Annotated in this window: 55 protein-coding genes and 1 pseudogene (1 of these 56 cut by a window edge); 39 read left to right on the top strand and 17 right to left on the bottom strand. The window is 75.5% G+C overall.

Annotated elements, in window-relative coordinates:
* The 16 genes from AB0D08_RS16650 to AB0D08_RS16575 form a co-directional block, all read left to right on the top strand.
* On the top strand, window positions 1-798 hold the 3' portion of the coding sequence (locus tag AB0D08_RS16650) for a DsbA family protein (protein WP_051813775.1). It extends 102 nt beyond the left edge of the window; the window shows 798 of its 900 coding nt (coding positions 103-900); its start codon lies beyond the left edge, outside the window; the stop codon is at window positions 796-798.
* 502 nt (window positions 799-1,300) lie between these two features.
* Window positions 1,301-2,851: an ABC transporter substrate-binding protein gene (locus AB0D08_RS16645; protein ID WP_359889443.1), complete on the top strand. Its 1,551-nt coding sequence runs from the start codon at window positions 1,301-1,303 to the stop codon at window positions 2,849-2,851.
* Window positions 2,848-3,891: an ABC transporter permease gene (locus AB0D08_RS16640; RefSeq protein ID WP_051811903.1), complete on the top strand. Its 1,044-nt coding sequence runs from the start codon at window positions 2,848-2,850 to the stop codon at window positions 3,889-3,891. Before AB0D08_RS16645 ends, AB0D08_RS16640 begins: the two co-directional genes overlap by 4 nt.
* A gap of 5 nt (window positions 3,892-3,896) precedes the next feature.
* On the top strand, window positions 3,897-4,775 hold the full coding sequence (locus tag AB0D08_RS16635) for an ABC transporter permease (protein WP_051811904.1): 879 nt from the start codon (window positions 3,897-3,899) through the stop codon (window positions 4,773-4,775).
* Window positions 4,756-5,862 carry an ABC transporter ATP-binding protein gene (locus AB0D08_RS16630; protein ID WP_359889440.1) on the top strand — a complete coding sequence of 369 codons (1,107 nt, stop codon included), beginning with the start codon at window positions 4,756-4,758 and terminating at the stop codon, window positions 5,860-5,862. Before AB0D08_RS16635 ends, AB0D08_RS16630 begins: the two co-directional genes overlap by 20 nt.
* Window positions 5,859-6,869 (top strand): oligopeptide/dipeptide ABC transporter ATP-binding protein, encoded by a 1,011-nt coding sequence (locus AB0D08_RS16625; protein ID WP_082526286.1) that lies wholly within the window; start codon window positions 5,859-5,861, stop codon window positions 6,867-6,869. The genes AB0D08_RS16630 and AB0D08_RS16625 overlap by 4 nt, the downstream gene beginning before the upstream one ends.
* Before the next feature lie 184 nt (window positions 6,870-7,053).
* The gene (locus AB0D08_RS16620) at window positions 7,054-8,274 is read left to right on the top strand and encodes an acyl-CoA dehydrogenase family protein (RefSeq protein WP_359889437.1); all 1,221 of its coding nucleotides are present in this window, start codon (window positions 7,054-7,056) and stop codon (window positions 8,272-8,274) included.
* A gap of 3 nt (window positions 8,275-8,277) precedes the next feature.
* Window positions 8,278-9,438: an LLM class flavin-dependent oxidoreductase gene (locus AB0D08_RS16615; protein WP_033818685.1), complete on the top strand. Its 1,161-nt coding sequence runs from the start codon at window positions 8,278-8,280 to the stop codon at window positions 9,436-9,438.
* A complete protein-coding gene (locus tag AB0D08_RS16610) occupies window positions 9,435-10,202 on the top strand; it encodes an alpha/beta hydrolase (RefSeq protein ID WP_359889434.1) in 768 nt (255 codons plus the stop codon). The genes AB0D08_RS16615 and AB0D08_RS16610 overlap by 4 nt, the downstream gene beginning before the upstream one ends.
* Complete coding sequence (locus AB0D08_RS16605) at window positions 10,199-10,714, top strand: flavin reductase family protein (protein WP_033823182.1); 516 nt, start codon at window positions 10,199-10,201, stop codon at window positions 10,712-10,714. The genes AB0D08_RS16610 and AB0D08_RS16605 overlap by 4 nt, the downstream gene beginning before the upstream one ends.
* Window positions 10,711-11,844 (top strand): LLM class flavin-dependent oxidoreductase, encoded by a 1,134-nt coding sequence (locus AB0D08_RS16600; protein WP_359889431.1) that lies wholly within the window; start codon window positions 10,711-10,713, stop codon window positions 11,842-11,844. Before AB0D08_RS16605 ends, AB0D08_RS16600 begins: the two co-directional genes overlap by 4 nt.
* Window positions 11,845-11,942: 98 nt before the next feature.
* Window positions 11,943-12,677 carry a beta-glucanase gene (locus AB0D08_RS16595; protein ID WP_359889428.1) on the top strand — a complete coding sequence of 245 codons (735 nt, stop codon included), beginning with the start codon at window positions 11,943-11,945 and terminating at the stop codon, window positions 12,675-12,677.
* 117 nt (window positions 12,678-12,794) lie between these two features.
* Window positions 12,795-13,472, top strand: coding sequence for a response regulator transcription factor (locus AB0D08_RS16590; RefSeq protein ID WP_359889426.1), 678 nt, complete (start codon window positions 12,795-12,797; stop codon window positions 13,470-13,472).
* Window positions 13,469-14,812 (top strand): HAMP domain-containing sensor histidine kinase, encoded by a 1,344-nt coding sequence (locus AB0D08_RS16585; protein ID WP_359889424.1) that lies wholly within the window; start codon window positions 13,469-13,471, stop codon window positions 14,810-14,812. Before AB0D08_RS16590 ends, AB0D08_RS16585 begins: the two co-directional genes overlap by 4 nt.
* 64 nt (window positions 14,813-14,876) lie before the next feature.
* Window positions 14,877-15,878: an endo alpha-1,4 polygalactosaminidase gene (locus AB0D08_RS16580; protein WP_359889421.1), complete on the top strand. Its 1,002-nt coding sequence runs from the start codon at window positions 14,877-14,879 to the stop codon at window positions 15,876-15,878.
* A gap of 141 nt (window positions 15,879-16,019) precedes the next feature.
* The gene (locus AB0D08_RS16575; RefSeq protein ID WP_359889418.1) at window positions 16,020-16,481 is read left to right on the top strand and encodes a hypothetical protein; all 462 of its coding nucleotides are present in this window, start codon (window positions 16,020-16,022) and stop codon (window positions 16,479-16,481) included.
* Here AB0D08_RS16575 and AB0D08_RS16570 read toward each other — a convergent pair.
* The 4 genes from AB0D08_RS16570 to AB0D08_RS16555 all read right to left on the bottom strand — a co-directional run bounded on the left by AB0D08_RS16570 (window position 16,460) and on the right by AB0D08_RS16555 (window position 20,896).
* On the bottom strand, window positions 16,460-17,566 hold the full coding sequence (locus AB0D08_RS16570; RefSeq protein WP_359889416.1) for a hypothetical protein: 1,107 nt from the start codon (window positions 17,564-17,566) through the stop codon (window positions 16,460-16,462). The two genes, AB0D08_RS16575 and AB0D08_RS16570, sit on opposite strands and share 22 nt — an antisense overlap.
* On the bottom strand, window positions 17,563-19,002 hold the full coding sequence (locus AB0D08_RS16565; protein ID WP_359889413.1) for a hypothetical protein: 1,440 nt from the start codon (window positions 19,000-19,002) through the stop codon (window positions 17,563-17,565). Before AB0D08_RS16565 ends, AB0D08_RS16570 begins: the two co-directional genes overlap by 4 nt.
* 167 nt (window positions 19,003-19,169) lie before the next feature.
* The gene (locus AB0D08_RS16560) at window positions 19,170-19,811 is read right to left on the bottom strand and encodes an MBL fold metallo-hydrolase (protein ID WP_033825065.1); all 642 of its coding nucleotides are present in this window, start codon (window positions 19,809-19,811) and stop codon (window positions 19,170-19,172) included.
* The gene (locus AB0D08_RS16555; RefSeq protein WP_359889410.1) at window positions 19,811-20,896 is read right to left on the bottom strand and encodes an S-(hydroxymethyl)mycothiol dehydrogenase; all 1,086 of its coding nucleotides are present in this window, start codon (window positions 20,894-20,896) and stop codon (window positions 19,811-19,813) included. The genes AB0D08_RS16560 and AB0D08_RS16555 overlap by 1 nt, the downstream gene beginning before the upstream one ends.
* Window positions 20,897-21,139: 243 nt before the next feature.
* Between AB0D08_RS16555 and AB0D08_RS16550 the strand changes: the two genes are divergently transcribed.
* Both AB0D08_RS16550 and AB0D08_RS16545 read left to right on the top strand, forming a co-directional pair.
* On the top strand, window positions 21,140-21,724 hold the full coding sequence (locus tag AB0D08_RS16550) for a hypothetical protein (protein WP_051814136.1): 585 nt from the start codon (window positions 21,140-21,142) through the stop codon (window positions 21,722-21,724).
* A 32-nt stretch (window positions 21,725-21,756) separates the two neighbouring features.
* Window positions 21,757-22,236 (top strand): hypothetical protein, encoded by a 480-nt coding sequence (locus AB0D08_RS16545; protein WP_051814135.1) that lies wholly within the window; start codon window positions 21,757-21,759, stop codon window positions 22,234-22,236.
* A gap of 71 nt (window positions 22,237-22,307) precedes the next feature.
* Here AB0D08_RS16545 and AB0D08_RS16540 read toward each other — a convergent pair whose 3' ends face one another.
* The 5 genes from AB0D08_RS16540 to AB0D08_RS16520 all read right to left on the bottom strand — a co-directional run bounded on the left by AB0D08_RS16540 (window position 22,308) and on the right by AB0D08_RS16520 (window position 27,231).
* Window positions 22,308-23,396, bottom strand: a complete 1,089-nt coding sequence (locus AB0D08_RS16540; protein WP_359889407.1) for a hypothetical protein — start codon at window positions 23,394-23,396, stop codon at window positions 22,308-22,310.
* A gap of 215 nt (window positions 23,397-23,611) precedes the next feature.
* Window positions 23,612-24,460: an oxygenase MpaB family protein gene (locus AB0D08_RS16535; RefSeq protein WP_051814134.1), complete on the bottom strand. Its 849-nt coding sequence runs from the start codon at window positions 24,458-24,460 to the stop codon at window positions 23,612-23,614.
* A gap of 80 nt (window positions 24,461-24,540) precedes the next feature.
* Entirely contained in the window at window positions 24,541-25,206 is a 666-nt protein-coding gene (locus AB0D08_RS16530; RefSeq protein ID WP_033825062.1) for a class F sortase, read from the bottom strand.
* 124 nt (window positions 25,207-25,330) lie between these two features.
* The gene (locus AB0D08_RS16525; RefSeq protein WP_359889403.1) at window positions 25,331-25,735 is read right to left on the bottom strand and encodes a hypothetical protein; all 405 of its coding nucleotides are present in this window, start codon (window positions 25,733-25,735) and stop codon (window positions 25,331-25,333) included.
* A gap of 227 nt (window positions 25,736-25,962) precedes the next feature.
* Window positions 25,963-27,231 carry a helix-turn-helix domain-containing protein gene (locus tag AB0D08_RS16520; RefSeq protein ID WP_359889401.1) on the bottom strand — a complete coding sequence of 423 codons (1,269 nt, stop codon included), beginning with the start codon at window positions 27,229-27,231 and terminating at the stop codon, window positions 25,963-25,965.
* Between the two features lie 550 nt (window positions 27,232-27,781).
* Here AB0D08_RS16520 and AB0D08_RS16515 point away from each other — a divergent pair.
* The 15 genes from AB0D08_RS16515 to AB0D08_RS16445 all read left to right on the top strand — a co-directional run bounded on the left by AB0D08_RS16515 (window position 27,782) and on the right by AB0D08_RS16445 (window position 41,992).
* Window positions 27,782-28,402: a hypothetical protein gene (locus AB0D08_RS16515; RefSeq protein ID WP_033825060.1), complete on the top strand. Its 621-nt coding sequence runs from the start codon at window positions 27,782-27,784 to the stop codon at window positions 28,400-28,402.
* A gap of 304 nt (window positions 28,403-28,706) precedes the next feature.
* Window positions 28,707-30,338, top strand: a complete 1,632-nt coding sequence (locus AB0D08_RS16510; RefSeq protein ID WP_359889397.1) for a DUF6801 domain-containing protein — start codon at window positions 28,707-28,709, stop codon at window positions 30,336-30,338.
* A 48-nt stretch (window positions 30,339-30,386) separates the two neighbouring features.
* Complete coding sequence (locus AB0D08_RS16505; protein ID WP_051813901.1) at window positions 30,387-31,316, top strand: ATP-binding cassette domain-containing protein; 930 nt, start codon at window positions 30,387-30,389, stop codon at window positions 31,314-31,316.
* The gene (locus AB0D08_RS16500; protein WP_033823971.1) at window positions 31,313-32,098 is read left to right on the top strand and encodes an ABC transporter permease; all 786 of its coding nucleotides are present in this window, start codon (window positions 31,313-31,315) and stop codon (window positions 32,096-32,098) included. Before AB0D08_RS16505 ends, AB0D08_RS16500 begins: the two co-directional genes overlap by 4 nt.
* A gap of 81 nt (window positions 32,099-32,179) precedes the next feature.
* The gene (locus AB0D08_RS16495; RefSeq protein ID WP_033824009.1) at window positions 32,180-32,974 is read left to right on the top strand and encodes an ABC transporter permease; all 795 of its coding nucleotides are present in this window, start codon (window positions 32,180-32,182) and stop codon (window positions 32,972-32,974) included.
* Window positions 32,971-34,251 carry an MCE family protein gene (locus tag AB0D08_RS16490; RefSeq protein ID WP_359889393.1) on the top strand — a complete coding sequence of 427 codons (1,281 nt, stop codon included), beginning with the start codon at window positions 32,971-32,973 and terminating at the stop codon, window positions 34,249-34,251. Before AB0D08_RS16495 ends, AB0D08_RS16490 begins: the two co-directional genes overlap by 4 nt.
* Window positions 34,248-35,279 (top strand): MCE family protein, encoded by a 1,032-nt coding sequence (locus AB0D08_RS16485; RefSeq protein WP_033823974.1) that lies wholly within the window; start codon window positions 34,248-34,250, stop codon window positions 35,277-35,279. Before AB0D08_RS16490 ends, AB0D08_RS16485 begins: the two co-directional genes overlap by 4 nt.
* Entirely contained in the window at window positions 35,276-36,355 is a 1,080-nt protein-coding gene (locus tag AB0D08_RS16480; RefSeq protein WP_359889390.1) for an MCE family protein, read from the top strand. The genes AB0D08_RS16485 and AB0D08_RS16480 overlap by 4 nt, the downstream gene beginning before the upstream one ends.
* Window positions 36,352-37,341, top strand: a complete 990-nt coding sequence (locus AB0D08_RS16475) for an MCE family protein (protein WP_359889387.1) — start codon at window positions 36,352-36,354, stop codon at window positions 37,339-37,341. Before AB0D08_RS16480 ends, AB0D08_RS16475 begins: the two co-directional genes overlap by 4 nt.
* Window positions 37,338-38,477, top strand: a complete 1,140-nt coding sequence (locus AB0D08_RS16470) for an MCE family protein (protein WP_359889385.1) — start codon at window positions 37,338-37,340, stop codon at window positions 38,475-38,477. Before AB0D08_RS16475 ends, AB0D08_RS16470 begins: the two co-directional genes overlap by 4 nt.
* The gene (locus tag AB0D08_RS16465) at window positions 38,477-39,646 is read left to right on the top strand and encodes an MlaD family protein (protein ID WP_359889383.1); all 1,170 of its coding nucleotides are present in this window, start codon (window positions 38,477-38,479) and stop codon (window positions 39,644-39,646) included. Before AB0D08_RS16470 ends, AB0D08_RS16465 begins: the two co-directional genes overlap by 1 nt.
* Entirely contained in the window at window positions 39,643-40,155 is a 513-nt protein-coding gene (locus AB0D08_RS16460) for a hypothetical protein (RefSeq protein WP_359889380.1), read from the top strand. The genes AB0D08_RS16465 and AB0D08_RS16460 overlap by 4 nt, the downstream gene beginning before the upstream one ends.
* Complete coding sequence (locus tag AB0D08_RS16455) at window positions 40,156-40,659, top strand: hypothetical protein (RefSeq protein WP_359889378.1); 504 nt, start codon at window positions 40,156-40,158, stop codon at window positions 40,657-40,659.
* An 11-nt stretch (window positions 40,660-40,670) separates the two neighbouring features.
* The gene (locus AB0D08_RS16450) at window positions 40,671-41,276 is read left to right on the top strand and encodes a hypothetical protein (protein ID WP_359889376.1); all 606 of its coding nucleotides are present in this window, start codon (window positions 40,671-40,673) and stop codon (window positions 41,274-41,276) included.
* Between the two features lie 44 nt (window positions 41,277-41,320).
* A complete protein-coding gene (locus AB0D08_RS16445; protein ID WP_359889373.1) occupies window positions 41,321-41,992 on the top strand; it encodes a hypothetical protein in 672 nt (223 codons plus the stop codon).
* A 31-nt stretch (window positions 41,993-42,023) separates the two neighbouring features.
* On the opposite strand, the gene AB0D08_RS16440 is transcribed toward AB0D08_RS16445, so the two are convergent.
* The 3 genes from AB0D08_RS16440 to AB0D08_RS16430 all read right to left on the bottom strand — a co-directional run bounded on the left by AB0D08_RS16440 (window position 42,024) and on the right by AB0D08_RS16430 (window position 44,466).
* Window positions 42,024-42,914, bottom strand: a complete 891-nt coding sequence (locus tag AB0D08_RS16440; protein WP_359889371.1) for a CAP domain-containing protein — start codon at window positions 42,912-42,914, stop codon at window positions 42,024-42,026.
* A gap of 180 nt (window positions 42,915-43,094) precedes the next feature.
* Window positions 43,095-43,499: a MauE/DoxX family redox-associated membrane protein gene (locus AB0D08_RS16435; RefSeq protein WP_359889368.1), complete on the bottom strand. Its 405-nt coding sequence runs from the start codon at window positions 43,497-43,499 to the stop codon at window positions 43,095-43,097.
* A 79-nt stretch (window positions 43,500-43,578) separates the two neighbouring features.
* A complete protein-coding gene (locus tag AB0D08_RS16430; protein ID WP_359889365.1) occupies window positions 43,579-44,466 on the bottom strand; it encodes a putative protein N(5)-glutamine methyltransferase in 888 nt (295 codons plus the stop codon).
* A gap of 222 nt (window positions 44,467-44,688) precedes the next feature.
* Between AB0D08_RS16430 and AB0D08_RS16425 the strand changes: the two are divergent.
* Both AB0D08_RS16425 and AB0D08_RS16420 read left to right on the top strand, forming a co-directional pair.
* Window positions 44,689-45,462, top strand: a pseudogene (locus AB0D08_RS16425) (helical backbone metal receptor); the annotation flags it as partial.
* Window positions 45,463-45,694: 232 nt separating this feature from the next.
* The gene (locus tag AB0D08_RS16420) at window positions 45,695-47,086 is read left to right on the top strand and encodes an FAD-dependent oxidoreductase (RefSeq protein ID WP_359889362.1); all 1,392 of its coding nucleotides are present in this window, start codon (window positions 45,695-45,697) and stop codon (window positions 47,084-47,086) included.
* Window positions 47,087-47,117: 31 nt separating this feature from the next.
* Here the strand turns inward: AB0D08_RS16420 and AB0D08_RS16415 are convergent, their stop codons facing one another.
* Window positions 47,118-48,617 carry a SulP family inorganic anion transporter gene (locus AB0D08_RS16415; RefSeq protein ID WP_359889359.1) on the bottom strand — a complete coding sequence of 500 codons (1,500 nt, stop codon included), beginning with the start codon at window positions 48,615-48,617 and terminating at the stop codon, window positions 47,118-47,120.
* Between the two features lie 314 nt (window positions 48,618-48,931).
* On the opposite strand from AB0D08_RS16415, the gene AB0D08_RS16410 reads away from it, so the two are divergent.
* On the top strand, window positions 48,932-49,873 hold the full coding sequence (locus tag AB0D08_RS16410) for an NAD-dependent epimerase/dehydratase family protein (RefSeq protein ID WP_033823981.1): 942 nt from the start codon (window positions 48,932-48,934) through the stop codon (window positions 49,871-49,873).
* Window positions 49,874-49,875: 2 nt separating this feature from the next.
* Here AB0D08_RS16410 and AB0D08_RS16405 read toward each other — a convergent pair whose 3' ends face one another.
* Complete coding sequence (locus tag AB0D08_RS16405) at window positions 49,876-50,364, bottom strand: GNAT family N-acetyltransferase (RefSeq protein ID WP_033823982.1); 489 nt, start codon at window positions 50,362-50,364, stop codon at window positions 49,876-49,878.
* A 112-nt stretch (window positions 50,365-50,476) separates the two neighbouring features.
* Here AB0D08_RS16405 and AB0D08_RS16400 point away from each other — a divergent pair, with 112 nt between their 5' ends.
* Complete coding sequence (locus AB0D08_RS16400) at window positions 50,477-51,262, top strand: DUF4184 family protein (RefSeq protein ID WP_359889356.1); 786 nt, start codon at window positions 50,477-50,479, stop codon at window positions 51,260-51,262.
* 41 nt (window positions 51,263-51,303) lie between these two features.
* Here the strand turns inward: AB0D08_RS16400 and AB0D08_RS16395 are convergent, their stop codons facing one another.
* Window positions 51,304-51,510 carry a TetR/AcrR family transcriptional regulator C-terminal domain-containing protein gene (locus AB0D08_RS16395; RefSeq protein WP_033823983.1) on the bottom strand — a complete coding sequence of 69 codons (207 nt, stop codon included), beginning with the start codon at window positions 51,508-51,510 and terminating at the stop codon, window positions 51,304-51,306.
* Between the two features lie 173 nt (window positions 51,511-51,683).
* Between AB0D08_RS16395 and AB0D08_RS16390 the strand changes: the two genes are divergently transcribed.
* On the top strand, window positions 51,684-52,769 hold the full coding sequence (locus AB0D08_RS16390) for a glycoside hydrolase family 19 protein (RefSeq protein ID WP_359889353.1): 1,086 nt from the start codon (window positions 51,684-51,686) through the stop codon (window positions 52,767-52,769).
* A gap of 85 nt (window positions 52,770-52,854) precedes the next feature.
* Here the strand turns inward: AB0D08_RS16390 and AB0D08_RS16385 are convergent, their stop codons facing one another.
* Window positions 52,855-53,226 (bottom strand): VOC family protein, encoded by a 372-nt coding sequence (locus AB0D08_RS16385; protein WP_033823985.1) that lies wholly within the window; start codon window positions 53,224-53,226, stop codon window positions 52,855-52,857.
* Between the two features lie 114 nt (window positions 53,227-53,340).
* Between AB0D08_RS16385 and AB0D08_RS16380 the strand changes: the two genes are divergently transcribed.
* Window positions 53,341-54,135: a methyltransferase domain-containing protein gene (locus tag AB0D08_RS16380; protein ID WP_359889350.1), complete on the top strand. Its 795-nt coding sequence runs from the start codon at window positions 53,341-53,343 to the stop codon at window positions 54,133-54,135.
* On the opposite strand, the gene AB0D08_RS16375 is transcribed toward AB0D08_RS16380, so the two are convergent.
* A complete protein-coding gene (locus AB0D08_RS16375) occupies window positions 54,101-55,222 on the bottom strand; it encodes a monodechloroaminopyrrolnitrin synthase PrnB family protein (RefSeq protein ID WP_359889347.1) in 1,122 nt (373 codons plus the stop codon). The two genes, AB0D08_RS16380 and AB0D08_RS16375, sit on opposite strands and share 35 nt — an antisense overlap.
* Window positions 55,223-55,375: the final 153 nt, after the last annotated feature.

Genomic DNA, 55,375 nt, shown 5'->3' with positions numbered 1-55,375 from the left:
GGCGTCGCGGAGTTCCGCCGGGTGTTCGGGCTGCTCTTCGAGGACGAGGACGACCCGGCGCCCGACCCGGACGCCGAGACCGCCTGGTACGCCCGCTACGTCGAAGGGATCACCGCCCACACCGGCGCGCCGCGCGCGGTGCGGCTGCACCGGGTGGCCGCCAGCAGCCGGCCGGCCTCGCTGGCCGCGGCCGCCGCCGAGGCGCAGGGGGCGGAGGTGGCCGAGCGGGTGCTGCGGCGCCTGCGGGAGACCGCCTTCGTGCTCGGCGAACCGGCCGACACGCCCGCCCGGGTGCTGGCGGCGCTGGACGGCGTCCCCGGGCTGGACCGGGCGCGGCTGCACGCCGACCTGGGGTCGGCCGCGGTGCTCGAGCGGATCTCCCGGGACCGCGCCGAGACCAGGCGGCCGGTGCCCGACGTGGTGGGCCTGCGCGGCGAGGGGCCGCACCCGGGCGCGGCCAAGGAGACCGAGGATGGGTACCGGTACGCCCTGCCCACCCTGCTGTTCACCGGCCCGGGGGGCCGGCGTGCGGTGCCGGGCTGGCGGACCGGCGCGGAGTACCTCGCGGCGGCGCGGGCGGTCAGCCCCGGGCTGGAGGTCCGGCCCGGCGATCTGGCGGCGGCGGACCAGCTGGAGCGCTACCGCAGCCTGACCGTAACGGAGTTGGGCCCGGAACCGGCCGGCCGGCCGCCCGGCGCCCTGGTGCTGCCCACCGGGAACGGCCCGCTGCTGCTGCACCCGGACGAGCGCGCGGGTTCGCCGCTGTTCTCCGGGCCGCGCCGCGCGCACCGCCCCTGAACAGCAAGGACGGTGCGTGGGCGGTGCGTTGACGGGCCCGTGTCGCCCAATGAGACACCTTTTTGTATCCATTGACAGCGGGGTCCCGCAGTCGCCAGGATGTGCGCATGCTCTCCACGCACCCCAACGTGGTGTGCCGCTACGTGGATCTCCGGCGCACCAGCAGCGACCTCTGTCGCTGAGCGCGCCCGCCCGGCGGCCCGCCCGCCCGGCCCCCGTACCGACCGGTCCGTCGCCGTCCGAGCCCTGCCCCGACCGCAGGACCGCTCCGACCGCGGCCATGACCGCCGCCTGACGGGTCCCGACACCGCCGCCCCTGCCGCGGCAGCCACCGCACCGCCCTGCCCGGTGCGGCCTCGCTCTCCCCTCGGATCCGAGCCCGGCCGCCCGCCCCCTCCCACGCCCTGAACCGTCGGTGCACGCCGACGCCGCGCCCCGCGCCGCCCACGGACCAGCCGTCCCCGGGTGGGCCAGGCGTGCACCCGAAAGGTGACCCACACACATGAACGCACTCGCTGACGGCCGTCCGCAGCTCGCCAGACGCTCCTTCCTCGGGCTCGGCCTCGGGGCGGGCGCCGCGCTCCTGCTCGCCGCCTGCGGCGACGCCGACACCGCCGGGACCGGTGCGCCGGGCAGCTCCGGCACCCTCAAGTGGGGCTGGGCGCTGCCGACTTCATGGGACCCGGTGTTCTCCTCGGCCGGCTGGGACGTCCATGTGCTGTCCCTGGTCTACGCCGGCCTGACCAAGCTCGACGAGCACGGCGCGGCCGTCCCCGCGCTGGCCACCGACTGGACCTACGCCCCCGACGGCGCCTCCGTCACCTTCCGGCTGCGCCCCGGCCTGACCTTCGGGGACGGCACCCCGCTGGACGCCGCCGCCGTCAAGAAGAGCCTGGACCGCGGCCGCACCGACCCCAAGTCGCTGGTCGCCCCGCAGCTGGTGCACGTCGCGGAGGTCACCGCCACCGACCCCGGCACCGTCGTCCTGCACCTCACCCAGCCGGACTACCAGCTGCCCAACCTGCTGGCTGGCAAGACCGGAATGATCGTCAACCCGAAGGCCTTCGAGGCCGACGCCGCCGCCCTCGCCACCGCACCGGCCGGCGCCGGACCCTTCACCCTGACCTCGTACACCCTCAACACCAAGGCCGTGCTGCGCCGCAACCCCGGCTACTGGGACGCCGCCTCGATCAAGCTGGAGAACTTCGAGCTGTACCCGCTGCCCGACGCCACCACGGTGGTGGCCGGCCTGCAGTCCGGTCAGTTCGACGTCGCGCAGATCCCCGGCAGCCAGGTCGCCGCCGCCAAGGCGGCCGGTCTGGAGGTCCAGGTGATCCCCTCGCTGGTGGTCGCGGTGCTCGACGTCAACACCACCAAGGCCCCCTTCGACAACCCCGACGTGGTCGAGGCACTGAAGTACGCGATCGACCGCGAAGCCCTGCTGAAGACCCAGCTGTTCGGCTTCGGCGAGGTCAACCACCAGCCCTTCCCCAAGGGTTACGTCGGCCACGATCCCGGCTCGGACGACCTGTACCGCTACGACCCGGACAAGGCCCGCGCGCTGCTCGCCAAGGCCGGCCACCCCGACGGCGTCGACCTGGCGATCACCACCACGGCCGCCCAGGGCCTGCCCGAACAGCTCCAGGCCCAGCTCAAGCAGGTCGGCATCCGCGCCACCATCGAGGTGGTCCCGGCCGCCCAGGCCACCCAGATCGTCTACGTCCAGCACTCCAAGGCACTGTTCACCGACCAGTTCGCCGGCCGGGACTCCGCCGCCCAGGCGTTCCAGGTGCTGTTCGGCGACCAGGGTCTGATGAACCCCGGCCGGACCACCCCGCCCGAGCTCAAGGACGCCGTCGAGAAGGTCTCCCGCACCCCGCTCGACTCGCCCGACTACCCGAAGGTGCTGCAGGCCGCCACCGCGCTGGCCGTGCGCACCATGCCCAACGTCTTCCTCTACAGCGTGCCCAGGCTGCTCGCCCGCCGCCGCTCGGTCTCCCAACTGCCCGCCTCCACCGTGGTGCAGCGCTTCGAGGGGGTGAGCGTGTCGTGAGCGCCGTCCTCGCGCCCGGCCGGCCGCTGCGGGCGGGCCCGCTCGCCCGGCGCGCCGCCCGGGCGCCCCGGACGGCCGGCCGGATCCTGGCCGGCACCGCCACCGTGTTCCTGCTCTCCTCGCTGCTCACCTTCGCCCTCGGCGCCGTCTCCGACGCCAACCCGGCGGCCGCCGCCCTCGGCGAGACCGCCACCCCCGCCGACATCGCCCGCCTCGACCACGAGTTCGGCCTCGACCGCCCGCTGCCCGCGCAGTACGGCAGCTGGCTGGTCCACGCGCTCGGCGGCGACCTCGGCCGGTCCTGGTTCACCACCGTCCCGGTGGCCGACTCGATCTCCGCCGCCCTGCCCGTCGACCTCTCCATCGCGGGCCTCGCGCTGGTGCTGGCCGTCGCGCTCGGCGGGGCCGCCGGCACGGCCGCCGCGCTCGGCCACGGCGGCCGGGTCGACCGCGCGGTCACCGCCGTCTGCACCGTGCTCGGCACCCTGCCCGCCTTCGTGATCGCCATCGGACTGATCACCCTGGTCGCCGTCCAGCTGCGGCTGCTGCCCTCCGGCGGGTACGTGCCCTTCGGCCGGAACCCCGCCCAGTGGCTGCGGTTCGCCTTCCTGCCCGCTCTCGCGCTCAGCCTGGACGCCGCCGCCGGGATCGCCCGCCAGCTGCGCAGCTCCCTGGTGGGCGCGCTGCGCGAGAACTACGCCACCGGCGCCGTGATGCGGGGCCTGTCCCGGCGCCGGGTCCTGCTCGGCCACGTCCTGCGCAACGCGGCCGGCCCCGCCGTCACCGTGCTCGGGATGAGCGTGCCGATGCTGATCGGCGGCGCGGTGGTCACAGAACGGATCTTCAACCTGCCCGGCATCGCCCAACTGTCGCTGCGCGCCGCCGAACAGCACGACGTCCCGGTCATCCAGGGCACCCTGCTGGTCACCGTCGCCGTGGTGCTGATCGCCAACCTGGCCGTGGACGCCGGGCTGTACGCCCTCAACCCGGCGGCCCGGCGCGGCCGTCCGGCCCGGGCCGGACAGGAGGCGGACCGGTGAGCGTGCTGCGCACCACCGCCCGGGCGCCGATCGCCCGCACCGCCCTGGCCGTCCTCGCGGTGGTCGCCGTACTGGCCCTGACCGGCGGCCTGCTGGCCCCGCTCGACCCGCTCGCCCAGGACACCGCCCGGATCCTCCAAGGCCCGAGCGGCGCCCACCTGCTGGGCACCGACTACCTCGGCCGGGACGTGCTCAGCCGGCTGCTGGCCGGCACCGGACTGTCGGTGCTGACCGCCGCCGAGGCGGTCGCCGCGGCGATGCTGCTCGGGGTGGTGCCCGGGCTGGCGTCGGTCCGGTTCGGCGCGGCGCTGTCCTGGATCTCGCTGCGCGCGGTCGACGCGCTGATGACACTGCCCTTCACGCTGTTCGCCATCGCCGCCGTCGGGGTGCTCGGCAACGGCCTGCACCAGGCCATGCTGGCGCTCGGCGTGCTGCTCGCCCCGCTGTTCTTCCGGGTCACCCGGGCCGCCGCGCTCGGCCTCGACCGGGCCCAGTACGTCGAGGCGGCCGAGCTGATGGGCGCCTCCCGCAGCTGGATCCTGCGGGTCCACATCTGGCGCAAGGTGCTGCCCACGGTGGCCGTCACCACCGCCCACGCGCTGGCCACCAGCCTGCTCGCGGTCTCCTCGCTGACCTTCCTCGGCATCGGGGTCCAGCCGCCCGCCCCGACCTGGGGCGGGATGCTCGCCGGCGACCTCGGGTTCCTCGCCCAGCAGCCCTGGGCGCCGGCCCTGCCGGCCGCCCTGATCATGCTCACCGTCGGGGCGCTCAACCTGCTCGCCGACGCCGTCCGCGACGCCGAACCCGCCGACGCGGTCCGGGGCGCCGGACCCGCCGACACCGCCGTACGGAAGGAGCACCGCGATGGCCTCGCCGCCGTCTGACCACCCCGCGCCGCGCCCCGCGCCGGCCGACCGGCCCGTCCTGACCGTCGACGGCCTGCACGTCACCGTCGGCCACGGCCGCACCGAGGCCGTCCGCGACGTGTCGTTCACCGTCCGCCGCGGCGAGGCCCTCGGCCTGGTCGGCGAGTCCGGCAGCGGCAAGACCCTCACCTGCCGCTCGGTGCTGGGCCTGCCCGCACCCGGGGTACGGGTCTCGGCCGGGCGCATCGACCTCGGCTCCACCGACCTCACCGCGCTCACCGGCCGCCAGTGGCAGCAGGTCCGGGGCAGCCGCCTGGGCGCCGTCTTCCAGGACCCCGGGTCCTACCTCAACCCCGCGCTCACCGTCGGCCGCCAGCTCGGCGAGCCGCTGCGGCTGCGGCTGGGGATCTCCCGGGCGGAGGCCCGCCGGCGCGCCGTCGACCTGTTCGCCGCGGTCGGCCTGCGCGACCCCGGGGCGGTCCACGACCGGTACCCGCACGAACTGTCCGGCGGCATGCTGCAGCGGGTCCTGATCGCCGTCGCGGTCTCCGGCGACCCCGAACTCCTGGTCGCCGACGAGGCCACCACCGCGCTGGACACCGTCGTCCAGGCCGAGGTCCTCGACCTGCTCGACCGGCTGCGCACCGAACGCGGCCTCGCCCTGCTGCTGGTCACCCACGACCTGGCCGTGGTCGCCGAGGTCTGCGACCGGATCGTGGTCCTCTACGCCGGCCAGGTCGTCGAGGACGGCCCGACCGCCGAGGTGGTCACCGCCCCCGCGCATCCCTACACCGAGGCACTGCTGCGGGTCGCCGCCACCGGCGACCGCCGCCGCGGGCTCGCCGTCATCCCCGGCCGCCCGCCCGAGCCCGGCACCACCGGACCCGGCTGCCGGTTCGCCGACCGCTGCGGCTACGCCACCGACGCCTGCACCGCCGGACCCGTGCCGCTCACCCCCGCCGGGGACGGCCGCCTGGTGCGCTGCCTGCGCGCCGCCGAACTCGCCCTGCACGGAGCCGCCGACCGCGACGCCGACCGGGCTGCCGACCGCCCCGCCGACCGCCCCGCCGACCGCCCCCTCGACCGAACGGAGGTACCCGCATGACGCTCACCACGGACCGGCCGGCCGCCCCGCCCGCCACCGGGCGCCCCACCGAGGAGCCACTGCTGCGGATCCGCGGACTGGGCGTCTCGTACGGCACCGGCGCCCGGGTGCTGGACGGGATCGACCTCGACGCGCGGGCCGGGGAGATCCTCGGCGTGATCGGCGAGACCGGCTCCGGCAAGACCACCCTGGCCCGCGCCGTGGTCGGCCTCGCCCCGGTGACCACGGGCCGGATCACCGTCGACGGCACGGACCGCACCGCCCTGCGCGGCCGCGCCCTGCGCGAGGCCCGACGGGCCGGCGCCGTCCAGTACATGTTCCAGGACCCGCTGCGCTCGCTCGACCCCGACCTGGCGGTCCGTCACCTCATCGGCGAACCGCTGGCGGTGGCCGGGATCCCGGCCGACGTCCGGGCGGAGCGGGTGCTCACCGCGCTCGACCTGACCGGACTGGACCGGGCACTCCTCGACCGCACCCCCGGACGCCTCTCCGGCGGCCAGCGCCAGCGGGTCGCGCTCGCCCGGGCCATCGTCACCCGCCCCCGGCTGCTGCTCGCCGACGAACCCGTCAGCGCCCTCGACGCCTCCAACCGCAACCACGTGCTGCGCCTGCTCGACCGGCTGCGCCACGAACTGGGCCTCGCCGTCGTGGTCATCTCGCACGACCTCGACTCGCTGGCCGGCGTCGCCGACCGGATCGCCGTCCTCTACCGCGGCCGGCTGGTCGAACAGGGGCCCGCCGAAGCCGTCCTGACGCGCCCGCTGCACCCGTACAGCGCCCTGCTCGCCGCCTCCGCGCCCGGGCTCGACCGCACCCGCCGGGCCGGGCTCGCCCTGTTGCGCACCCCGTCCCCGGCCGCCCCCGCGGACGCCGCCTGCGTCTTCGCGCACCGCTGCCCCTTCGCGGACGCCGACTGCCGGGAACTCCCGCAGCCGCAACCGCGCGGCGCCGACCGCACCGCCGCCTGCCACCACGCGCCCGCCTGGCGCGAGCACCTGTCCCGCTGACCGGCAGGCCGCCGGGCATCCGACCGCCCCGGCGCGGCCGTCATCCCGGCGCGTTTCCTGATCCGCCCCTGACACACCTGATGACGGGGCGCCAGCTGAGGAGGAAGATGCTCCTCCGGCAATCAGCTCAGCTGTACGCGTGTGCACCTCGGACCGTCCCCGCAAGCACTGGAGAGATCGCCGCATGACCCACGCCCCGCCGGCCCCGGCCGATCCGGCCCCCGCACCGCCCGGCCTGGCCCCGCCCGACCCGGCCCGGCTGCCGGACCTCACCGCCGCCCTGGCCGCCCGCGCCGCCGAGCACGACCGGGCGGCGAGCTTCCCGCACGAGGGCATCCGACTCGTCCACGCCGCGGGCCTGTTGACCGCGACCGTGCACCCCCGCCACGGCGGGCCCGGGGCCGGGCTCGCCGACACCGTCCGGATCCTGCGCGTCCTGGGCGCCGGGGACCCGGCCGTCGCCCTGGTCACCGCGATGACCCTGTTCACCCACGCCGCCCAGGCCCGGGCCCCGCACTGGCCGGCCGGCCCGCTCGCCGAACTGCTCACCGAGGCGGCCGAACGCCCGGTGCTGGTCAACGCTCTGCGGGTGGAGCCCGAACTCGGCACGCCGGTCCGCGGCGGCCTGCCCGCCACCGTCGCCCGCCACCGCGGCGACCACTGGGAGCTGACCGGCCGTAAGATCTTCTCCACCGGGGCCGTCGCACTGCGCTGGATGCTGGTCTGGGCCCGCACCGACGAACCGCGCCCGCGGGTCGGGTCGTTCCTGGTACGGTCCGACCGCCCCGGGATCACCGTCGAGCCGACCTGGGACCACCTGGGGCTGCGGGCCAGCCGCAGCGACGACGTCCTGCTGGACGCCGTACGCGTCCCGCTCGACCACGTCACCCACCTCGCCACGCCCGACCCGGCCGGCGGCCGGGACCAGGTCGGCGGCGCCTGGAACTCACTCGGCCTGACCGCCCTGTACCTGGGGGTGGCCCGCGCCGCCCAGCAGTGGCTGACCGGCTTCCTGCACGAGCGCACCCCGAGCGCGCTCGGCGCGCCGCTGGCCACCCTGCCCCGGTTCCAGAGTGCCGTCGGCGGGATCGACATCGCGCTCGGCGGCGCCGAACGCCTGGTCACCGCCCTGGCCGAGGCCGTCGACGCCGGCCGGCCCGGCGCCGCCGAGGAGGCGCCCGGCGCCAAGCTGCTCGGCACCCGGGCCGCCATCGACGCCGTCCAGCAGGCCGTCGCCCTGGTCGGCAACCACGGCCTCACCCACCACCACCCGCTCCAGCGCCACCTCAGGGACGTGCTGTGCAGCCGGGTGCACACCCCGCAGGACGACACCGTCCTGCTCGCCCTCGGCCGCGCTGCCCTGCACCGCGGCGCGCCCAACCCCCTTGCCACGAAAGGCCACTGAACCATGTCCGTCGAATTCATCGGAATGATCTCCACCCACGACGTGTCGGAGACCCGCCCCGCCTCCGGACCGGTCGTCGACCGCGACTACACCCGCCGCTTCGCCCAGGCCCACGAGGAGGCCGGGTTCGACCGGATCCTGGTCGCGCACTCCTCCGCCAGCCCCGACCCGCTCCAGGTCGCCGCGTACGCCGCCGCCCACACCGAGCGGCTCGGCCTGCTGATCGCCCACCGCCCCGGCTTCATCGCCCCCACCCTCGCGGCCCGCACCCTGGCCACCCTCGACCAGTTCTCCGGCGGCCGGGTCGCCGTCCACATCATCACCGGCGGCCACGACGCCGAACAGCGCCGCGACGGCGACTACCTCGCCAAGGACGAGCGCTACGCCCGCTCCGACGACTACCTGACCGTGCTCACCAAGGCCTGGACGGCCGACGCGCCGTTCGACCACGATGGCCCGTACTACCGCTTCGCCGACTTCCACTCCGAGGTCCGGCCGGTCGGGAAGATCCCGGTGTTCTTCGGCGGCTCCTCCGAGGCGGCCTACCGGGTCGGCGGCAAGCACGCCGACACCTTCGCCCTGTGGGGCGAGCCGCTGGCCGAGACGGCCCAGCAGATCGCCTCGGTGCGGGCCGCCGCCGAAGCGGCCGGCCGCACCACCCTGCCCGGCACCAGCGTCTCGTTCCGTCCGATCCTCGGCCGCACCGAGGACGAGGCCTGGGAGCGGGCGCACCGCATCCTGGACACCATCCGCAGCCGCGCCGACGCCTTCGGGGGCCGCCGCCAGGTGCTGCCGGTCGGCCCGGACGCGGTACCGCAGAACGTCGGCTCCCAGCGGCTGCTGGCCGCCGCCGCCAAGGCCGACCGGCACGACCGCGCGCTGTGGACCGCCCCCGCCGCCGCCACCGGCGCGGCCGGCAACTCCACCGCCCTGGTCGGCACCCCGGAGACCGTCGCCCGGGCCCTGCTCGACTACGTCGACATCGGCGCCACCACCCTGCTGATCCGCGGCTACGACCCGCTGGACGACGCCACCGACTACGGACGCGAACTGCTCCCGCTGGTCCGCCAGGAACTCGCCCACCGCGACGCGGCCGCCGCCCGCGCCGAGGCCGCCCGTGCGGAGGCCGCCGCGCGCGCCGAGGCCGTGGGCGCGGCCCGGTGACCACCACCCCCGCACCGGCCCGGCCTGCCGGGAGCTGGCACCCCGCCCCCGGCGTCACCCCGCGCGGCACCCTGCTGCTGCTCCCCGGACGCGGCGAACACCCCGGCGTGTACGCCCGGTTCGGGCGCCGGCTGGCCTTCGACGGCTACACCGTGCACGCCCTCGCCGACCGCGCCGACGGCGATGGCCTGTCCGCGCGGGTCGCCGAGGCCAGGACCGCGCCCGGCCCGGTGGTGCTGGCCGGCTCCGACACCGGCGCGCTGCGCGCGCTGGCCGCCGCCGGGCAGGCCCGCCCCGACGCGCTGCTGCTGGCCGCCCCGCCCGCCACCGAACCCGGCCCGGCGGCGCAGGACGGCACACCGGACTGGAGCGACGAACTGGCCGCCCGGACCGCCTGCCCGGTCCACCGCGGCCTGCTCGCCGAGGACCCCGGCTTCCGCCCCGGCCGCCTCGCCCTGGCCGTCCCCGCCGACCTGGCGGGGGCGGCCCGGGCCGCCGCCCCCGACCTGCCGGTCCTGCTGCTGCACGGCGACGCCGACCCGGTCGCCCCGCCCGCGGGCGCCCGCCGGCTGGCCGCCCGGCTGCCCGGCGCCGAACTGCTGCTGGTCGCCGGCGGACTGCACGACGTCCTCAACGACGCCGCGCACCGCACCGTCGCCGCCCAGATCGTCCAGTGGCTGGAACGGCTGCGCCTCGGCCCGGACCTGCCCCGCCTGCTGATCCACGTGCCGCCGTCCGCCCCCCAGGAAGGAACCCGACCGTGACCGCCGTCGACGACCGCCCCGCCGCCCGGACCGCCCCACCCGCCGACCTGCTCAGAAGCACCCTGCGCCGGCACGCCGCCGGGGTCACCGTGATCACCGTGCCGGGCCCGGCCGGATTCACCGCGACCTCCTTCACCTCGGTCAGCCTGGAACCGGCCCTGGTCTCCTTCTACCTGTCCGCCACCGCCTCCAGCGCCCCGGCCGTCCGCGCCGCCGAGGCGTTCACCGTGCACGTGCTGGAGCGCGGCCAGGAGGAGCTGGCCACCCGCTTCGCGCGCAGCGGCACCGACCGCTTCGCCGGTACCGCCTGGCGGCCCGGCGAGCACGGCACCCCCCTGCTGGACGGCGTCGCCGCCTGGCTGACGGCCCGTCCGGTGCTGCTGCAACCGGTCGGCGACCACCTGCTGGTGGTCGGCGAGGTGCTCGCCGCCGGCGCGCAGGGCGGCGAGCCGCTGCTCCACCACGACGGCGGCTTCGGCGGCTTCACCACCGAACGGCCGGCCCTGGGATGACCCTGACCGTCCACTGGTTCCTGCCCACCACCGGCGACAGCCGCCACGTCGTCGGCGGTGGGCACGGCTCCACCCCCGGCACGGCCGGCGCCGACCGGCCCCCCACCATCGCGTACCTGGGCCAGATCGCGCGCAGCGCCGAGCAGTTGGGCTTCGCCGGCGCGCTCACCCCGACCGGTCCCTGGTGCGAGGACGCCTGGCTGACCACGGCGATGCTCACCCAGGTCACCGAGCGGCTGAAGTTCCTGGTGGCGTTCCGCCCCGGCCAGCTCAGCCCCACCCTGGCGGCCCGGATGGCCGCCAGCTACCAGAACCAGTCGCACGGGCGGCTGCTGCTGAACGTGGTCACCGGAGGGGAGTCCGCGGAACAGCGCGCCCTGGGCGACTTCCTCGACAAGGACGGCCGCTACGCCCGCGCCGACGAGTTCCTGGACATCACCGGGCGGCTCTGGCGCGGCGAGCGGGTCGACCACCACGGCACCCATCTACGGGTGGAGGGCGCCGAGTTGACCCGGCTGCCCGACCCCGTCCCGGAGGTGTACTTCGGCGGCTCCTCACCCGCCGCCGAACGGGTCGCGGCCCGCCACGCGGACACCTACCTCACCTGGGGCGAGCCGCCCCGGCAGGTCGAGGAGAAGATCGGCCGGATCCGCGCCGCCGCGGCCGCCCACGGCCGCACCCCCCGGTTCGGCATCCGGCTGCACACCATCAGCCGCGACACCTCCGCCCAGGCCTGGGCCGAGGCCGGCCGGCTGCTGGCCGCGATGGACCCCGACCGGATCCGCGCCACCCAGCAGGCGCTCGCCCGCAGCGAGTCCGAGGGCCAGCGCCGGATGCGGGAACTGCACGGCGGGAGCGCCGAGCGGCTGGAGGTTTCCCCGAACCTGTGGGCCGGGATCGGCCTGGTCCGCGGCGGCGCGGGCACCGCCCTGGTGGGCAGCCACACCGAGGTCGCCGACCGGATCGAGGAGTACCACCGCCTCGGCGTCGACGAGTTCATCCTCTCCGGCGCCCCGCACCTGGAGGAGGCCTACTGGGTCGGCGAGGGGGTGCTGCCGGTGCTCGCCGCCCGCGGGCTGTGGCGGCGCCCCGACGCGCCGCCCGCCACCCCGACGGTCACGGAGAGCTAACGGACGGTATCCCTTCGCATACAGTTCGCCCGGCCGGGTATCCCGGGGGAGGGGCGGGAGCGGAACCGCTCCGTCCGGTCGGAGGTCAGGAGAGAGCCATGGCCAACTGGTGGCGCACCGCCGTGTCCTGGTGGGATCGACGTCGACACCCGCAGGGGCGTCCCGAGGAACCGACCGTCGACGTCCGTCGCACGGTCTTCACCGCGGACTTCACCTCCACCCGCCAGTGGGTGGCGGGCCGCAGCAGCGCCTATCCCGACATGGGACCGACCAACCGGGGCGACCACAAACTCGACCACCTGACGCCCCGCCCGATCCAGGGCGGCGTCTTCAACGCCACCCGCCGCACCACCGACGACCTCTGGGACTGCGACCTGCTCACCACCGAGGGCAGCCCCGACGGCTTCCAGCTGCGCACCGGCGACGCACTGCGCGCCAAGGTCACCCTCCCCACCGGCCTCGGCGCCTGGCCCGCGATCTGGACCTGGCGCGCCGGCGGCAACGAGATCGACGTCTTCGAGTACCACCCCGACAACCCCAACACCCTGGAGCTCTCCAACCACGTCCGCCCCGGCCACCGCTACTGGCTCGGCCCGCCCTCGCTGGTCGCCCCCGGCGCGACCATCACGCTGCGCACCGAGTTCGGCGCCCGCTCGGTCGACTGGTACGTCGCCGACCGCCTGGTCTACTCCGACCGGCGCGGCGTCGGCACCTCCTGGCACGCCTACCTGATCGTCAACCTGTCCGTCGTCGACGGCACCTACCACCCGCGCCCGGCGGCCGGCACCACCCGGCTCTCCTGGACCTGCCACAGCCTGGACGTCCTGCGCTGACCGGCCCACCGGCCCGGGCGGGCCGCCCGCGGGGGCAGCACCTACGATGGCACCTCCGCCCGCCCGGGACCGCGCCGCCCACCGCCCCGGGCACCGCCCGACCGGAGGGGGCCCAGGATGCGCGTACTGCTGGTGGAGGACGAACCCGACCTGCGGGCGATCACCGGCGCCGGCCTGCGCGACGCCGGCTTCTTCGTCGACCAGGCCGGCGACTGGCCCACCGCCGACGAACTGCTGGCCCGCAACGACTACGCCTGCGTCGTCCTCGACCGCCTGCTCCCGCACGGCGACAGCCTGCCCGAACTCCAGGCGCTGCGCCGCCGCGGCTGGTCGGCGCCGGTGCTGTGCCTGACCGCCCTGCACACCCTCGACGACCGGCTGACCGGCTTCGAGCACGGCGCCGACGACTACCTGGTCAAACCGTTCGCCCTGCCCGAACTGGTGATGCGGGTGCGCAGCCTGGCCCGCCGCGCCCGCCGCCGCACCCCGGTCTTCCTGCGCCACGCCGACCTGGAACTCGACCTCGCCCGCCGCGAGGTCCGCCGTGCCGGGGTCCTGCTCTCGCTCACCCCCAAGGAACTCGCCGTCCTGCAGCACCTGCTGGAGCACGCCGACGAGGTGGTCGGCAAGGGCGAACTGTTCCGCCACTGCTGGGACGAGCTCGCCGAACCCAGCTCCAACGTGGTCGAGGCGGTGATCGCCGGGCTTCGCCGCAAACTCGGCGGCCCGCCGCTGGTCCACACCGTCCGCGGCCAGGGCTTCCGGCTCACCGACGTCCTGGAACGGCCCCGGTGAACCGGTCCGCCTCCCCGGCCCGGCGCGGCCTCGCCCGGCTGCGGTGGCGGCTCACCGCCGCGTACACGGCCATCATCGTGATCGGCCTCGCCGCGCTGTCCTTCCTGCTGCTGCGCACCGACGCCCGCTCCGGGCGCGCCGTCGAGTACGAGGAGATGCGCCGCCGGGCCGCCGTCGCCGCCTCGCTGATCTACTACCAGGACGGGCAGCTCATGCTGGACGGCCTCCAGGACGACGAGGCCACCACCGGCAACCCCCAGGTGACCGTCCTGCTGCGGCAGACCGGCACCGCCGAGCGCTACCGGCCGGTCTTCACCAGCCGCCAGGGCCGCTTCACCGTCACCCCCGCCCGTCTCGCGGACGCCGCGGACGCCGCGCTGGCGCAGGACGACACCGGCACCGCCGAGGGCACCGACACCACCGGCCGCCCCGTCCACCTGCTGGCCACCCCGTTCTACCAGGACGGCACCGAGCGCCAGGCCGGCGCGGTCGTGGTGGTCGGCGACCCGGGACGCGGCTCCGCCGAACACCACCGGCTGGCCGTCGCCCTGGCCGCCGGCTGCGCGGTGTTCACCGCGCTCGGCGCGGCGGCCGGCCACGCCCTCAGCGGCCGCAGCGTCCGGCCCGCCTGGCAGGCGCTCGACCAGCAGGAACGGCTGCTCGCCGACGCCGCACACGAGTTGCGCACACCGGTCGCCGTCCTGCGCGGCGCCGTGGACCTGGTGGAGGGTGCCCCGGCGGCGCTGCCCGAGCACCTGCCCCGGCTGCGCCGCGCCTCGGACCGGATGGCCGAGGTGATCGAGAACCTGCTGGTCCGAGGCCGGCTGCAGGCCGGCGTGGACGGACCCAGGCGGGTACCGGTCCGGCTGGACCAGTTGGTGGAGGCGGTCTGCGAGGAGCTCCCGCCCGGGCCGCACCGCCTCGGGCTCGACCTCGACCCGGTGGTCGCCGAGGTGGACCCGGCCCTGGTCCGGCTCGCGGTCCGCAACCTGCTGGACAACGCGGTGCGCCACGGCGGGACCCCGGCCGGTGGTCCGGCCGAGGTCGAGGTCCGGGTGGCGGGCCCGGTGGTGACGGTGGCGGACCGCGGGCCCGGGCTCGGACCGGCCGGGCCGGCGGCGGTGTTCACCCGCTTCCACTCGCCGGGCGGCGGTACCGGCATCGGACTGTCCCTGGTCCGCTGGGTCGCCCACGCACACGGCGGCGAGGTGACCGCCGGGGCGCGGGACGGCGGCGGGGCGGTGTTCACGCTCCGGCTGGAGCGGCGCCCGGCCCGCCGGTGGCGCGTCCGGGGCCGGGCGGCGGCCCCGCGCCGCGGCGCCCTCACGGATTCCTCATGACCGGCCCAGCAGGATGACCGGCGGGCCGGTGACCGCCGGTCCGCCGCCTGCCCCAGGAGTGCACGTGCGCCGACACGCTTCCCCCGTTCTCCGCCGCAAGGCCCAGCTGGCCGCCCTCGCCGTGGGGGTGGTCGCCGCCTGCGGCGCCGGATTCGCCTTCTCCGACGCCTCGGCCGGCCAGCGCCCCGGCCGCCCCACCCCCCGGCCGGCCCACGCCGGACACCGCCCGTCCCCGGCGGCCACCGTCCCGACCGCCAGCACCCAGGCCGCCCCGGCTCCGGCCACCCCTGCGGTCCCGTCCGCCTCCCCCTCCGTCGCGGCCGGGGCGACGCCCACGGGCACCGGGAAGGTCGTCCTGCCGACCCCCGACACCGGCTTCGACTATCAGATCGGCGGCCCCTACCAGCCGCCCGCCGGCGTCGGCGCGGTCTCCCGCGACCACACCGCGCCGCCGGTCCCCGGGCTGTACAACGTCTGCTACCTGAACGCCTTCCAGGCGCAGCCCGACGCCACCGCCTGGTGGCAGGCCAACCACCCGGCGCTGCTGCTGCGCGACGGCCAGGGCAGCCCGGTGATGGACGAGGACTGGGGCGAGGCCCTGCTCGACGTGTCCACCGCGGCCAGGCGCACCGAGCTGGCCGGGGTGGTGGGCGGCTGGATCGACGAGTGCGCGGCCAAAGGCTACCAGGCCGTCGAGCCCGACAACCTGGACTCCTACGAGCGCTCCGGCGGCCGCCTCGACAAGTCCCACAACGCCGCCTTCGCCCAGCTGCTGGCCGCCCGGGCGCACGCCGACGGGCTGGCGATCGGCCAGAAGAACACCACCGACCTGATCGACCGCGGCCGGAGCATCGGCTTCGACTTCGCGGTCTGCGAGGAGTGCGGCCACTACGACGAGTGCGGCGCCTTCGCCTCCGCGTACGGCAACCGGGTGTTCGTGATCGAGTACAACGCCGCCGACTTCGCCAAGACCTGCAAGGCGTTCGGCAGCACGCTGTCCGTGGTGCAGCGGGACCGCGACGTCCGCCCGGCCGGCCGCTCCGGCTACGTGTTCAAGTCCTGCTGATCCGGGGCGGTCGACGAAATCAGCTGATGTTCCGTCAACTTCGTTGGCTGCAAGCTAGCGTGAAGGGCGGCGGGCCCGGTGTCGGAGCCGCGGCCCGCCGTCCGCGCAGCGAGTTGCGAGTGCACCGGTCCGGAGGCCGTCATGACCGAACCCGCCTTCCCCGTCCCCGGCAGCCCGGCGCAGTTCCTCGCCGTCACCTGCTCCTACGGGGCGATGGCGGCGGCGCTCGGCGCCGTCCTGCTGGGCTTCCTGCTGCAGGGCGGCCCGCAGAGCACCCTGCTCGGCGTCGCCGCGCTGGTCAGCCTGGTGCTGGCGCTGACCACCGCGGTCGGCTACCGCTCGTTCCCGTACAGCCGGCCGGTACTGGTCGGCACGCTCGCGTCCAACCTGCTGATGCTGCTGTGGGGCCTGATCCTGCAAGGCCTGGCGCTGGTGGGGATCGTCTGCTCGTTCGTGCAGGGCGCGAGCGTGCTGGGCAGCGGGCTGCGGACCACCGTGGTGGCGGTCGGCTTCGTCCTGCTGAACGTCCTGCTCCGGGTCTGCTCACGCTGCCTGGCCGCCGCGACCGGCGGCCGGCAACCTCAGCCGCGCCCCGAACGGTAGCCGTCCAGCACGTCCTGCCGCAGCATCGACCCGAACCCCGCGGACTCCAGCCGCAGACCCAACTGCGCCTCGCTGACGCCGAGTTCCGCCGCGGTGTCGCCCAGGTGCCAGTCGTGCCCGGCGAGCCGGTCGAGCAGGTGGCCGCGGCGGACCTGGCTCTCCGACAGCCGGAAGGTCTTCAGGTAGGCGATCCGGCCGGCCCCGTCCAGGATCGCCTCCCCGACGTGGTTCTCCTGCTTGGGCGCGAACGGCGGCACCAGCCGGGCCAGCGTGAACCGGCCCATCCGGTACAGCGTCCGGACCACGTGCTCGGGACCGAGCAGCCCGCCGGCGAGCACCGAGCCGTGGAACTCGGCCCAGTCGCTCTCCTGCCGCCGCGCCGCCGCCCGCAGATCGGCCAGCGAACGGATCCCCGCGCCCGGGATCCGCGCCCGGAACTCCGGCACCGGCGCCATGTACGTCGCGAAGTGGTGGATCAGCTCGCCGTACAGGTCCAGCACCAGCGTGGGGTGCAGCACCCGGTAGTCCTCCGGATGCGGCACCACGAAGGCACCCGCGAGCGCGTCCGCGACGTACACCACCAGCCCGCACTGGCCCGGATGCAGCTCGAACACCCGCAGCGCGTCGGCCAGCCCGCGCACCTCCGAGCCCTGGTACGCCTCCTCGGCGCGCGGCGGCAGACCGTGCCGGACGGCCCGCTGCGACCACTGCTCCCACACGATCGGCGGCCCGCCGGCGTGCCTGGCCAGGTACCCGTCCACCGCGAGTTGCTGCGGCAGGAAGCGCAGCCTGGTCCGGCGGCCGCCCGTCCGGCCGGAGATCCGCAGCGGCATCCGTTCCGGCAGCGCGCCGCCCGCCGCCAGCTGGGTGCCGTACGCCGCCGCGGGCGTGCCGTCCTGCGCCCAGTCGGCGACGAACCCGTGCGGCACGTAGCCCAGTTCGGCGTCGGCCGGACCCACCAGCCGGTGCAGCCGCAGACCCTCGACGGGTTCGCCGCGCACCAGCGGCACCAGCGGCACCAGCCGCACGGCGCCCCACACCTGGGACGGCCGGGCCGTCAGCCCGGTCGGGTCGAGCGTGCTCATCGCGCCTCCCGCGCGTCCGGGGCGGCCAGGAACCGCCCGGTGGCGGCGGCCAGATGGTCCCGCAGCTCGGCCAGGCCGGTGCGGCCCTCGGCGAAGCGGGCGAACTCCACCAGCGCCGGCAGGTCCTCCGCGTCCCGCAGCCCGGCCGTCGGCACACCCGCCGCCAGCCGCCGCACGTCGAACCCGTCCGCGTCGTACACCGGGTTCAGGTGCACCACGGCGGTGCGGCGGTCCGGGTCCAGCCGGGTCCGCCAGATCCGCAGCACCTCGCCGGCCAGGCCGGGCGGTGCGTTGTCCCAGCCGTCGGAGACGATCAGCAGCCGCTCGGGCGCGGTGTCCAGCGCGTCCAGGATCCGCAGTCCCAGCGGCGTCGGACCGGACGGGCGGGCCAGCAGCGGATCCGTCCGCCCGGAGGTCCACAGCCCGGTGTAGTCGGCCGCCAGCGCCTCCAGCAGGTGGTGACAGGCCAGCGCCACCGCCAGCGGACGGCGGCGCTTGGCCCCGGAACCGTCCGTGGAGAAGCTGTCGTCCAGCACCGCCGCGACCCGCCCCCAGCGGCCGCGCTGCCCGCCCGCAGCCCGCAACGCCGCCGTCCGCAGCGCCCCGGTGAGCTCGGCCCGCCGGGCCACCCGGTCCGCCACCGGCAGCGCCAGCACGTACGAGGCCAGCGGGGTCAGCGGCATCCGCCCGAGGTCCGCCCGGACCGCGCCCGCGCCGAGCCGCCCCGCCGACTCCTGCAGCCGTAACTGCTCCAGCCGGGTCATCCGCGGCGCGATCCGCTCCAGGAACTCGGCCCGCGGCACGCCCTGCCGGGCCGCGAAGCCCTCCGCGACGGTGTACGGCAGCTCGAACAGCGCGGAGCGCTGGTAGTGCGCCCGCCGCCAGCTCTCCAGGATCGGCGTCGCGTACCGGGCGGCCCGGCCCGGCGTGAACAGGAAGCCGCCCAACTCCGGTGCGGCGGGCGCAAGATGGGCATGCCGGACGGCCTGCTTCAGCGCGCCGCGGTACTTCACCGCATCGAGCGCCGGGTCCGGCCGGGCCGCGATCCAGTCCCGGATGACCGCCCGGGTGCGGCGGTTGTTCACCTTCGCCCGGCGCAGCGCGCCGAACAGCCCGTACACCCGCTGCGGCGGCAGCAGCGCCAGCCGCCGGGCGATCAGCCGGCCCTCGGTGCGGCGCTGCTCCGCGCTCGCCTCGGCGGAACTCTCCAGCAGGCGCCGCACGATCAGCACGGCGTTGTGGTCGTTGATCTCCAGGGCCAGCGTCGCCGCGTACAGCTCGCGGTAGTTGCCGAGGATGTAGGCGTGCAGGAAGTCGAGCGACAGGCGCTGCTCGGCGGCGTCGGAGTGGAACTCCCGCTGGCCGGTGGAGGTGATCGCCGCGTTCACGAACAGCAGCACGTCCTCGGCCGCGACCAGGTCGCCGTACGTGTCCACCGGACCCCTCTCACGGGCTGCTTCGGATGCCGGCCGGGGAGTGGGGGCGCGAACTGCGAATCATTGCGGTAGAGGCAGGTTCCGGAAGTCGCGCCGGAGTCCCGCGGCCGGCCCTGGGACGGTAACAGAGCAGGCCACGGGAGGTCCAAGCGATATCCGCGGGCCGCTCAGCGGCCCCGGCGGATCCACTCGTCGAGCTGCGGTGCCTCGGCGCCGATGGTGGTGTCGTCACCGTGCCCGGTGCGCACCACGGTCTGCGGCGGGAGGGTCAGCAGCCGGCCGCTGATCGACCGGACGATGGTCGGGAAGTCCGAGAACGACCGCCCGGTGGCACCGGGCCCGCCCGCGAACAGGGTGTCGCCGGTGAAGACCGTCCCGAGCTGCGGCGCGTACAGGCAGACCGCGCCGGGCGCGTGCCCGGGGGTGTGCAGCACCGTCAGCGCGACGCCCGCCACCTCGAGCTGCTGCCCGTCGGCCAGCGGCCCGTCCGGGTCGCGGTCCGGGTGGGTCTGCTTCCACAGCGGGAGGTCGTCCGGGTGCAGCAGGACCGGCGCGCCGGTCAGCGCGGCCAGCGCCGGGCCAGCGTCGATGTGGTCGTTGTGGGCGTGGGTGCAGACGATCGCCGTCACCCGGCGGTCGCCGACCACGGCCGCGATGGCCGCGGCGTCGTGCGCCGGGTCGATCACCAGCGCCTCCCGGTCGTCGCCGACCACCCAGACGTTGTTGTCCACCTCCCAGCTGCCGCCGTCCAGCTCGAAGGTGCCGGAGGTGACCACCCGCTCGATCCGGGCGCCCGCGGTGCCCGCCATCAGAACACCACCACCGAACGCAGGACCTCGCCCTCGTGCATCCGGGCGAAGGCGTCCTCCACCCCGGTCAGCGGGATCGTCTCGCTGACGAACGCCTCCAGGTCGAGGCGGCCCTGGAGGTAGAGGTCGATGAAGACCGGGAAGTCCCGGCTGGGCAGGCAGTCGCCGTACCAGGAGGACTTCAGCGCACCGCCGCGCCCGAACACGTCCAGCAGCGGCAGCTCCAGCTTCATCTCGGGCGTCGGCACACCGACCAGCACCACCGTGCCCGCCAGGTCGCGGGCGTAGAACGCCTGCCGGTAGGTCTCCGGCCGTCCCACCGCGTCGATCACCACGTCCGCGCCGTGGCCCCCGGTGAGCTCCCTGATCGCCTCGACGGCGTCGGTGGAGCCGGAGTTGACGGTGTGGGTGGCGCCGAGGCCGGTGGCCCCGGCCAGCTTGCGGTCGTCCAGGTCGACCGCGATGATCCGGGCCGCGCCCGCCAGCCGGGCACCCAGGACGGCGGCGCTGCCCACGCCGCCGCAGCCGATCACGGCGACCGTGTCGCCGCGGCCCACCGCCCCCGTGTTGAGCGCCGCGCCGAGCCCGGCCATCACCCCGCAGCCCAGCAGACCCGCGACCGCGGGCGCCGCCTTCGGGTCGACCTTGGTGCACTGCCCGGCCGCCACCAGGGTCTTCTCCGCGAACGCGCCGATGCCCAGCGCGGGGGACAGCGGCGTCCCGTCGGTGAGCGTCATCTTCTGCACCGCGTTGTGCGTGTTGAAGCAGTACCACGGTCGGCCGCGCCGACAGGCACGGCACTGTCCGCACACCGCGCGCCAGTTGAGGATGACGAAGTCCCCGGGCGCCACCTCGGTCACCCCCGGGCCGACCGCCTCCACGACACCCGCCGCCTCGTGCCCCAGCAGGAACGGGAACTCGTCGTTGATCCCGCCCTCCCGGTAGTGCAGGTCGGTGTGGCAGACACCGCACGCCTGCACCTGGACCAGGGCCTCGCCCGGCCCGGGGTCGGGGACCTTGATGGTCTCCACCCGCACCGCCGCACCCTTCTCCAGCGCGACCACTGCCTGTACCTGCTGAACCATCCGCCAGACACCCTTCGTCCGCCGGCGCGCTCGTGGCGCGCCCGGTCTGTCACGTCGGCCGCCGCGACGGCGTGCACCGCGCGGGCGACCGGTCTGCCCGCCTCCGAACCTACCGCTGTCCGGCCACCGCCGAGAGACGCCCGACCGATCCGCCGCGCCCTGGTTTACGAGCCCGGGCACGGGTGAGACGAGCCCCGGGCCGGGCATCCCGTCCGGCCGACGCGTCCTTCAGGAGGGGTTCGCATGGCCTGGCTGATCGTGATAGTCGCCGTGCTGGCGGTACTGGCCGCCGGGCTCGCCGTCGCACTGCCGCGGATCAGGACCCGGCAGCTGCGGGCACGGTTCGGCCCGGAGTACGAGCGGGCCCTGCGCGGCCACGGGGACGACGTCCGCGGCGCCGAACGGGAGCTGACCGCCCGGATCCGCGACGACCGCGCGCTGCAGCTGCGCCCGCTCGGCCCGGCCGAGCAGGAGAACGTCCGGCGGCGCCTCGCCGAGGTCCAGGAGCAGTTCGTCGACGACCCCGGGCGGGCCGCCGGCGACGCCGAACGGCAGCTCACCGGCCTGCTCGACCGGCTGGGCTACCCCGCGCAGGGCCGTACCGAGGCACTGTCCGTGCACCACGCCACCGCCCTGCCGGCCTACCGCACCGCGCTCGGGACGCTGGAGCGCGCCCAGGCCGTGCAGGTCGGCACCGAGGAACTGCGCCACGCCCTGCTCGCCGTCCGCGACCTGACCCTGCGGGTCCTGGCCGACCGGCAGGCCGCCCCGGCTGCCGCGGGCCGTCCGGCCGCCCTGCACAAGGCCCCGGCCCCGCGCACCAGCTGACCCGCCGTCGGGAGAAGGAGAGGACCACCGCCATGCCGCACAACGAAGCCCAGCAGCCGGGCCCCGCCGCCCGCACCACCGTCCCCCGCCAGGCCGAGCCCGGCGAGCCGCACCGGGCCTCCCCGCCGGAGCCCCGGCCGCAGTCGCCTTCCCAGGGCGGCGACCGCCCCACCCGTACGCTGCGCGCCGTGCTGCCGGGCGAGCCGGACCCCACCGGACGGCCGGGCGGCTGGCTGGAGCCGGAACGGGTGGAACGCCTCACCGCCGAGTGGCGGGCCGTGCAGAGCGGGTTCGTCGACGACCCCGGGCAGGCCGTCCGGGCGGCCGACAAGCTGGTCGGCAAAGCGGCCGGGATGGTCACCGAGGCCATCACCGAGCAGCGCGGCGAGCTGCGCGTCGCCACCGACCCGTCCGACGGCGACACCGCGGGCGACACCGAACGCCTGCGGCTCGCCCTGCGCGACTACCGCACCCTGCTGGACCGGCTGCTCGCGCTGCAGGCCCCGCGCTGAGCGCACCGCACGCGGACGGGCCCCGGCGCGGATCGGCCGGGGCCCGTCGGTGCAGCGGTGCTGCGGTGGTGTTACTGGCCGGCGCCGGCGACCGAGACCGCCGTGCCGAGGTGGCTGTTCGGGATGACGGCGTCGACGTCACCGAAGGTGGTCCAGGACCCGGCGGAGTTGCGCACGGTGTGGCGCAGGTGGCCCGCAGTGTCGACCACGACGACCTGGAGGGCGTCGTTGCCCGAGAGGCGGTCGGTGTCGGCCACCCCGACGCCCGCGATGGTGCCGAGCGAGGCCTTGGTGGCGGCCTTGACGTCGCCGAACACCGTCCACGAGCCGGTCGCCCGGCGGATCGCGTGGTAGATCCCGGTGCCGTTGTTGCCGGTGACGACGACCTGCAGCTCGCCCTTGACCGCGGCCACCGCGACGTGCTCGGCGGTCCCCGGGTTGGAGGAGTTGGCGAACACGTCGCCCCAGGCGGCGAACGCGGAGCCGGCGTCGGCGCGGTTGGCGTGCCAGAGCTTGCCGCCGGCGACCGCGACCAGCTGGATGCCGGCGCCGTCGGTGGAGGCCACCGACAGCTCCTTGATCTCACCGATCTGGCCGGGGACGTACAGCTCCTGCCAGGCGCCCCAGGTCCCGTCGGTGTGCCGGACCACCTCGTACAGCGCGGACGGGCCGCGCTGGCCGAAGAGGTGGAACTCGCCCCCCATGACGACCGAGCCGACCAGCTTGGTGATCCGGGCGGTGGCCGGGGTGTTGCCCGAGTGCTCGATCGGCACCTCGTCCGGGATCGGCGCGGCGGTCCCGGACGGCGAGGTCCACTGGCCGGTGGCCGAGTCGCGGATCAGGAACTGGATCGCCGAGCCCTCGGCGGCCAGGAAGGTCTTGCCGGTGCCCGACTCGGCCTGGGTCAGCGACGAGGTCGCGCCCGGGTTGTAGTACATGTCGGGGACGGAGTCCCAGGCGGCCCAGGTGCCGTCCGCGTGGCGCGTGGTGTGCGCCGGGTTGCCCCCGTCGGTGTTGATGCTCAGCTGGAACTCGGGGCCGGCGTAGACCACACCGATCGGGCCGGGCACGAAGGCCTGGGCCGGAGCGGCCACGGCGGTCGCGAGTGCCACGGCGGCGGCGACCCCTACGCCGATCCGCCGGATGCTGTGCTTGTTCACTGTTCCCCCATACGCGCATACGCGAAGTGATTGACGGCACGTCACCGTGCCCCGGCCGATGAGATCGGCGGGGTGACGGGCCGAGGGGAAGCCTACCTTCGTCCGCGATCATCCGGCCGCCTCATTTTCTCCGGCGCACCCCCTCTGATCAGGCGTTATATCCGCTTTGCGCGGGCGAGTGCGGCAACGACCGAAATGATCACCGGCCCCGGGCATCACCTCTCGGCGAGCCGCGCCCGGGCCGCCCGCAGGTGCGGGCCCTCGCGCAGCGCCGCCGGCACCGGGAGCAGGACCGTGCGCAGCGCCCGTGCCTCGACGGTGGCCACGGCGTCGGTGAGCTGCCAGCCGGGCCACCCGTACATCCGCCGGGCCCAGCCGGGGAGCAGCGCGAAGGAGAGCCCGGCCACGGCCGACCAGGCCGGGCGGGCCGGGGTGGCCCACGCGGCCCAGCCGGGCATCGGCGGGGCGAGCACCAGCCGGGCCGCCGAGCGGGCGGCCGGGGTGGCCCGCAGCCGGCCGCGGACCTCGGTGAAGTACCCGGCCAGCTGCTCGCGGGTCTCCGGCACCGGGTGGCCCGGCCCCACCCCGAGCAGCCGGGGGATCCGGGCCTGCTCGGCGAGGTAGCGGTCGGCCTCGTCGGGCGGCAGGCCCAGACCGGCCCGGCGCGCCACGCCGAGGAAGGAGTCGACCTCGCAGCAGTGCACCCACACCAGCAGCTCCGGGTCGTCGGCCCGGTAGCGTGCCCCGGTCACCGGGTCGGTCCCGCGGACGTGCCGGTGCACCCGGCGGACCCGCTCGACGGCCTCGCGCACCTGCTCCCCGGTGCCGTACGTGGTCACGCCGACGAACGAGGCGGTACGGGCGAGCCGCCCCCACGGGTCCTCGCGGAACGCCGAGTGCTGCGCCACGCCCGCCATCGCGAGCGGGTGCAGGGCCTGCAGCAGCAGGGCCCGCAGCCCGGCCAGGCCCATCACCGGGTCCGCGTGCAGCCGCCAGGACACCGAGGCGGGCCCGAACAGGCCGGCCGCGGGGATGGCACCGGGCGGGGGAGCGTCGACGGCCACGAGTTCCTCCCGGGGAGACGTCCTGGTCCCTCCAGTGTCCGCCGCGGCGCGCCCGCTGCCCAGGGCCCGGCGGGGTCCGGCTACCGGACCGACTCGAGGTGGGCGAAGACCACCACGTTCGAGGTGTAGTCCTTCTTGGTGCGGTCGTACGAACCGCCGCAGGTGATCAGCCGGAGCTGGGCGTCCGGGGTGTCCGCGTACACCCGCTTGTCGGGGAAGGCGTCCTTCTCGAAGGTCTCCACGCTGTCGACGGTGAAGACGGCGACCTTCTTGTCGGCCCGGGTCACCTCGATCTTGTTGCCGGGCAGCAGCACCCGCAGCATCAGGAACACCGCCGGCCCGGTCCTGGTGTCCACGTGCCCGGCCAGCACCGCGGCGCCCGGCTCGCCGGGGGAGGCGCCGTCGCGGTACCAGCCGACCAGGTTCTTGTCGTCGACCGGCGGCGCGTTCAGCTGGCCGGTGGCGTTGAGGGTCAGCTCGGTGGTCGGGGCGTCGACCATCAGCTGGGGGATCCGCACCCGGGTGGGGGAGGAGCGGGGCAGGACGGGTCCGCGCTTGGCGGGCGGCTTGGCCGCGGCCGTGGTGGGCGGCGCTGCGACGGCGGGGGCGGCGACGGCCGGCGCGGCGACGGAGGACCCGGCGGGCGTGGCGTCGACCGAGTTGTAGAGCACGAGGGCGCCGAGCGCCGTCGCGGCCAGGCCGAATCGCAGCAGCCGGCCGGTGCGCTGCGGGGGCGGACGGTCCATCGGGCGGGCCTTTCTGGTGGGTGGAGCCACGGGTGGTGAACCCCGCAACGCCCTGCCGGGCTGCCACCGCGAGGCGGCGGGCCGGCAGGGCGTCGGGGCGGTGCGGGTGCGGGGTGACCGGGGGTCAGACCGCGGCGCCCGCGGCGGTGCCGGTACGGCGGCGGCGCAGCGCGAGCGCCGTCACGCCGATGCCGCCCGCCAGCAGCGCCGCGCCGGTCGCGGCACCGCCGCCGGACAGCGCCAGACCGCCACCACCGGTGTGGACGCCGCCGTGCGGCGCCTTGTACTCGCCCTTGCTCTCCGTCTTGCTCTCGGTGCCGTGCTCCTCGGCCGGCTTGGCCTCCTTGGTGTCCTTGGCCTCCTTGGAGCTGCCGGAGTCCTTGGAGTCCTTGGTGGCCGTGTCGTAGCCCTCCCAGCTCTTCTGGGTGCTCGTATCGCTCGCGCCGTCGGCGAGGGCGATGGCGGGGGCACCGAGGACCAGGGTGGCGGCGAGGGCAGCGCCGGTCGCGAAAGTACGTGCAGAACGCATGAGGTGTGTCCTTCCGGGGCTTGCGAGGGCCGGCCCGTCGCCGGCTCGTCAGATCGCAGAAGCACCGTTCCTCACCGTCCTCGGCCCGTCGGCGGGTCGCATTCGGAGGGCGCCCTCCCGGGGTATTCGCTGGGCTCTTCGGGTGGCTGTGGTCAACCGTGCGGCGCGTCCTGCCGACGCCTTCCGCGTCCGCGGGCCGGCGTGCGGTAAAGAGCCGCGCCGGGCGTTCAGTCGCAGCGCCGCGGGTGCCCGGGCGGCACCGGGCCGGCCGGGTGCGGCGGCGGACCGGTGACGCCCGGCGCGGGATCGGTGACGCCCGGCGCCGGGTCGGTGAGGTGCAGGGCCCGTAACGCGACCTCGGTGGCGAACCGGGTGTCGGCGTCGGCGAGCTGGTCGCCGAAGGCGCGTTCGAGGGCGCGGATCCGGTAGCGGACGGTCTGCGGGTGCACCCCGAGCTGCTCGGCCATCTCGCCGGCGGTGGCCCGGGTGGTGAGCCAGATCCGCAGGGTGTCCAGCAGCCGGGCCCGCCGGGCCGGGGTGAGTCCGGCCAGGGGGGCGAGGCGGCGCTGCGCGATCTGCCGGGCGAGCGCGCGGTCGCCCAGCAGCCACAGCTGGACCAGGTGGTCCTCGCAGTACACCGGCGCCGGGGGTGCGCCCGGGCCGCACGGCGCCGGGTCCCGGTCGGCGGTCAGGGCGAGCAGCTGGCGGGCCCAGCGCAGCGAGTGCGCGGCCTCGCCGAGCGGCGTGGTCAGCCCGACCGCGGCCGGGCAGCCGGCCAGGGCGGTGGCCAGGGCGCGGCGGCGCCGCTCGTCCAGCGGGCCGGGGACCAGCAGGTACGGCTCGCGGCCGGCCAGGTCCACCAGTACGTCCCGGTCGAGCGCCGCGCGGGCGGGCCGCGCGCCGGGGCCCAGGGCGACCAGGGTGACCTCCTGCGGCAGCGGCCAGACGGCCAGCTCCGCCAGCTCGGCCAGCGCGCCGCGGGCCACGGAGGTGCCGCCGAGGATGCGGCGCAGCAGCCGGCGGCGGCGGTTGTCCGGCTCCTCGCCGAGCTCGGCCATCGCCTGGAGGTAGCCCTCGCGGGAGAGCTCGGCGATCTCGCCCATGTAGGCGAAGAGCGCGTCGGCGAACGCCATCAGCACGGTCGCCGAGAGGTTGTAGCGGCGCCCGACCGTGCGGACCCGGCGCAGCGCCACCTGGCAGCCGATCCGGTAGGCGTCGTGCAGCATGTCCAGGCTGCGGCCCTCGTACGCCTCGTGGCGGCCGAAGCCCCGGCAGATCTCGTCGCGCAGCGCGGTGGTGGCGGCGGGGGCGGCGACCTGGTCGACGAAGGTGGCGATGTTCTGTTCGATGCCGACCCTGATCACCCGGGCGTTGGGGCCCTCCAGGAGTTCCCGGTACTCGGGGATGACGGTGACGATCTCGGCGGCCATCTCCTTGAGCAGGCCGGGGAGTTCGGGGCGCATCACGGCGGCCAGTTCGCGTGGGATCTGTTCCATCGACGCCGCCCCGGCTGCCTTCGGTGGCCTGGCCATGTGGTCCCCCTGACGGTCGGCCGGGCGGCGGCGGGCGGCCGGACCGGCCCCCGCCGGGGCCGGTCGGCGCGCCGGCGCGGCTTCCGGCGGTTCGCTGCTGACCGTGCCCGGCCGGTGCGGCTCGGTCGGGCGCGTGCGCACAACATGTGGTGGTGCGCCGAAGATAGAGCACGAGCGGTGTGCAGCGCAGCACCCAGGGAACACGAACCCTGCTCCTGGGCAAAGGAGTTGACTCCAGCGGCGGGCGCCGTCCGGTGCGCCGGTGCTCACTTCCGGACAAGGGTCCGCGCGTTTCTCATCGCGCGCGGACAAGAATTTACCGGCGGGTAGCGAAGTCCGGGGGAAATGGGGCGGGGGCGTTGCGCGGCCTCATTACCGGTGCGTAACGTCCCACCTCAGCGGGGCGACCCCCACATTCCGCCCCGCTTCCCCGGACCGTGCGGTCACCGAATTCCCGTTGTCGGACAGGAAGTCCGGATGATCCCGCACGCCGACTCTCGGAAAGGACCAGCCTGTGCGCAACACAGTCAAGGGCGCCCTTGTCGCCGCCGCCGCACTCTCCGCTGCGGCCGGCCTCGCGCTCGCCCCCGCCACCGCCACCACCACGGCCACCTGGACGGCCAGCCCCGGCGGCGCCTGGACCGCCAAGGCCGCCTCGCCCAAGCTCACCGACACCAGGACCGGCACCAAGCTGACCTGTTCCTCCTCGTCCGCGGCCGGGGTGCTCAGCAGCGGCAACGGCCTGCCGATCTCCACCATCTCCTCGGTGAGCTGGGCCAGTTGCACCGGTCCGCTCGGCATCACCTTCGCTGTCACCCCGCAGAACCTGCCCTGGGGCATCAACGCCCTGACCTACAACTCCGCGACCGGGGTCACCACCGGCACCGTCACCGGTGTGAAGGCCCACATCAGCGGCGCCGGCTGCACCGCCGACTTCGCCGGTCCGACCAGCACCACGCCCGCCACCCTCACGGGCACCTACAGCAACTCCACCAACACCCTCACCATCAGCGGCGGGGACCTGCACGCGTACAACGTCTCGGGCAGCTGCCTGGGCCTGCTGAACAACGGCGACGCGGCCACCTACAACGCCGCCTACGTCCTCAGCGCCCCGCAGGCGATCACCTCCCCGTGAGCTGACGCAGGCGCCCGCCGCCGGCTCCGCCCCGCCGGATCGACCCGGCGGGGCGGAGCCCGCACGCCCGGCCCGCCCGGACGCCGAGCCGCCGGCACTCATCTGCTGACAACCCGTCAGATCGCGATTGTCACCGGATGACAGGAAATCCGGGGGCGGCCGACGGCCTTGCACCATTCCCGGCGCGATTGCTTGTGACGCCTTGTTACCCGGCCGTAGTGTCCTGCCTCCCGCGAAGTTCGCCCCCGTTCCTTCCGTGTCCGGCGCACCCGCCAACCCGCCGACCCGCCCGAGGAGTGCTGTCATGAGGGACGCCGTGACCCGCCGCCGCTCGGCGCGGGCGGCCGCCGCCGCGGCGGCCGTGCTGCTCGCCGGCCTGGTGCCGGGTGGCTCCTCGGCGGCCGACCCGGCGGCCGGGCCGGCGCCGGTCGCCCACAGCTGTACCGCCGCGGGCGGCGCGGCCGTGGCGGTGACGGCGGCCGTGGCACAGAAGTACCCCGCGACGGCCGCGGTAGGGACCCCGTTCGGGCCCGGCGCGGCCACCGTGACGGTCACCGTGCCCCGGGACGGCCTGGCCGCCCTGCTGCCCGCCGGGGCCACCTCCGCCGGCGGCCGGGCGGGCCTGACCGTCCGGGTGGCCCAGGGCGACTCCACGGCCGAGACCGCCTGGCCCGACCTGCTGGTGGCCGCCACCCCGGTGCCCGCCGACGGCGACCTCGTCCTCACCGCCGTCGGACCGGCGACCCCGGTCACCGTCACGGCGCCCGGCCCGGTGGTGTTCACGGTGACGGAGCTGACCCTCGACCTCGGCCCGGCCGGGACGGCCCCCGTCGACTGCACACCCGCCGCCGGCGCCGCGCCCCTGGGCACCGTCCAGGTCCCGGGCACCCCCTCGCCCACGCCGTCCATCCCCGTTCCGTCCGTTCCCGCGCCGTCCGTTCCCGCGCCGTCCGTCCCCGGTCCCTCCCCGGCCGCCGGGACACCGACGGCCGCGGCGCCGACGCCCGCCGCCACGGCGTCCGGACGGCGCAGCACCCCGCAGGTGCCGCTCGGCATGCTGCCCGGGCGGCCCCGGCGCCCGAGCACCGTCAAGGTGCAGCCCGCCCGGCACTCGGGCGTCAACACCTGCCCGGACGCGCCCACCGGGGAGCTCGACCCCCACCGGCTGCCGCCGGTACCGGACGGCGCCACCGTGATCCCGTTCCCCGACATGGACCCGTTCCCGGACGTCCCCGCGTGCGCCTTCGCGGTCGGCTACGCCAACGTCCACAAGCTCGGCCAGGCCGCCCTGGTCAACGACCCCGGGCACGGGCCCGCGCTCGCGGCGCTCAACATGACCCGCCGCTTCGTCACCCTCTGGGACCCGGAGCCCGGCCAGCAGCCGTACTTCGAGGCCGACTCGCTCGGCTACCTGCAACTGCCGCCCTCCGACACCTCGTTCCTCACCTACGGCTTCGTGCCGACCACCGCGAAGATGGAGCTGGTCCCGCAGGGCCCGCTCACCATCGTGGCCACCGGGAACTCCGACTGGGACCAGCCCGCCGAGTTCACCATCGGCGGCTACCAGTCGCTGCGCCTGTACGACGTGAGGATCAACGGCACGCCGCTGGACGTCGGCCCCGACTGCCGCACCAGCCGGCCCGTGGACCTCCGGCTCACCGGCCGCCAGGACGACTACCTGCCGGGCGGCGGCGACGGCAAGCCCGACTACACGCTGCAGGGCGGCGGCCCGCTCACCCAACGCGACCTGGACATCCCCCCGTTCACCGGCTGCTCGGCCGGCGGCGAGGACCTGGACGCGCTCTTCACCGCCGCGGTCTCCGGCAGCGGCAACACGCTCAACCTCGTCCAGGGCGCGATCTGCACCCCGACCAGCGACCAGCCCAACGGCTGCGAGCCGGAGATCGAACTCCCCGACCTGCCGCACCGCCGCTGAACCACCGAGCAACCGAGCCACCGAGCCGCCGAACCACCAGGAGGTGTGATGGGAATCGAAGTGACCGTCGAAGGCCTCACCAAGTCCTTCGGACCGCAGACCGTCTGGCAGGACGTCACGCTGACGCTGCCGCCCGGCGAGGTGACCGTGATGCTCGGCCCCTCCGGCACCGGCAAGACCGTCTTCCTGAAGTCCGTCATCGGCCTGCTCAAACCGGAGCAGGGCCGGGTGCTGGTCGACGGCGTCGACATGGTCAACAGCCCGGAACGGGAGATCTACCGGGCCCGCCGACTGTTCGGCCTGATGTTCCAGGACGGCGCCCTGTTCGGCTCGCTCAACCTCTACGACAACATCGCCTTCCCGCTGCGCGAGCACACCCGCAAGAAGGAGAGCGAGATCCGCCGCACCGTGATGGAGCGGATGGAGATGGTCGGCCTGGTTGGCTCCGAGGCCAAACTGCCCGGCGAGATCTCCGGCGGGATGCGCAAACGCGCCGGACTCGCCCGCGCCCTCGTCCTGGACCCGCAGATCGTGCTCTGCGACGAACCCGACTCCGGCCTCGACCCGGTCCGCACCTCCTACCTCTCCCAGCTGCTGATCGACCTCAACGCGCAGATCGACGCCACCATGCTGATCGTCACCCACAACCTGGACATCGCCGCCACCGTGCCCGACAACATCGGCATGCTGTTCCGCCGCGAGCTGGTCGCCTTCGGACCCCGCGAGGACCTGCTCGCCAGCCGCATCCCGGTGGTACGGCAGTTCCTCAGCGGCCGGCGTGCCGGACCGATCGGCATGTCCGAGGAGAAGGACGAGGCCGCGCTCGCCCTGGAGCGCGCCGACCGGCCAGGCCCGGAGACCGACCGGCCACGCCCGGTACCGGCCCAGCTGGAACCCTCACCGGGGCTGCCCGCCCGGCGCGCCGTCGAACGCCGCCGGGCCCGGCAGCACGGCCTCCAGCCGGGCGGCGCCGCATGAGCGCGGTCGGCGGCAACCCCGTCGCCGGGGCGCTGGCCCACGCCGGCCGGCTGTTCGCGCTGGGCGCCACCACCGTCCGCGACACCTTCCGGCGGCCGTTCCAGGTCCGCGAACTGATCGAGCAGTTCTGGTTCCTGGCGAGCGTCACCATCCTGCCCGCCGCCCTGGTCTCGATCCCGTTCGGCGCGGTCATCTCGCTCCAGGTCGGCTCGCTCGCCCAGCAGCTCGGCGCCCAGTCCTTCACCGGAGGCGCCAGCGTGCTGGCCGTCATCCAGCAGGCCAGCCCGCTCATCGTGGCACTGCTGATCGCCGGCGCCGGCGGCTCCGCGATCTGCGCCGACCTCGGCTCCCGCAAGATCCGCGAGGAACTGGACGCGATGGAGGTGATGGGCGTCTCGCCCGTCCAGCGCCTGGTGGTACCCCGTGTGCTGGCCGCCACCGCCGTAGCCGTCCTGCTGAACGGCCTGGTCTCGGTGGTCGGCACCCTCGGCGGCTACTTCTTCAACGTGCTGCTCCAGCACGGCACCCCGGGCGCCTACCTCTCCAGCTTCTCCGCCCTCGCCCAGCTCCCGGACCTGTACATCAGCGAGTTCAAGGCACTGGTCTTCGGGTTCATCGCCGGCCTGGTCGCCGCCTACCGCGGCCTCAACCCGCGCGGCGGCCCCAAGGGCGTCGGCGACGCCGTCAACCAGGCCGTGGTGATCACCTTCCTGCTGCTGTTCCTGGTCAACGTCGTGCTCACCGCGGTGTACCTGCGGATCGTTCCGCAGAAGGGAGCCTGAGCCGTGGCCCTGCTCGGCCGTGCCACCCCGCCCGCCGGACCCCCGCCCGGCGACGGCCCCGCGCCGCCCCGCCGCCCCCGGCTGGCCTGGCTCGAGGAGAGCGGCGACCACCTGCTGTTCCACCTGACCGCGCTGCTGTCCGTACCCCGGGCGCTGCGCCGCTACCACCGCGAGGTGCGGCGGCTGCTCGCCGAGGTGGTGTTCGGCAGCGGCGGTCTCGGCGTGATCGGCGGCACCGTCGGCGTCATGATCGGCATGACGGTCGCCACCGGCACCGTCGTCGGCCTGCAGGGCTACGCCGCGATGAACCAGCTCGGCACCACCGCCTTCACCGGCTTCATCTCCGCCTACTTCAACACCCGCGAGATCGCCCCGCTGGTGGCCGGCCTCGCCCTGTCCGCCACCGTCGGCGCCGGATTCACCGCCCAGCTCGGCGCGATGCGGATCAACGAGGAGGTCGACGCCCTCGAAGGGATGGGCATCCGCAGCCTGCCCTACCTGGTCACCACCAGGATCGTGGCCGGCGTGGTCGCCATCGTCCCGCTGTACGGCATCGGGCTGCTCAGCTCGTACGCCGCCTCCCGGGCCGTCACCGTGCTGGTCAACGGCCAGTCGCCCGGCACCTACGACCACTACTTCGGGCTGTTCCTCGCCCCCGCCGACGTCCTGCTCTCCGGACTCAAGGTGCTGGTCTTCAGCGTCATCGTGATCCTCGCGCACTGCTACTACGGCTACCACGCCAAGGGCGGCCCCGCCGGGGTCGGCATCGCCGTCGGCCGCTCGGTGCGCAACGCGATCGTCATCATCAGCGTCACCGACTTCTTCCTGTCGCTCGCCATCTGGGGCACCACCACCACCGTCCGGGTCGCCGGATGAACGCCGCCCGCCGCCCCCGCCTGGCCCGCCGACGCGCTGCGGGCGTGGTGTTCCTGCTCGTCCCCGCCCTGCTGGCCGGCGTCTGCGTCGCCGTCTACGACAAGGCGTTCGTCCGCGAGGCGACCGTCACCCTCGAGACCGGCACCGCCGGGAACGAACTGCACGTGGGCGCCGACGTCAAACTCCGCGGCGTGGTGGTCGGCCGGGTCCGCGAGGTCGGCGCCGACGGCGAACGCGCCCGGCTCACCCTCGCCCTCGACCCCGACCGGCTCGGGCAGATCCCCGGCGACGTCAGCGCCCGGCTGCTGCCCACCACCCTGTTCGGCGAACGGTACGTCGCCCTCGTGCCCCCCGCGTCCGCCACCGCCGCATCCGCGAGCGCACCGCTGAAGGCCGGCGCCACCATCGGACAGGACCGCTCCGCCGACGCCGTCGAACTCGACCAGGTCCTCGACCACCTGCTGCCGCTGCTCACCGCCGTCCAGCCGGAGAAACTCGCCACCACCCTCGACGCCGTCGCCACCGCCCTGCGCGGCCGCGGCGAACAGCTCGGGCAGACCCTCACCCGCCTCGACGCCTACCTCGCCCAGCTCAACCCCCAACTGCCCGCCCTCAACGAGGACATCGCGCAGCTGGTGACCGTCGGCCGGACCTACACCGACGCCACCCCCGACATCCTCCAGGCGCTCACCGACCTCACCACCACCAGCGCCACCCTCGCCCAGCAGCAGGCCGGCCTGCGCGCCCTGTACGCCGCCGGCACCACCGGCGCCCAGGACCTCACCGACTTCCTGCAACGCAACAGCAGCACCCTGATCCGGCTGTCCGCGGACAGCCGCCCCACCCTCGACCTGCTGGCGAAGTACGCCCCGTCCTTCCCCTGCACCCTGCGCACCCTCGCCGACTTCGTCCCCGTCATGGACCAGGCCCTCGGCAAGGGCACCGACCGGCCCGGCCTGCACGTCACCGTCACCACCGTGCCCTCCCGCGGCGCCTACCAACCCGGCCGCGACACCCCCGTCTACCGGGCCGGCGGCGGCCCGGCCTGCTACGGCACGCCGTACACCGGACACGGCACCGCACCCGCCGCGAGCAGCCCCGCCGACGGCTTCCCGATGCCCGCCACCCCCGGCCTCGGACTGCCCAACTCACCCCAGGAGAACGAGCTTGTCAACGAACTCCTGGCCCCCGGGCAGAGCGCGGCCGCACCCCTGCCGCAGTGGAGCGGCCTGCTCGCCGGACCCCTGCTGCGCGGCACGGAGGTGACCCTGCGATGACCCGCCGCCCCCTGACCGGACCGATCGTCAAATCGCTGGTGTTCATCCTCGTCACGGCGCTCGCCACCACCGCCCTCGCCTTCGGCATCGCCGACACCGGCGTCGGCGCCACCACCGGCTACCAGGCCCGCTTCACCGACGCCACCGGCCTCGCGCCCGGCGACAGCGTCCGGATCGCCGGGGTACGGGTCGGCCAGGTCGACAGCGTCACCGTCGCCGACCGCCGCCTCGCCCGGGTACGGTTCTCCGTCCGCCGCGACCGCACCCTGCCCGCCTCCGTCACCGCGTCCGTCAAGTACCTCAACCTGGTCGGCCGGCGCTACCTCGACCTCGAACAGGGCGCCGGCCCGCTCGGCGAACACCTCGCCCCCGGCGCCGTCATCCCCCTGGAACGCACCCGGCCCGCCCTCGACCTCACCCGGCTGTTCGCCGGCTTCCAGCCGCTCTTCCAGGGCCTGTCCCCGAACGAGGTCAACCAGCTCGCCGACGAGATCGTGCAGGTCCTCCAGGGCCAGGGCGGCACCGTCGACAGCCTGCTGCGCTCCATCGGCTCCCTCACCGGCACCCTGGCCGGCAAGGACCAGGTGATCGGCGAGGTGATCGACAACCTCAACACCGTCGTCGCCACCGTCAACACCCACGAACAGGGCTTCACCGAACTCGTCACCACCCTCCAGCAACTGGTCTCCGGCTTCGACCGCGACCGGCAGCCGATCGGCCAGGCCGTCGACGCCCTCGCCGCCCTCACCACCAGCACCGCCGGCCTGCTCCAGGACGGCCGCGAACCGCTCAAGGACACCATCGGCCAACTCGGCCGGCTCTCCACCGGACTCGCCGACCACACCCCCCAACTCGAACGCTTCCTGCGGCTCAGCCCCGAGAAGCTCCGCACCCTCGGCCGGCTCGCCTCCTACGGCTCCTGGTTCAACCTCTACCTCTGCGAGGCCACCGTCACCGGCGTCACCACCACCGACGGCAGCGCCCCGCCCACCGGCATCCCCGTCACCGAAGCGAGGTGCCACGGATGAGGACCGCCCGCGACCCGCGCCGCCCACTGCTGCGGCCGCTGCGCGAACGCAACCCCGTCACCGTCGGCGCCGTCGGCGTCCTGCTGCTCCTGCTCTGCACCGCCCTCGCCTACCGGGCCGACTCCCTCCCGCTGATCGGCCGCGGCACCGGCTACACCGCCGAGTTCACCGAAGCCGCCGGCCTGCGCCCCGGCAACGAGGTCCGGGTGGCCGGCGCTAAGGTCGGCCAGGTCACCGGCGTCACCCTGGACGGCGCCCGGGTCAAGGTCGCCTTCCGGGTCGACCACGCCTGGATCGGCGACGCCACCACCGCCGCGATCGGCATCCGCACCCTGCTCGGCGAGAAGTACCTCGCCCTCGACCCCCTCGGCGCCGCCCGCCAGGACCCGCACCGCACCATCCCCAGCAGCCGCACCACCTCCCCGTACGACGTCACCCAGGCACTCGACGGACTCGGCCACACCCTCGGCGCCCTGGACACCGACCGACTCGCCCAGAGCTTCCGGACCATCTCCGACACCTTCAAGGACACCCCCGCCTCCGTCCGCGCCGCCGCCGACGGACTCTCCGCCCTCTCCCGCACCGTCGCCGACCGGGACGCCCAGCTCGCGAAACTGCTGGCCGGCAGCCGCGACCTCACCCGCACCCTCAGCGACCAGAACACCCGCTTCGCCACCCTGCTCGCCGACGGCGACCAACTCCTCGGCGAGATCCAGCGCCGCCGCGACGCCGTCCACCAACTGCTCACCGGCACCGCCGCCCTCGCCACCCAGCTCACCGGCCTGGTCCGGGACAACGAACGGCAGCTGCGCCCCACCCTGGACGCCCTCGACCGGGTCACCGGCGTCCTGCGGGCCGATCAGCAGAGCCTCGAGGAGACCCTCGCCCTGGTCGGCCCCTACTACCGGCTGATGGGCAACACCCTCGGCAGCGGCCGCTGGTTCGACGCCTACCTGTGCGGCGTGGTGCCCCGCTCGTACCTGCCCGACGGCACGACCCCCACGACCGGCTGCCAACCCGAACGCCCGCAGGGCGACCGGCCGGCGGCCACCCGCGCGCAGGGAGCCCAGCGATGAGGAAACCCGTCGTCGTACCGGCCGCTGTCGCCGCCGCCCTCGCGGCCGCCCTGGTCGCCGCACCGGCCGTCACCGAACCCGACGGCACCCACCTCACCGCCTGGTTCGACCACGCCGTCGGCATCCACCCCGGCTCCGACCTGCGGATCCTCGGCGTCAAGGTCGGCACCGTCGACGGTGTCCACCCGCACGGCCGGCAGGTCAGGGTCGACCTCACCCTCGACCACGGCGTCCAGGCCCCGGCCGGCGCCGGTGCCGTCATCGTCGCCCCCAGCATGGTCGCCGACCGCTACGTCCAGCTCACCCCCGCCTGGACCGGCGGCCCGCACCTCGCCGACCACGACACCATCCCCGCCGACCGCACCGCCGAACCGGTCGAGATCGACCAGCTGTACCAGAGCATCAGCGACCTCAGCACCGCCCTGGGACCCGACGGCGCCAACGCCACCGGCGCCCTCTCCCGGCTGCTCGACACCGGCGCCGCCAACCTGGCCGGCAACGGACAGGCCATCGGCGACAGCATCGACCAGCTCGGCCGCGCCGCCAAGACCCTCTCCGGCCACAGCGACGACCTCTTCACCACCCTCACCCAGCTGCAGTCCTTCACCACGATGCTCAAGGACAACGACACCCAGGTCCGCTCCGCCACCGACCGGCTGGCCACCGTCACCGGCTTCCTCGCCGAGGACAAGGACGACCTCGGCCGGGCGCTCGCCGAACTCGCCACCGCCCTCGGCCAGGTGCAGACCTTCATCCAGGACAACCGCGCCCGGCTCGCCGCCTCCGTCGGCCAACTCGTCCCGATCACCCAGGCCCTGGTCGACCAGCGCGCCTCGCTCGCCGAACTCCTCGACACCGCGCCGCTGGCCGCCGGGAACCTGCTCGGTGCCTACGACACCGCCCACGGCACCATCGACGGCCGCGCCGACCTCACCGAACTCACCGGCGGCGCCCTGCCGCTGCCCCTGCCCGGAGCGGCCCGATGAGCCCGCGACCCGCCCTCGCCGCCGCCGCGTTCCTGCTGCTGCTCACCGGCTGCACCGCCGGCTCCGCCGGCCTCCAGGACCTGCCGCTGCCCGGCGGCGCCGACCTCGGCAGCCACCCCTACCGGGTGCAGGCCCGGTTCGCCGACGTCCTCAGCCTGGTCCCGCAGGCCGCCGTCAAGGTCAACGGCGTCGCCGTCGGCCGGGTCACCGACATCACGCTCGCCCCCGACGACTGGACGGCCCAGGTCACCCTGGAACTCAACGGCGACGTCCACCTCCCGGCCGGCAGCTACGCCCAGCTCGGCCAGTCCGGCCTGCTCGGCGAGAAGTACGTCCAGCTGACCGCACCCACCACCGGGGACCCCGGTGCCACCGGCACACTCACCGCCGGCGCCGTCATCCCGATCGCCCGCACCGACCGCAACCCCGAGGTCGAAGAGGTGCTCGGCGCCCTGTCGATGCTGCTCAACGGCGGCGGCCTCGACCAGCTGCACACCATCACCACCGAACTCGGCAAGGCCCTCACCGGCAACGAGGCCCAGCTGCGCTCCGTCCTCGCCCGCCTCGACACCCTCACCACCGACCTCGACGCCCACCGGCAGTCCATCACCGACGCCCTGGACTCCGTCGACCGGCTCTCCGCCACCCTCGCCACCCGCGACCGGCAGATCGGCACCGTGCTGACCGGCCTCAGCCCCGGCCTCGCCGTCCTGGAACAGCAGCGCGGCGACCTGGTCACCCTGCTGCGCTCCCTCGACACCCTCTCCGCCGTCGCCGTCGACACCGTCCGCCGCAGCCACGCCGACCTGGTCGCCGACCTCGGCGCCCTGGCCCCCACCCTGCAACGCCTCGCCGACGCCGGGACCGACCTGCCCGACTCGCTCCAGGTGCTGCTCACCTACCCGTTCACCGACGAGGTGCTGCGCGGCGTCAAGGGCGACTACCTCAACGTGTACCTCGACCTGGCCGCCGCCCCCGGAACCCGGATCACCCCCGAACTCGACCCCGACGACACCGCCGCACCCCCGCCCAGGGACCCCGCACCCGACCCCGGCACCGAGGGCGCCCTCCCGCTCCCGCTGCCGTCCGCCACCGCCCGCCGGGGAACCGCCGCCCACCAGCAGGGGGGACACTGATGCTCACCCTCGCAACCCGGCTGAAGAACCTCGCCTTCCTCGTCATCGCCGTCCTCGTGCTCGGCTACATCGCGGTCCAGCACGCCGACCTCGGACGCTACGTCGGACTGCGCGGCTACTACCGCGTCGACGTCGAACTCGCGGAGACGGGAGGCCTGTTCGAACACGCCGAGGTCACCTACCGGGGTGTCGCGGTCGGCCGGGTCGGCCCGATCCGGCTCACCCCGGACGGCGTCCGCGCCGAACTGCGGATCGACCGCTCCGCCCCGCCCATCCCGGACCGGCTCCAGGCCGTGGTCGCCAACCTCTCCGCCGTCGGCGAGCAGTACCTCGACCTGCGGCCCGGCACCGACCAGCCGCCCTACCTGCGGGACGGCTCCGCCATCGCCCGCTCCGCCACCACCACCCCGGCACCCGTCACCGACATGCTCGGCCACGTCGACGCCCTGGTCGGCTCGGTACCGCTGGCGTCCCTGCGGACCGTCGTCGACGAGTTCGGCCGGGCCTTCGACGGACAGGCCGGGAACCTCCAGGCCCTGCTCGACGGCAGCGGCCGGCTGATCGACGCCGCCGACGGCGCCCTGCCCGCCACCACCCGCCTGGTGGTGGACTCGCAGACCGTCCTGCGCACCCAGAACGACGAGGCCGACGCCATCCGCGCGTTCGCCACCGGCGCCCAGCAGCTGGCCGGCCAACTCGCCCGCTCCGATTCCGACCTGCGACGCATCATCGCCACCGGCCCGCAGGCCGCCGGACAGGTCAGCGCCCTGCTGAAGGACCTCGACCCGCACCTGAGCGTGCTGCTCGCCAACCTGCTCACCACCGCCGAACTCGGCGTCACCCGCGAGCACGGCATCGAGGAACTCCTGGTCCGGCTCCCGGCGGTGGCCGCCGCCGGCTCCACCGCCGTCACCGCGGACGGCGCCCACCTCGGCATGGCCGTCACCTTCTTCTCCCCGCTGCCCTGCACCGCCGGCTACGACGCCACCGTCTACCGCAACGGCCTGGACACCTCACCCGCGCCCGCCCTCAACACCGCCGCGCACTGTGCCGCACCGCCCTCCTCGGGCAGCGCGGTCCGCGGCTCCGCCAACGCCCCGCAGGGCGGCGTGCCCGCCGTCGTCCCGCCCGCCACCGCCGCGCCGCACCGCACCGGGGCCGAACGGTGAGCGCGGAGCCGACCGCGCCGCCGGACCGGCCGGTCGGCCCGGTGCGGCGGGCGGCGCTGCTGCTCGCCCTCGCCTGCTGCCTGTTCGGCGCCGTCCAGTACGCCAGGGCGTCCGCCGACCCGGCGCTCGACCGGGCCCGTACCCGCGACGCCGTGCTGGCGGCCGGCCGGACCGCGCTCGACCGGCTGACCAGCGCCGAAGCCGGACAGGCCGAAGCCACCCGGCGGAGCTGGCTGGCGGTCAGCGGGGGAGCGCTGCACGACCGGCTCGCCGCCGGCCCGGCCCGGGACCCGGGGGTCACCGCCCACGGCAGCGTCGCCGAGGCCGCCGTCACCGCGCTCGACACCCGGGCCGGCACCGCCCGGCTGATCGCGCTGGTCAGGGTCGACCTGGTCCAGGGCGCGGGCGCGGTGACCACCGACCGGCGCCGGCTGCAGGCCGAACTCGGCCGCACCGCCGACGGCTGGAAGGTCACCGCGCTGACCACCGTGCCGACCGGGACGGCCTGAATGGGCGGCCGGGCCCGGCTGCGGGCGCTGACGGCGGCGGCCGTGCTGCTCGCCCTGCTCGGCGCGGGCCTGCTGGCCGGCGCACGGTACCAGCGGTCGGGCGCCGACACCGGCAACCGGGCGCTGACCGACCGGGCCGCCACCGACCGGGTCACCCGGGAGGTCGGTGACGCGCTCGCCCGGATCCTGTCGTACTCGGCGGCCGACACCGACGCCACCCGCGCGGCGGCCGCCGGGTGGCTCACCGGCCCGGCCGGCGACCAGTACCGCGGTCTGCTCGACCGGCTCCGGGGCTGGGTCGGCGACCAGCAACTCACGCTCACCTCGAAGGTGGTGAGCGCCGGAGTGATCCGGCTGAGCGGCGACCGGGCCGAGCTGCTGGTGCTGCTCGACCAGCACGCCACCCGCGCCGGCGGCCCGCCCACCGTGACCGCCGCCCAGCTGCGGGTCACCGCCCGCCTCGACGGCGGCCGGTGGCTGATCACCGACCTGGAGTCCCTGTGACGGAGGAACCGATGGCAGCACGCCCACGACGGATGCGCGTACGGCTGCGGGCCCGGGCGGTGGCGGCGGCCCTGCTGGCCGTCGCCGCGCCGGCCGCCGCCTGGGGCGGGTGGTCCTGGTACGCGGCGGCGCACGACGACGCAGCCGCCCGGGCCCGGACCCGGGACGCCGTCCTGGCGGCCGGGGAGCAGGCGGTGCAGAACCTGAACACCCTCGACCACGCCGACCTCGACCACGGCCTGGACCTCTGGGAGAGCTCGACCGCGGGTGACCTGCACGCCCAACTCGTCCAGGGCCGGGCCGAGTTCGCCAAACAGGTCGAACAGGCCGGGTCGGTCACCAGCGCCCGCATCCTCTCCGCGGCGGTGACCGAACTGGACCAGCAGGCCGGCCGCGCGGCCGTCCTGGTCGCCGTCCGGATCACCGTGCAGACCCCGCAGGCGCCGCAGCCCGCCACCAAGGACAGCCGGATGCTCGGCGAGCTGACCCGGACCGCCGACGGCTGGAAGCTCAGCGCCCTCGGCCAGGCACCGATGGGCACCACCGCGCCCACCGCCTCACCCACCCCGCCGGCACCGACCCCGCCGGCACCCACCCCGTCGGCCCCCGCCCACTGAACGCCGCCCGCCCGTACCGCCGGCAGGAGAGGACCACCGCGCGCATGTCGTCGACGACCCGCCACCTGATCAACCGCCAACGGCGCCTGGCCGCGGTGGCGACCACGGCCGCCCCGGCCCGCACCCGTCCGGCCCCGGATCCCGCCCTGCCGGATCCCGTCCCGTCGGAGGCCGCCCGCCGGGGGCCCGCCCGGCCGCGCCGCAGCCCGGTCACCGCGCTGCTGCTGGCCGCCGCGCTGCTACTGGGCGGCTTCGGCACCTGGGCCGCCCTGGCCGGGGCCGAGCTGCGGGCGGATTCGCCGGGGCACAACTCCGCGCTCACCGACGCCGTACGCACCAGCGAGGTGAAGGGCGCGGTCACCGAGGCCGTCAACGCCCTCTTCTCGTACAGCTACGCCGACCCGGGCCGCTCCGACCAGGCGGCGCAGCGCCTGCTCACCGGCCGAGCCGTCCAGCAGCACGCGACACTGCTCGCCCAGGTCAAGGCCCAGGCGGCGGCGAAGAAGCTGGTGCTCACCACCACGGTCACCGACAGCGCCGTGCAGACCCTGGAGGGCGACCGGGCCAGAGTGATCGTCTTCGCCGACCAGCGGAACACCAGCACCGCCGAGGGCGCCACCGACGGCGCGGCCTACTCGGCCGCGATGTTCGCGGTGGAGGCCGTCCACCAGGGCGGCGGCTGGCGGATCGAGAACATCGACACCTTCGGCCGGTAGGGGATGCCCCCACCGGCGGCGCAGCCGGCCCTCACCGGGGTGCGGCGAAGACCTGGGTCCACCAGGGGCCGCCCGCGCCGAAGTTGACGCCGATCCCGATCTCCTTGAAGTCGCAGTTGAGGATGTTCTCGCGGTGGGCGGGGCTGTGCATCCAGTCGTCCATCACGGCGGCCGGGTCGGCCTGGCCGTAGGCGATGTTCTCGCCCCAGGAGCTCCAGTGGTAGCCCGCCGCCTCGATCCGGGAGTCGGCGTGGTGGCCCTCCGGGTCGGCGTGTTCGAAGTAGTGCCGGGCGACCATGTCGTCGGAGTGCTGCTGGGCCGCCGCGTTGAGCTTGGTGTTGAGCGTCAGCGGGCCGCAACCGGCCTTCGCCCGTTCGGCGTTGACCAGGTCGGTGACCTGCGAGACGAAGTCGGCGGTCCTGCCGCTGGGGGTGCCCTGTCCGGCGGCGGCCGGTTTCGCCGCGGGCTGCCTGGCCGCGGTGGGGGCGGCCGCGTCGGCGGCCTTGGCGGCCGGCTTCGCTGCGGCGGTGGTGGCCGGTGCCGCTGTCGACGGCGTGGCGGTCGGCGTGGCCGTGGACGGCGTGGCGGCGGGCGACGGCGAGGCGGTGGGGCCGGTGGTGGCCGGGCCGCCCTGCGTGGACAGGCCCGCCGTGGTGTCGGTGCCCGCCGGGGCGAGGTCGAGCGCGGCGGCGGCCGTGCCGGCCCCGGCCCTGGCGCTGCCCGACCGGTCGGGGCCGAACAGGGTGTACCCGCCGCCGGCGATCACGGCGAGGGCGGCCGTGCCCGCGATGGCGCCGAGTACCCGCGGCCCGGCCGACGGCTTGCGCCGGTGCCCGGCCGAGGACGCGGCCCGCCGCCGTCGCCCGCCGTCGCCCTGGCCGGGGCCGGTGTCTCCCGGTCCGCCCCGGAAGGTGTCGTTCATGTGTCCGCCTCGTCTGTGGGGGATCCCGCTGGGCGGGATCCCGTCGTCGCTTCCACAGATGGGAGATCCATCGGCGAGGGACAGATAACAGATTCGGTCGCCGGACTTCGCGAACGTGCCCTGTTCCGACCGGTATTGGCGGATCCGGCCGCCGAATTCGGTGCCCGCTGCGGGCGGCGGCTACCGTCCGGCGAGGCCGACCCGGCGGGCCCAGAGCACCAGCGGAAGCTGGAGCGGCAGCCGCCCGATCGCCGCCGCCCGCAGCGGGGCCGGATGGTCGCGCCAGTCCACCGCCATCTTGACGTTGGCGGGGAAGACGGCGACGAACAGGCCCGCGGCGGCCTGCGCCCCCACCCGCCTGGTCCTGGGCAGCGCCACCGCGGCCCCGATCGCCAGCTCGGCGACCCCGCTGGCGTACGTCCAGGCGCGAGGGGTGCCGGGCAGGGAGCGGGGCACGATGGCGTCGAACGGCTTCGGGGCGGCGAAGTGGGCGACGCCCGAGCCGAGCAGCAGCCCGGCGAGCAGCCGGGCCGAGCGTGCGGAGCTGCGGGCGGGGGTGCGGGCGGACGGTCCGGCCTGGGCCATAGGGGTCCCACCTTCGTGGAGGACGGTGACGGGCACGATTGATTACCGGCCAGTAGCTTCGCCCGCCCGGCCCGTCACGTCAATGACCGCCCCGGGACCGGACCGGACCGGACCGGACCGCACCGGACCCGGCGCCCGGGCCGTCCGCCTCGCCGCCACCCGGCCGGGTGGCGATCACCACCGTCGAGTACAGCTCCTCGGAGCTCGCCACCCGGGCGGTCAGCCCGCTGCGGACCACCACCGCCACCGCCTCCGGCGTCTGCCGCTCACTGGTCTCGAACAGCAGGTGCCCGCCCGGCGCCAGCCACCGCGGCGCCTCGGCGGCCACCCGGCGCAGCACGTCGAGGCCGTCCGCACCGCCGTCCAGCGCCACCCGCGCCTCGTGCTCCCGGGCCTCCGCCGGGAGCAGCCCGATCTCCCCGGTCGGCACGTACGGCACGTTGGCCAGCAGGATCCGCACCCGGCCGCGCAGCCCGGCGGGCAGCGGCCCGTACAGGTCGCCCTGGAACACCCGGTCGGCGGGCAGGTTGCGCCGGGCGCAGCGCACCGCGGCGGGGTCCACGTCGGCGGCGTACAGGTTGAGGCCGGGCGTCGCCGCCGCCAGGGCCGCGCCGAGCGCGCCCGAGCCGCAGCACAGGTCGACCACCACCGCCCCCGGCGGGGCCAGTGCGGCCGCCTGCTCGACCAGGAACTCGGTCCGGCGCCGGGGTACGAACACCCCCGGGTCCACGGCGATCCGCAGGCCCCGGAACCCGGCCCAGCCCACCACGTGTTCCAGCGGGAGACCGGCCACCCGCCGGTCCACCAGGGCGGACAGGTCGGCGGGGGAGCGCGCGGCGGACAGCAACAGCCCGGCCTCCTCCTCGGCGAACACACAGCCCGCCGCGCGGAGCCGGCCGACGACGGCGGCGAAAACGGGAGAGGACGAGGAGGGAGGGAACGAGAGAGGTGACGACGGAGCAGACACGAAGAGCCTTCCGGGGAACCGAAGGGCGCTCCCTCGGCCGCTACGCCTCGACGGGCGTACGACCGGGAGTGGAGAGCACCCAGCCAGACACAGCGGTAATGGGTCTCACCTCCTCGACCGGAGCGGCGCTCTCGCCGCATGGGTTCGTAACAGTACAGGACCGGCCGCGCCCGGTGACCGGGCGCCGCCGGTGCCCCCGGGACAGGCGCTAGGTTGGCAGCCATGACCACCCCCGCCGCCCACCGCGTCGCCGCCGACGACCAGGGCACCCGGCTGCGCCTCGGCGAGGTGCGCCGGGTGGTCTCGCTGGTGCCGTCGCTGACCGAGGCGGTGGCCGCCACCGCCCCCGGACTGCTGGTCGGCGCCACCGACTGGTGCACCCACCCCGCCGAGCTGGACGTGGTCCGGATCGGCGGCACCAAGAACCCGGACACCGCCAGGATCGCCGCCCTGCGGCCCGACCTGGTGATCGCCAACGAGGAGGAGAACCGGGCCGCCGACCTCGCCGCGCTGCGCAGCCTGGGCCTGCCGGTCTGGGTCACCGAGATCCGCACCCTCGACCAGGCGCTCGGCTCGCTGGAGCGCCTGCTCACCATCGCCTGCGGCCTGCCCTCGCCGCCCTGGCTGGAGCGCGCGGGGGCGGCCTGGCGGGCCCTGCCCGAGCCGGCCGGGCCGCCGCGCCGCGCGGTGGTGCCGATCTGGCGGCGGCCGTGGATGGTGCTGGGCCGCGACACCTTCGCCGGCGACCTGCTGCGCCGGCTCGGCGTCGAGCACCTGCACGCGGGGCACCCCGAGCGCTACCCGGCCATCCCGATCGGCGAACTGCTGGCGGCCGGACCGGAGTTGGTGGTCCTGCCGGACGAGCCGTACCGCTTCGCGGCCGACGACGGACCGGAGGCGTTCCCCGGCGTGCCCGCGGCACTGGTCAGCGGCCGCCACCTGACCTGGTACGGCCCGTCGCTCGCCGAGGCGCCCGCCGTGCTGGCCGCCCAACTGGCCGCCCGACTGTCCACTCAGCCGGCCGCCGCCGGCCCGGCGCAGCCCGCCGGTCACCGTACGGGGCCCGGCCACCACCGCCGGTCAACGCCGGACGGCCCGCCCGACACCCCGTGCCGCTCCGGCCGCCCTTCCTGACACCTTGCGCGTTGTCCGCCCGCGGCCGCCGCGACTACCGTCCGCGAAGAGCAGCAGCACGGCAACGGCAGCACCGCAACGGACAGGGACCACCATGACCACCGTCAACGGCGGCATCTCCTTCTGGTACGCGCAAGGCGGCGTACCCGCCCCGCGCGCGCCGCTGCCCGGACCGGCTACCGCCGACGTCTGCATCGTGGGCGGCGGCTACACCGGCCTGTGGACGGCCTACTACCTCAAGCGGGCCGCGCCCTCGCTGCGGATCACCGTGCTGGAGCAGCACTTCTGCGGCTACGGCGCGTCCGGCCGCAACGGCGGCTGGCTCTACAACGGCATCGCCGGCCGCGACCGCTACGCCCGCCTGCACGGCCACCAGGCCGCCGTCGACCTCCAGCGGGCGATGAACCGGAGCGTCGCCGAGGTGGTCTCGGTTGCCGGGTCCGAAGGGATCGACGCCGACATCCACACCGGCGGCGTCCTGGAGGTCGCCCGCACCCCGGCCCAACTGGCCAGGCTGAACGCCTTCCACGCCGCCGAGGCCGCGTTCGGGGAGCGCGACCGGCTGCTGCTGGACGCCGCCGGGTCCGCCGCCCGGATCGGGGTGCACGGCACCCTCGGCGGCAGCTGGACGCCGCACGGTGCCCGGATCCACCCCGCCAAGCTGGTCCGCGGACTGGCCCGGGTGGTCGAGGGGCTCGGCGTCAAGATCCACGAGGAGACCCCGGTCACCGAACTCGCCCCCGGCCGCGCCGTCACCCCGCACGGCACCGTACGGGCCCGCTACGTGCTGCGCTGCACCGAGGGCTTCACCGCCTCGGTCCACGGGCAGAAGCGCACCTGGCTGCCGATGAACTCCTCGATGATCGTCACCGAGCCGCTCGCGCCGCACGTCTGGGACGCGATCGGCTGGCAGGGCCGCGAACTGCTCGGCGACACCGCCCACGCCTACATGTACGCCCAGCGCACCGCTGACGGGCGGATCGCGCTCGGCGGCCGCGGCATCCCGTACCGGTACGGCTCACGGACCGACAACGACGGCCGCACCCAGGCCGCCACCGTGGTCGCGCTGCGGGACCTGCTGGTGCGCTTCTTCCCCGCCACCGCCGGCGCGGCCATCGAGCACGCCTGGTCCGGAGTGCTCGGCGTGCCCCGGGACTGGTGCGCGAGCGTGGAGCTGGACCGCGCCTCCGGACTCGGCTGGGCCGGCGGCTACGTCGGCAGCGGTGTCACCACCGCCAACCTCGCCGGCCGCACCCTGCGCGACCTGGTGCTGCTCGACTCCGGCGAGGCCGCCGCCACCGAGCTCACCGCGCTGCCCTGGGTCGGCCACCGGGTCCGGCGCTGGGAGCCCGAACCCTTCCGCTGGCTCGGTGTGCACGCCCTGTACGCGGCCTACCGCGGCGCGGACCGGCGGGAGGCCGCCCGGCAGTCCGCCGGGACCGACCCGGTGGCCCGGCTGGCGGACCTGATCTCCGGCCGCCACTGACCGGAGCAGCGGCCCACCCGCTCGGGCGGCTTCACACCGGCGCGGGCATCCGGACCGTGCGGCGCCCGTCGGCGTTGTGCCGCTCCACCCAGTCCTGGAGCGCGGACCGGCAGGCGTGGTCCAGGTGCCGAACCCCGGCCAGGTCGACCTCGATCGGACGCCCGGCCGGCAGCGACTCCAGGGTCTCGAGCAGCCGGGGGAGCCGCAGGAAGGTGGCGTTGCCGGACAGCCGCACCAGGATGGTCGGCGCCGCACCGGCCGGACCGTTGTCCGTCGCGGGCACCTCGGTGACCTCGGTGTGCAGGTGCGAGGTGTCCCACGCGGACTTCAGCACCGCCAGCAACAGCCCGGCCAGCACCCCTTCGAACAGGTTGGTGACCAGGATCGCGACCGCCGTCGCGGCCAGCACCAGCGCCTCGCCGCGGTGCGAACGCCACAGCGGCAGCAGCGACTTCAACGGGATCAGCTTCGCCCCGGCGTGCACCAGCACCCCGGCCAGGGCGGCCACCGGGATCGCGCCGAGCACCTGCGGCAGGAAGGCCGTGAGCAGCAGCAGCCACCCGCCGTGCAGCACCCGGGAGGCCTTGGTCCGGGCGCCCGCCTGGACGTTGGCGGCGCTGCGCACGATCACGGCGGTCATCGGCAGCGCACCGAGCAGGCCGCAGACCGCGTTGCCCGCGCCCTGGGCGATCAGCTCCCGGTCGAAGTCGGTGCGCGGGCCGTCGTGCAGCCGGTCGACGGCGGCCGCGCTGAACAGGCTCTCGGCCGAGGCGATCAGGGCGAAGGCCAGCACCGTGCCGAGCGCCGCCGCGCCCGCCAGGTCCGCGAACTGCCCGGTCCCCGGCGGCCGGACCACCTTCAGCAGGCCGCTCACCCGGATCCGGCCGACCGGCAGGTCGGCGAGCACGGTGACGGCGGTGGCCAGTGCGACCGCGGCCAGCGGCGCGGGAACGGCCCGGACCCGGGCGGGCAGCCGCCGCCACACCACCAGCAGCAGCACCGTCGAGCCGCCCACGGCCGCGGCGGCCAGCGCGGTGGCGTCCCCGGCGGTGTCGGACGCGAGACCCGGCAGGCCGGCCAGGTTGGCCGGGCCCCGGCCGGGTGCCTTCGCCCCCGCCAGGGCGTACAGCTGACCGGCGATCAGGACCAGGCCGATGCCGGCCAGCATGCCCTGCACCACCGAGAGCGAGATGGCCCGGAACCACCGGCCGAGCCGCAAGGCCCCCATCGCGAGCTGGAGCACCCCGGCGGCGAACACCAGCGCGCCGAGCGTCGGCAGCCCGAACTCGGTGACGGCCTCGTACACGAGGACGGTCAGGCCGGCCGCAGGACCGGAGACCTGGAGGCTGCTGCCGGGCAGCAGGCCGGTGACCAGGCCGCCCACGATGCCGGTGACCAGGCCCAGTTCGGCCGGGACACCGGAGGCGACGGCCACCCCCACGCAGAGCGGGAGGGCGACCAGGAAGACGACCAGGGAGGCGGTGAAGTCCTGGCGCAGGGCGGTGGGAGGAACGGGGAGACGACGAACCATCGGATCCTCGCAGTGCGTCAGAGGCTGCGGAATGTGCAGCGTACGATCGGAATGTGCGAGGCGGCGGAGAAATGCTCGATATGTGATGGGATGACATATGCGGGGTGGTGCACCGTGCGCGAAGTGGATTCCGGCGCTCCGGAGGATCACCCCTGGTCGGGCCCGTCGGTGTCGGCCGATCTCCGGCGCGTCGGTGCACGAGCCACCGGTCGGGTTGCGCCGGAGCGTACGGCAGGCGCCAGGACATGACGGATGGTCAGTTCAGGGGCGGGGGCCCGGTCGGCGGGTCGTACCCGTAGCGCTAGGGTTCGAGGGTGAGTCGACACGTCGTTCTGGGATTCGGGCCCGCCGGGGCCGCCACCGCCCGTGCCCTGGCCGAGCAGGGCCACACCGTACGGGTCGTCACCAGGTCGGGCCGCCCGCCGGAGCCCGGCATCGAGCACCTCGCGCTGGACGCCTCGGACCCCGGTCGGCTGACCGAGGCCGTCCGCGGCGCGGACGCGATCTTCAGCTGCGCGGCTCCGCCCTACCCGCGCTGGGTACGCGACTGGCCGCCGCTGGCGTCCTCGGTGTGCGCGGCGGCCGAGGCGAGCGGCGCGGTCCTGGTGATGCTGGGCAACCTCTACGGCTACGGCCCGGTCGACCGGCCGATGACCGAGGACCTGCCCGCGGCGGCGACCGGCCCCAAGGGGCGGGTCCGGGCCGCCGTCTGGGCGCAGGCACTGGACCTGCACCGGGCGGGCCGGATCAGGGCCGTCGAGGTGCGCGCCTCGGACTTCTTCGGGCCGGGGGTGACCGACGGCGGACACCTCGCCGCGCGGGTGGTGCCGCGCCTGCTGCGCGGCAGGGCGGTCACCGTCCTCGGCGACCCACGGGCCCCGCACAGCTGGACCTACCTCCCGGACGTGGCCCGGGCCATGGTGGAGGCGGCGGGCGAGGAGCGGGCCTGGGGACGCGCCTGGCACGTACCGACCGGACCCGCCCACAGCGCGCAGGAGATGGTGGACCGGCTGGCCGCCGAGGCGGGCACCGGGCCCGTCGCCGTACGGGGACTGTCGCCCGCGGTGCTGGCCGCGGCCTCGCTGGTCTCCCCGATGCTCCGCGAACTGCGCGAGGTCCGCTACCAGTTCGACCGGCCGTTCGTGGTGGACACCGCCGCCTACGAGCGGGCGTTCGCGGTCCGGGCCACCCCGCTCGACGAGCAGATCGGCGCGACCGTCCGGTGGTGGTCGCAGCGGCTCGCCGACGCGCGCTGAGCTCAGAGCGCCTTGTGCATGATGTGCAGTCCGACGTAGCCCTCGGTGGGGTGCAGGAAGCCCTCCGGGAGGGTGCCCAGGACCTCGAAGCCGAGGGAGCGGTAGAGCCTGACGGCGTGTTCGTTGCTCGCCACCACCGCGTTGAACTGCATCGCCCGGAAGCCCGCCGTCCGCGCCCAGTCGACCGTGTACTCGCACAGGGCCCGCCCGACGCCCCGGCCGCCGTGTGCGGGGTCGACCATGTAGCTGGCACTGGCGATGTGGGAGCCGTTGCCCTGGTGGTTGCGGTTCATCTTGGCGGTGCCGAGCACGGTGCCGGCCTCGTCGACGGCGACCACCGTCCGGCTCGGGGCGGGCAGCAGCCACCAGTCCCGGCCCTGCTCCTCGTCGAGGTCGACCGGGAAGGTGAAGGTCTCGCCCGCGGCGACGATCCGGTGGAAGAACGGCCAGATGGCGGGCCAGTCCCCGGCGGTGGCTTCTCTGATCAGCATCCGGACAGGATGCACCGTCGTGCCGCGCCGCGCCACCCGCTTTCGCCGGGGCTCCCGGGGCGTGGTCCGGGCGGCCGGCCGGGTGCCCGGCGGGGCCGCGTAGGGTGGCCGGGTGCCGTTCACGTTCAGTCACCCCGCCGCCGTCCTGCCCCTGCTGAACCGGGGCCGGGCCCGCGGCCGCCTGGTCGCATCGGCGCTGCTCATCGGGTCGATGGCACCGGACCTGCCGTACTTCGCGGGCTCCTTCGCGCTCGGTGACGTCACCCACGCCTGGTGGGGCGTGCCGACCGTGGACGTCGCCGTCACGGCGGTGCTGGCCGCGCTCTGGCACCTGGTGCTGCGCGCCCCGCTGGTGGCACTGCTGCCCGCGCGGTGGGCGGGCGCCGCGGAACTGCTGACGGCGCCCCGGGCCGGGCTGCGCCGCCCCGGCGCCGCCGAGGTGCTGTGGTTCGCGCTGTCCGCCGCGATCGGCGCCGGCACTCACGTCGGCTGGGACGCGTTCACCCACCCCCGCCGCTTCGGCACCCGGCTGATCCCGGTCCTGCAGTCCGGCTCGCTGTTCGGCCGCCCGCTGTACACCACGCTCCAGTACGGCTCGTCCGCCGTCGCGATCGTCCTGCTGGCGGGGTACGCGCTGCGCGAGCTGCGCCGGGCCGCCGATGCCGGCGGCCGGCCCTGCGCCGTGGTGCTCGGCCGGGGCGCCCGCCGACTGGTGCTGGCCGGGACGGCGGTGGCCGCGGTGCTCGGCGCCGGGTACCGGATCGACCGCTGGGCGCGCCCGGGCACCGGGCTCTTCGACCTGATCCCGACCGTGGCGTTCGGTTCGATCGCCGGGGTCGGTGCCGCGCTGCTGTGCTACGCCGTGGTGGCCCGTCGGACGGCGGTCACCGGCCCCTGAGGGCCCCGGCTCCTGAGGGCCCGCCCGGCCCGCCCGGCCGCTCAGCGGACGGCGCGGGCGCGGATCCCGTCGAGCAGCAGGGCGAGGCCGTACTCGAAGCGGTGGTCCGGCGTCCGGGCCGCCCAGTGGCCGATGGCCGCCCCGATGGCGGGGTGGTCCGCGGCCTCCTCGGGGGCGGGCACGGGGGTGCGCCGGGTGGTGGCGAGCTGCTGCTCCCGGCTCTGCTCCTCGATGGTGTGGCCGAGCACGCGGATGGTGGTCCGCTGCCCACGGGGTCTTGACAGGTCTATACCAGCGCGGTTGAGTCACCCTCAGCCCGCGCCGGATCCGAACCCGGTAGGCCCGTCCCCCACCCGGGCCCGCGCTTGGGCAGACCTGTCCTCGAACCCGTGCGGCCCCCACCGCACGAAGGGGTGATCACGTGTCAGTCCGTCGTCTTCTGGCCTTCCTGTCCGCCATCGCGGCCGCGATAGCGCTGGCGGTCGTCCTGCCCTCCTCGGCCTCCTCGGCCGTGGCGTGCGCGACCGCCTGGGACTCCGGCGCCGTCTACACCGGTGGTGCCACCGCCTCGTACAACGGGCACAACTGGTCCGCCAAGTGGTGGACCCAGAACGAGACCCCGGGCGGCGCCTCCGGCGTCTGGGCCGACCATGGCGTCTGCGGCGCGGGCGGCGGCACCACCCCGCCGCCCGGCGGCAGTTGCGACTACCCGTCCTGGGTGGCCGGCCGCACCTACACCACCGGCACCGTGGTGCGGTACACCAACGGCGGTCTGTACCGCGCCACCCACGACAACCCGGGCTACGACCCGGTGATCAGCACCTGGTACTGGGAGCCGTACACCTGCTCCGGCGGCTCCACCACCCCGCCGCCGACCCAGAACCCGGGCGGATTCCCGGTCAGCGAGGCCCAGTTCAACCAGATGTTCCCGAACCGGAACTCCTTCTACACCTACAGCGGCCTGACCGCCGCGCTGAGCGCCTACCCCGGGTTCGCGGCCACCGGCAGTGACACGGTCCGCAAGCAGGAGGCGGCCGCGTTCCTCGCCAACGTCAGCCACGAGGCCGGCGGCCTCGTCTACGTGGTCGAGCAGAACACCGCCAACTACCCGCACTACTGCGACACTTCGCAGCCCTACGGCTGCCCGGCCGGCCAGTCCGCGTACTACGGGCGCGGGCCGATCCAGCTGAGCTGGAACTTCAACTACAAGGCCGCCGGCGACGCCCTGGGCATCGACCTGCTGCACAACCCGAACCTGGTGCAGTCCGACTCGGCGGTGGCCTGGAAGACCGGCCTCTGGTACTGGAACACCCAGAGCGGCCCGGGCACCATGACCCCGCACAACGCCATGGTCAACGGCTACGGCTTCGGCGAGACCATCCGCAGCATCAACGGCAGCCTGGAGTGCAACGGCGGCAACCCCGCCCAGGTGCAGAGCCGGATCAACGCGTACCAGAGCTTCACCCAGCTGCTGGGCGTCACCCCGGGCGCCAACCTGAGCTGCTGACAACGGTGTCGACCGGACCGCCGGGCGGGCAGGCCCCGCCCGGCGGTTCCGCGGCGAAGCACCCCCGCCCAACCCGCGTCAGGGCTCAGGGCGTCAGGTGGCAGACCGCCTCGATGTTGTTGCCGTCGGGGTCGCGGACGAACGCGGCGAAGTAGCCCGGGTGGTACTCGGGCCATTCCCGGGGCGGGTGCAGGGCGTCGCCGCCGGCGGCCGTCGCGGCCGTGAAGAATGCCACCACGGCGGCGCGGTCCGGCGCGCGCAGCGCGATGTGCGTCTCCCGGAAACCCTCCCCGGAGGTCTGCGGGCCGAGCCACAGGGTCGGCACCGGCGGCAGGCCGTAGCCCACCGCGCCGTCGAAGTCCATCAGCCGGCGCCCGCCGAGCGGCTCCAGCACCGCGTCGTAGAAGGCGGTGGCGGCGGCCAGGTCGGCGCACTGGATCGAGATGTGATCGAGCATCCGCCCATCCTGGCGCATCCGGGCCCGCGCCGCCGCCCGCGGCGCGGCGGTGGGTAGGGTCGGCTCCGGCGGGGGCCGTGGTGGCCGCGGCCGCGACGGACAGGGGTGGGGCCGATGGCCGGGACATACGTGTTCGACCAGGTGGGGGAGGGCGAGCGGGCGCGGCTCGCCGCCCTGGAGCAGGTCTACGACGGCGCCACCCGGGACCGGATCGCCGCCCTGGGCGATGCCACGGGCTGGCGCTGCCTGGAGGTCGGCTGCGGCGGCGGTTCGATCGCCCGCTGGCTGGCCACCCGGGTGGGGGCCGGTGGGGAGGTGCTGGCGATCGACCTCGACCTGCGGTTCGCCGCCGCCCATGACCGGCCCAACCTGCGGGTGGAGCGGCACGACGTGACGGCCGGTCCGCTGCCGTCCACCGGCTTCGACCTGGTGCACGCCCGCGCCGTGCTGGAGCACCTGCCGCAGCGCGACGAGGTGCTGCGCACCCTGGCCGACGCGCTGGCGCCCGGCGGGGTGCTGATGGTGGAGGACTTCGACATCGACGGTCCGATGGCGGACGCCGTCGCCCGCTACTGGCCGGCCGGCCACGGCGAGGCGGCGGGCCGGCTGATGGCGGCGCTGCGGGCCGCGTTCGGGGCCGCCGGGGTGGACACCGGCTACGGGCGGCGGCTGCCCGCGCAGCTCGCCGCGCTCGGCCTGACCGGCGTCGGCGGGCAGCTGCACGCACCGCTGCTGCCCGGCGGCACGCCGTTCCTCGGCATGACGCTGGACCGGCTGCGGCCCCGGCTGCTGGCCACCGGCCTGATCACCGAGGCCGAACTCGGCACGGCGATCGAGGTGACACAGCACCAGGACCTCCTCCACGTGCCCAACTTCATGGTGACGGCCTGGGGCCGTCGGGCGGGCTGAGCGCCGCCTCCGGCGCCCCGGCCGCCGCCGCCCGGGCGCGGACCTGCCGGGCCTGCTGCCGGGTCAGCTCCAGCACCAGCCGCACCGTCTCCGGGGCCGCCCCGGCGCTGCCCGCCCCGTACGCGGCGTCCGCGGTGTAGGCCGCCCGGACCAGGCGCAGGTGGCGGCCGCGGAAGGCGAGCAGCGTGCGCAGCAGGCCGGTGACGGCGGCGGCGGAGCGGCGCAGCTGCGGCCGGGGCCGCGGCCCGGCGCTCTCCAGTGCCCGGACCAGCAGGGTGGCCACCGTGGGGCGCCCGGTCTGCCGCCGGTGCAGCAGCGTCCACTCGGGCAGCCCGAAGCTGAGCAACTCCTCCTGGAGCGCCAGGTGTTCGGGGTCCGGCCGGTCGCCGGACCAGAGCAGCCGGTCGACCAGGTGGAGCGGGAGGTGGGCGGCGGCCGGCCCGAACCAGGGCCGCCCGCCGACCCGGACGTCCTCCATGTACGGCCGCAGCCGGGCCATGAAGAAGGCGGCCGGGTCCACCGAGCGCGCCACCTCGGCGACGGCGGCGGGCAGCACCGCGAGGTGACGGGCGGCGGCCTCGCAGCCGTCGGCGAACGCGGCGCCGTCCGGCGGCAGCTCGAGTACCCGGGCGAGCTCCAGTGCGGCACGTTCGACCGCGGGGGCGCCGGTGCGGACCGAGTCGATCAGGGTGTGCTCCTCGGGGGCGCCGGTGAACAGCCGCCGCCGGGGCCCGGCCGGGTTCCAGACGCCGTAGTGCAGCACGGTGTCGCGCGGCGCCATGCCGGTGGACCGGCCCAGCCGCAGCAGGACCGGTTCGGCGGCGGGCACGGCGTCCAGCGGTTCGACCCCGTGGCGGCGCAGCGAGCCGAGCAGCATCCCGAGGTCGCGGACCGCCGCCAGCCGGTCGGGGAGTGCGGCGCGGTCGGACCGGGTGTCCCGGGCGGCGGTGGCCAGCCCGTCCAGTGCCCCTGCGAGGGCCACGGTGTCGGCCCGCGCGTTGAGGGCCGGCAGGGCGGCGAGCACGGGGTCCGCCGCCAGCGGGTCGCGCCTCGCCACCGCCGCGCAGAACGCGCTGTCGAGCTCCATCCGCCCCACCTCCCCGCCGGGCATCGTCGCACGGCGGCCGGTGGGTGGCCGTCAGATGGGGTGGCGGAAGGAGGAGTCGGGGGGCCGCGCCGGCGGGCAGCCCCGCGACCGGGAGGAGCTCGCAAGAGGCGTTGGGAAGGGGTAGGGGCCCCC

Origin of the sequence: Kitasatospora sp. NPDC048540 (assembly GCF_040651175.1) — a bacterium.
Classification (GTDB): Bacteria; Actinomycetota; Actinomycetes; order Streptomycetales; family Streptomycetaceae; genus Kitasatospora.
This window is presented reverse-complemented; position numbering and strand designations above follow the sequence as displayed.

What these genes read in the sequence shown, in the direction of transcription:
- AB0D08_RS16645 (WP_359889443.1), top strand. Translation starts at nt 1,301, where the DNA reads ATGAACGCACTCGCTGACGGCCGTCCGCAGCTCGCCAGACGCTCCTTC.
- AB0D08_RS16630 (WP_359889440.1), top strand. Translation starts at nt 4,756, where the DNA reads ATGGCCTCGCCGCCGTCTGACCACCCCGCGCCGCGCCCCGCGCCGGCC.
- AB0D08_RS16625 (WP_082526286.1), top strand. Translation starts at nt 5,859, where the DNA reads ATGACGCTCACCACGGACCGGCCGGCCGCCCCGCCCGCCACCGGGCGC.
- AB0D08_RS16620 (WP_359889437.1), top strand. Translation starts at nt 7,054, where the DNA reads ATGACCCACGCCCCGCCGGCCCCGGCCGATCCGGCCCCCGCACCGCCC.
- AB0D08_RS16615 (WP_033818685.1), top strand. Translation starts at nt 8,278, where the DNA reads ATGTCCGTCGAATTCATCGGAATGATCTCCACCCACGACGTGTCGGAG.
- AB0D08_RS16600 (WP_359889431.1), top strand. Translation starts at nt 10,711, where the DNA reads ATGACCCTGACCGTCCACTGGTTCCTGCCCACCACCGGCGACAGCCGC.
- AB0D08_RS16595 (WP_359889428.1), top strand. Translation starts at nt 11,943, where the DNA reads ATGGCCAACTGGTGGCGCACCGCCGTGTCCTGGTGGGATCGACGTCGA.
- AB0D08_RS16590 (WP_359889426.1), top strand. Translation starts at nt 12,795, where the DNA reads ATGCGCGTACTGCTGGTGGAGGACGAACCCGACCTGCGGGCGATCACC.
- AB0D08_RS16575 (WP_359889418.1), top strand. Translation starts at nt 16,020, where the DNA reads ATGACCGAACCCGCCTTCCCCGTCCCCGGCAGCCCGGCGCAGTTCCTC.
- AB0D08_RS16570 (WP_359889416.1), bottom strand. Translation starts at nt 17,566, where the DNA reads ATGAGCACGCTCGACCCGACCGGGCTGACGGCCCGGCCGTCCCAGGTG.
- AB0D08_RS16560 (WP_033825065.1), bottom strand. Translation starts at nt 19,811, where the DNA reads ATGGCGGGCACCGCGGGCGCCCGGATCGAGCGGGTGGTCACCTCCGGC.
- AB0D08_RS16555 (WP_359889410.1), bottom strand. Translation starts at nt 20,896, where the DNA reads ATGGTTCAGCAGGTACAGGCAGTGGTCGCGCTGGAGAAGGGTGCGGCG.
- AB0D08_RS16550 (WP_051814136.1), top strand. Translation starts at nt 21,140, where the DNA reads ATGGCCTGGCTGATCGTGATAGTCGCCGTGCTGGCGGTACTGGCCGCC.
- AB0D08_RS16545 (WP_051814135.1), top strand. Translation starts at nt 21,757, where the DNA reads ATGCCGCACAACGAAGCCCAGCAGCCGGGCCCCGCCGCCCGCACCACC.
- AB0D08_RS16530 (WP_033825062.1), bottom strand. Translation starts at nt 25,206, where the DNA reads ATGGACCGTCCGCCCCCGCAGCGCACCGGCCGGCTGCTGCGATTCGGC.
- AB0D08_RS16525 (WP_359889403.1), bottom strand. Translation starts at nt 25,735, where the DNA reads ATGCGTTCTGCACGTACTTTCGCGACCGGCGCTGCCCTCGCCGCCACC.
- AB0D08_RS16520 (WP_359889401.1), bottom strand. Translation starts at nt 27,231, where the DNA reads ATGGAACAGATCCCACGCGAACTGGCCGCCGTGATGCGCCCCGAACTC.
- AB0D08_RS16510 (WP_359889397.1), top strand. Translation starts at nt 28,707, where the DNA reads ATGAGGGACGCCGTGACCCGCCGCCGCTCGGCGCGGGCGGCCGCCGCC.
- AB0D08_RS16505 (WP_051813901.1), top strand. Translation starts at nt 30,387, where the DNA reads ATGGGAATCGAAGTGACCGTCGAAGGCCTCACCAAGTCCTTCGGACCG.
- AB0D08_RS16500 (WP_033823971.1), top strand. Translation starts at nt 31,313, where the DNA reads ATGAGCGCGGTCGGCGGCAACCCCGTCGCCGGGGCGCTGGCCCACGCC.
- AB0D08_RS16490 (WP_359889393.1), top strand. Translation starts at nt 32,971, where the DNA reads ATGAACGCCGCCCGCCGCCCCCGCCTGGCCCGCCGACGCGCTGCGGGC.
- AB0D08_RS16485 (WP_033823974.1), top strand. Translation starts at nt 34,248, where the DNA reads ATGACCCGCCGCCCCCTGACCGGACCGATCGTCAAATCGCTGGTGTTC.
- AB0D08_RS16480 (WP_359889390.1), top strand. Translation starts at nt 35,276, where the DNA reads ATGAGGACCGCCCGCGACCCGCGCCGCCCACTGCTGCGGCCGCTGCGC.
- AB0D08_RS16475 (WP_359889387.1), top strand. Translation starts at nt 36,352, where the DNA reads ATGAGGAAACCCGTCGTCGTACCGGCCGCTGTCGCCGCCGCCCTCGCG.
- AB0D08_RS16470 (WP_359889385.1), top strand. Translation starts at nt 37,338, where the DNA reads ATGAGCCCGCGACCCGCCCTCGCCGCCGCCGCGTTCCTGCTGCTGCTC.
- AB0D08_RS16465 (WP_359889383.1), top strand. Translation starts at nt 38,477, where the DNA reads ATGCTCACCCTCGCAACCCGGCTGAAGAACCTCGCCTTCCTCGTCATC.
- AB0D08_RS16455 (WP_359889378.1), top strand. Translation starts at nt 40,156, where the DNA reads ATGGGCGGCCGGGCCCGGCTGCGGGCGCTGACGGCGGCGGCCGTGCTG.
- AB0D08_RS16450 (WP_359889376.1), top strand. Translation starts at nt 40,671, where the DNA reads ATGGCAGCACGCCCACGACGGATGCGCGTACGGCTGCGGGCCCGGGCG.
- AB0D08_RS16445 (WP_359889373.1), top strand. Translation starts at nt 41,321, where the DNA reads ATGTCGTCGACGACCCGCCACCTGATCAACCGCCAACGGCGCCTGGCC.
- AB0D08_RS16440 (WP_359889371.1), bottom strand. Translation starts at nt 42,914, where the DNA reads ATGAACGACACCTTCCGGGGCGGACCGGGAGACACCGGCCCCGGCCAG.
- AB0D08_RS16435 (WP_359889368.1), bottom strand. Translation starts at nt 43,499, where the DNA reads ATGGCCCAGGCCGGACCGTCCGCCCGCACCCCCGCCCGCAGCTCCGCA.
- AB0D08_RS16420 (WP_359889362.1), top strand. Translation starts at nt 45,695, where the DNA reads ATGACCACCGTCAACGGCGGCATCTCCTTCTGGTACGCGCAAGGCGGC.
- AB0D08_RS16415 (WP_359889359.1), bottom strand. Translation starts at nt 48,617, where the DNA reads ATGGTTCGTCGTCTCCCCGTTCCTCCCACCGCCCTGCGCCAGGACTTC.
- AB0D08_RS16405 (WP_033823982.1), bottom strand. Translation starts at nt 50,364, where the DNA reads ATGCTGATCAGAGAAGCCACCGCCGGGGACTGGCCCGCCATCTGGCCG.
- AB0D08_RS16385 (WP_033823985.1), bottom strand. Translation starts at nt 53,226, where the DNA reads ATGCTCGATCACATCTCGATCCAGTGCGCCGACCTGGCCGCCGCCACC.
- AB0D08_RS16380 (WP_359889350.1), top strand. Translation starts at nt 53,341, where the DNA reads ATGGCCGGGACATACGTGTTCGACCAGGTGGGGGAGGGCGAGCGGGCG.
- AB0D08_RS16375 (WP_359889347.1), bottom strand. Translation starts at nt 55,222, where the DNA reads ATGGAGCTCGACAGCGCGTTCTGCGCGGCGGTGGCGAGGCGCGACCCG.